We start from the raw sequence: 57,671 nt of genomic DNA, 5'->3' as shown, positions 1-57,671 counted from the left end.
ATTCACAATGCGGCGGTTATTGTGGTTAATAATGAGACCATGCGTGTAGAAGCCTACGTAGGTTCGGCTGATTTTAATAATCCGTACGACGGGGGACAGGTGGACGGTATCAGGGCGGTGCGCTCGCCGGGTAGTACCCTAAAGCCCCTGCTCTACGCCATTGCGTTTGACAAAGGAATGATTACGCCCAAGTCAGCCATCAATGATGTGTCGACCAATTTTGGTGGTTTTGAGCCAGAAAACTTTGACCGCCGGTTCAATGGCAAAGTGACGATTGAGTTTGCTTTGGCTAATTCGCTCAATATTCCTGCCGTGAAGGTGTTAAAGGAATTGACTCCGAGTGTTTTGATTGGTTATCTGAAAAAATCAGATTTTCAAACGGTGAAAAAACAGTCCAAAGACTTGGGGCTTTCCATGATTTTGGGCGGTTGCGGAGTCACGTTGGAAGAACTGACGCGCCTTTTTACAAGTTTTGCCAATGGAGGAAAAATATACGGTTTAAATTATTCGACAGATGCCAAAAAATCAAAAGGAGAAGTGCTGGTTTCTCCCGAATCGGCGTATTTGATTAACGGGATTTTAACCCAAATTACCCGACCTGATTTGCCCAACAATTTTGATAACACCTACCATTTGCCGCGTATTGCGTGGAAAACAGGGACTTCTTACGGTAAAAAAGACGCTTGGAGCATTGGCTACAACCGTCGTTATACTGTCGGTGTTTGGGTGGGAAATTTTTCGGGTGTGGGCGTGCCCGAACTCAACGGGGCCAACATTGCCACCCCGCTGCTGTTTGATGTCTTCAACGCCATCGATTATAATTCGCCCACGGGATGGTTCAAACCGACCACCGATATTACGCGCCGAAAAGTATGCGCCGAAAGTGGGGATTTGCCCGCTGAATTTTGCACGCATCAGGTCTTGGATTATGCCATTATGGGCATTTCGCCAACACGCAGATGCCAACATTCGAAATGGGTATTGACCGATAAAAACGCTGAGATTTCGTACTGCACTCAGTGTCTTCCCGACAGCGGCTACGTGCGAAAATTATACCCCAATATGGCCCCCGAATTAATTGCGTACAATGAATTAAATCATATTCCTTTTCAACGAATTCCGCCGCATAATCCGAAATGTACCAGAGTGTTTGAGGTAGGTGCCCCCGTGATTACGAGTCCGAATGATGGGAGTGAATACTTTCTCGAAAATCAGGAGTTACAGTTGGCCTGTCAGGCCAGCAATGACGTGCGGGAAGTCTACTGGTACATCAATGATAAATTGATTCAAAAAGCAAACCCACAGGCTGCTTTGTTTGTAAAGCCACCTGTGGGTAAGGTAAAAATATCCTGTAGCGACGATAAAGGCCGAAACGTGGACGTATTTATAAAAGTGCTGAGTCGCTAGAAGTATTACTCTTCTGCAATTTCAGCCCCTTCTAGATTATAGTTTAATTCATAGATGTTATCAGCATTGAGTTTCATCACGCCGCGTAGGGTATGCCGTTCGTCGGTTTTGAATTTACGTCCGTTTTTCTTAAACTTCAAGCCAACCACTGATTCTGGACCTGCCCCGCCGCAGAAGAAACACGCGCTAAACGGAAAGGCCGAAAGAGCGTATAAGTTTGATTCTACGTCAATCGGCAAAATATACCCTGTCAACAGTACTTCTTTACCATTGAGTTTATTGACATTCGGTCCAAATGTTGGGTAAAGCATGTAAACCGACTCCTCAGGGTACCATTTTTTCTTGAAAGTAACATCCCGCAGGGTTTCCCAGGTGATTTTTACGGGGTTATTTCCAGTAAGTGCCCGATAGCGAAATTTATCACCCGATTCAGATGGTTGTTCAGATTTTACAAATCCTGTGAGGACAACCGAAAACAGGACTAGGGCAGCGACTAAACTTTTCATGCGTTTATTGATTGATTGGCAACAAGTTTAATACAATTTTTAGGGTAATTATGTTCCCGATTTAGGGTTTAGTATATAAAACATGATCAATGGCAAAAATGACGCCATTGGTAGCCGTTATATCTGCTCTGACAACATTGGCTGTGGTGGCGGGGGCAGCGGTTAGCTCGTCCGCAATTTTTATCCCTGTCGCTGACTTTACAATACGGGTTACGTACACGGCATTAAACATTGGCAGGCTGCCAGAAGGCAGTGTCGGTGAAAAATACCGACTCAACGCAATGTGATACGATACTAGATTGGCCAGTGCCGCGGAAGAAACCGCCGATGAATTGATTCTTGCCAAATTGAGTCCAGCCGCCTCCATGGCTTGATTTGTGGGTACAAATAGCGTGTAGGAGGGGTCGATGGGGTTGGCTCCAGTAGAATCAGCGAATATTCTCAAACGAGTTTCGCTGGCCACGGCTTTCAAGAGAGCCGCGCGGAAAAGGCTGAATTCCGGCGTATTTTTGAGGAGTTGGCCTACGGTTTGTTGAGGAATCCGAATGAGACCGTTAATTACGTGAACGACGCCGTTTGTCGCATTCAAATCCAATTTGCTGGCTCGCGCCTGATTCAAGTACGCAATTCCATCGTTGTATGTCAAATAAAGTCTGGATTTTGACATCATGCTAACGGGATTGTGCGTGCCAAGCGCCATGCTTGTCGAAGGGTAATTGGAAGTAATGACATGGTTCGTAATCAACGCCCTGACTTGCTCGGCGGGTAAGGCCGTAATGGCCGAAGCATCTGCAAATCCTGCCGCTTTAAATCCCTCATCGGTCGGTGCAAAAAGCGTTACAGTGCTAGTTTTAAAGGCATCTTGCAAACCTGCGTGGCTGATGGCTGCACGCAGCATTCTGAGGTCGTCTTGTTCGAGTAAGATATCTGAAATGCTTTTGGGTTGTGGTTCATCCTGACTACAGCCTGCTGCTAAAAATCCTGCGAGAAAAAAAACACCAATGAGTTTTTTCATTACACTAAACAATGATTAGGTGTAAAATAAACGTTGTTAAGGCTAAAAAGTTAAAATGACCTTAGCTTTCAACCTTAATACATGTCTAAACGCTTAGAAAAGCCGAAAATTGTTGCACTTTACGCTTGCAAAAGGGCAAATTCTTTGGCAAAATACGTCAGGATAATTTTGGCTCCCGCTCTACGAATGGAAAGCAGGGTTTCGAGCATGGCGCGGTTGCCGTCCAACCACCCGTTTTGGGCCGCGGCTTTAATCATAGCATACTCACCAGATACGTTATAGGCAGCAATGGGCAAATCAAAATTTTGATTTAAGGTTTTGATAACATCCAAATACGCCAATGCGGGCTTAACCATCAGAAAATCAGCACCTTCTTCGTAGTCAAGTGCCGCTTCGATGAGGGCTTCGCGAACGTTGGCGGGGTTCATCTGATAGGTTTTCTTGTCGCCAAAACGCGGTGCAGAGTCGAGTGCATCGCGGAAAGGGCCGTAAAAAGCACTGGCAAATTTGACCGAATACGACATAATGCTGACATCGGTAAAACCTTCTGCATCCAATGCCTGACGGATATATCCAACGCGCCCGTCCATCATATCGCTCGGGCCGAGAATATCAGCCCCGGCGCGGGCTTGCGCCACGGCCATTTTTGCTAAAATATCGAGGGTTTCGTCGTTAAGGATTTTTCCATTTTTAACCAAGCCATCGTGCCCGTCGCTGCTGTATGGGTCCATCGCAACGTCGGTCATCAAGGCCAACTCTGGAAAATTATCCTTTACTGCCTTCAGCGCGTCCAGATAAAAGGTGCCTTCTCGGTAACTTTCAGTAGCGAAAGTATCTTTTTTGTCTTCTGCGTAATTAGGAAACAAATCAATGCACTTAATACCCAAATCCGTTACTTCTTTAAGTTCTTCCAACAACGTGTCGAGGGAGTATCGATAAATACCCGGCATTGATTTGACTTCACTCTTAATGCCCTGACCCTCCATGATAAACATAGGGTAAATAAGGTCATTGACCGATACGGCTGTCTCCTGTACTAAGGCTCGAATGGCCTCCGACTGTCGATTGCGACGCGGACGGCGAATGATGGGATAATTCATAACATCGAACGATTAAGATGAAATTTCTCAAGCCCGATTTTCATCAGACTTGAGAGCACTGATTTTTTTATATCTGAAAATGTGCTAACTGTACAAATTCCTGCACACGAGCCGTGATTTCCTCCTGAGTCAGTCCGACGATTCGCTCGGAGCCAAATTTTTCAACGCAAAAAGAGGCCATTGCCGACCCGTACACTATGGCACGTTTCATGTTTTCAAAACTGATGTCGTCGGTGCTGGCAAGATAACCGATAAAACCACCCGCAAATGTGTCGCCTGCGCCCGTTGGGTCAAATACATCTTCTAAAGGTAATGCAGGGCAAAAAAACACTTGGTCGCCTTGAAATAACAGTGCACCGTGTTCACCCTTCTTGATAATCAATGTTTTAGGCCCCATCGCCATGACGGTTTTGGCCGCGCGGCGCAGCGAGTAGTCGCCAGAAAGAATACGGGCTTCTTCGTCGTTGATGGTAAGTACGTCTACCATTTTCAAAACGGACTTGAGGTCATCCATGGCAATATCCATCCAAAAATTCATGGTATCAAGCATGACCAATTTTGGGCGCTTTGTAATACGTTCCAGCACCATTTGTTGAATGGCGGGGGCGGTATTGCCAAGCATCAGGTATTGACAGTCTTGGTAAGAATCAGGGATAATGGGGTCAAATTTTTCCATGACATTGAGTTGTACCTCGACAGTGTCGCGGCTGTTCATGTCGTTGTGGTATTTGCCCGACCAAAAGAACGTTTTCTCGCCCTGTTTGATTTGCAATCCCTCGGTGTCAATGCCATGTTCTTGGAGTAATCCAATCATTTCTTGGGGGAAATCGTCTCCTACAACGGCGACCAAATTGTTTTTTGTTGAAAAATAAGAAGCCGAAAGGGTGATATAAGTGGCGGCGCCGCCAATAATTTTATCCGTTTTGCCAAAAGGAGTTTCGAGCGCATCAAAAGCAACGGAACCAACCGTAAGTAAACTCATGGGAAATGTTGGGGTGTTAAATGTGGGACAAAGTGTGTTGAAAAAGCAAAAGGGATAAAACTGGTGAGTCTTATCCCTTACAATTTTATTTCATCATGAAATGATTATTCTGCTGCACTTTCGAGCAAGCCCTTAAACTTCTTCGCGTTAAGAACTTCGGACGATTGTGGATATTTTTCGATGAGATTGCCATATACTTCGATGGCCTCCTGATTCTTCTTCGCTTTTTCGTACGCAATACCTAATTTAACCATGTACATAGGTGTAAAATAGGCATTCGGCTTATAATCAACGGCTTTTTGATAATAGCTGATAGCTTCTTCTGCATTGTTTTTTTCCATGTAAGCATCGCCGATGAGCGAGTAAGCGCGAGCCTGTACCAGCAAATCAGAAGAACTAAACGATTTTAGACGCTCAATGGCTTCGTCAAATTTACCTTGTTTCAGAAGAGCAGTCCCCGCATAAAAGTTGGCCAGATTTCCCGCAGGAGTAACACTGTACTCATCAGCGATAGCCAGCAAGCCAGGGTTCCCGCCGCTACCTTTGAGGGCTTTATTGAGAGAATCAGATTCGATGGCAAATACAGGATTGAATAACACCGCCTGCGCCTGCTCGTCTTGGCTGTTCACATACCAGTGATAGCCTAACCATCCTGCCAAAGCTGCTACTATTACGCCACCTACAATAAAAAAGATATTACGGTTTTTTTCGAGGTTTTTCTCGAACTTGGTTAACTCCCCCGCTAAGCCTTCCGGGCTCTCCAAGAACTCTAAACCAGAATCTGTGTCTTTGTTGCTCATTACCATTGATTTCAAATTGGACTGCAAAATTAGGAAAACTGTTGGAAGTCAAAAAGAACTATTTATTTTTTTCGTGAATTCTATCCATTTATCACTAATTTTTTTAATTATTTTCTTAATCGCTTGATGTTAAGTTATTTCGTCTCTGATTGTTGACTTGCCATTTTGGCGTGCGCAAGTGCCTAAAATGGACTAATTACGCCCTTTCCTTATTTCTAGCATAATATCTGGTGCGTAAAGCACTACTTGTGTGGTGGCAAATAGGCGAATCAAATGCAAATTATAGGGGTTGATAAATATTTAGGTACGACTGAATGGCTTTTTTATCCATTGAGCTGCTCTTTTGAGCAACGATTTGCCTTTTTCGCCTTCATCAGTGTAATAGCCGTTGGCTTTTCCGTAGTAATCATACGTGTACTTATAACTGTACCCATAGCCCTTAGAAGCATAATAAGAAGCAGACGCTAGCGAAGCATAAAGATTATCTCTATAAAAATCGTTGACAATGACGCCCACCGATTTGAGGTCAAATTCTTCCGTAATTTGGTCGGCGAGCAAATACGATTCTTCATTTGAATACAGCCAACGAATAATAAAAATGACCAAATCACTTTTTCTTAGCAGCGGAATATTATCGGAAACCAAACCGATGGGAGCCGTGTCAATCAGTACAAAGTCATATTCTTTTTGGCAGGCTTCAATCATATTTTCGAAGCGTTCATTCTGAATGAGTTCTGTCGGATTAAAAGGCACTGGCCCCGCAGGGATGTAGTCTAAGCCTTCAATCACAGAGTGTTGAATCACCTTTGTGTAATCTTCTACTTTTTTTGTCAAAAAGGTGCTGAGGCCAACTTTATTGCTGTTGTTGAAGAATCGATGCAGTTTTGAGCGACGTAAATCCGAGACAATAATTAATACTTTTTTGCCTACTTTGGTCAGTGAGGTTGCCAGATTAATGGTAACAAAAGATTTTCCTTCGCCCGATACTTCCGACGTAATCACAATCAATTTTCCTTTCGTATCCTCACTATTGATGAGAAAATTTAGATTGGTTCGTACGCTATTGACCGATTCGGCAAAGAGCGAGCGATTGTCTAAGAAGTGTAAAAGGTCTTTTTCGTTATTTTGGACCTTTTCTCCGTAGCGGTGAATAGTGCCCAGTAAATTGACATTGCTGTTTTGACCGATTTTGGGAATCTCAGTAAACTTCCCGTTGAGGTAGCGGGCCAAAAAGATAGACCCCATTCCTATAAGCAAGCCAAGCAGGATAGATGATAATAGCAATCGGGCGGATCGGGGGTATACTTTGTAGGAGTCGGTTCTGGTTAATACCGTAAAGGAAGGTAACATCCCTGCCTTCACGATGGAGGTTTCGATTTCTTTGTTGATTAGAAGAAGGTAAATCTTTTCGTTGACGTCGCGGTCGTTTTGAAGGTAGCTCAACTCGCGCTCTACAGAAGGCAGTGCATTCATGCGGCTTTCGAGCAGGGATAAATTTTCGTTGATGATTTTAAGCGTACCTTCGTTTTTTTGGCGTTGGAGCTTGATGTTACTCAAAATTTGCTCGCGCAGGTGTTCAATTTCATCGTCGGTGGCTTTGACAACGGGATTGTTTACGCTCAGGTTTTTGCCGATGGTGAGGCCTTTGCGGTCCAAAATCAGTTTGTTTAGTTCTGTCACCAACCTTACCAATACGCCGTCGCTGTTGTTGTCAAGGCCAATGTTGCCAATATTGATGGGTTCAAAACGGTTAGAAAGGCTTTGTTCGAGAAGATTGATGTATGACTTCTGGATTTCGAGCATATTCTTTTGGGTTTTGAAACCCGTAATCTGATTCATCACGTCCGACATCGACGCCTGTAAATTGGGCACTGACCGGCCTTGTTTGTACTTTTCCAGTTCAGAAGATGATTTTCGCAGCGCATCAAAGTAGATTTTGATTTGTTCACGAATAAAATCAATGGTCAGATTGGAAGAGCGCTTCTTTTGTTCGAGGTTGTATTTTTGGTAGGATTCAATCAGATTTTGCAAAAAATCCTGCGTGAATTTCCGATTGTGGTACGTAAAAGAAATCGTCAGAATTGGCATGTTTTGCTCAGCCTCTTCTACGTAAATCAGGTCGTCCATGCGTTCGCGCATGGCGTAAATATCATTGTAAGTAAACCCGTAATCTTGGGTGAAAGTAGCTACTGAATTGACTTTAAACGACAGGCCTTTGACCGCAATTAAGGTATCTTTGGCTAAGTCAAAACGACTGATTTCTTCGCTTAATTCTGTCTTATATGTAATTATTCCACTGGGCTGGATTTCAAACTTGCCGTACTCATATTCACTCGATTCATACGAGACGATTTCGGCCGTAAACGGCTTAAACGGATAAACATCTTCGGTCAGGAAGGTAGACTCACTATAAAACGTAAAAGGATATTTGAGGCGCTCTACGGCGCCGTTGATAACCTCCTCTGATTTGATAACGTATTTTTCGGTTAGGTATTCCTGAACACTTGCGTCAGGTTGGATGAGTTTATTTAGCTCATCTATTTCCGTCTGTTTTTCATTGTATCTCAAAAGTACTTCGGCCACATAGCGCGGCTTGGCTACTTGTAAAAAGATAATACAGCTAACGGTGGTGACGGTTAGAGCCCCCAAAATCCAGTACCAGCGACTCCAAAGGACCCGCAAGATGCGTTTTACGTCAATGTCTGCGGATACTTCTACATATCTATCCCGCGATTTATTCTCATTCTGCATAGAGGCGTCACCAAAACTTTTTAGCCCAGACGGTTGAGCAAAGGTAATTGTTGTATGTTCTCAAAGAGAGGATTTTGCGTCAATTCACTTAATTTTTGCAAATGCCGTAGTCCGTGGGCGTCCGTTCCGACGGCATCAATGTAATCTGCTTCCAGCAATTGCTCGGCGGCCCGCCGTTCGGCCGCTCCGTAAAACCCCGTCAAGGATAATAGATTGAGTTGAAAACAGACCCCGCTGTTTTTCCAAAGACTCCATTCTTTGGGTTTGTTGTGCCAATAACGATAGCGCTCAGGATGGGCTAAAAGGGGGGTATAACCCTTTTTCTGAAGCATTTCGGCCAACTTAACGCCCCAAAGGCTGGCGTTTTGCATGGGTAATTCAAACAAAATGTACTGATTTTCAATGGGTAATAATTGACCGTGTGTGATGAGTTCAAAAAAGTTTTCATCGGCATAATACTCCGCCGACGCTTCTAAAACCAACGGCAAGTTATGCGTTTGAATCAGGTTTTGTACTTTTTGAGAAGCGGCTGTGATTGTTTCGTGGGTATTTTTATAAAAATCGGCCCGTACATGAGGGGTAGCCACTATTTTTTTGATACCCATTTGTACATAATAATGCAGCATTTCTAAACTCTGTTCTTCGTTTTGACTGCCATCGTCAATTCCGGGCAAGATGTGGCAATGCCAATCGCTTTCGATGGCTGCCAGCGATACGGCCTGCGGAGATTTGCTTTTGGAACCTTTTAAAAACGAAAACATAGAGGGTGGAATCAGTTTCGGCTGATGGTTATGTAAAGCCCCAGTAATATAGCTATTGCATTTAAAGTTAGGGCAATAGGTTGTAAAATGCTGGAGAATTTTTGGTTTTTTATCACCCTTAAACTGCTTTTGGATGGGGGCACAAACACATAGTCGCCATCAAAAATCGGGATGTTGGCCACGGCTGGGTCGCTCAGATTGCGAACATCATAACTGATTTCTTGTTGCATACCTGAGCGGGTGCGAATCAACTTGATGGTATTGTCAGCGATGGTAAAATCAATTCCGCCCGACATTGCAATGACTTCTCCCAGGGTTATTTTTTCCATATCCATCGTAATGACTCCTTGCTTGGCCACCGCTCCCAACACCTGAATACGACGATTGGTGATTTCAACGTCAAAAACGGGGTTATTTATCAATTGTTGATATTGCTTCTCTATTGCCGCTGCCGCTTCGGCTTTGGTAAGTCCAGTCAGGCTGATGCGCCCCACTTGGGGCAAAATGATTTGGCCTTTTAAATCTACCGTAGCGAGATACGCGGGCGTAACGCTTGCCTGTCCGCCCGTCATAGGAGAATTTCCCACCGTAATATTTCCACCTTGCGGATAGATGATTTCGAGGGCATTTAGACTCTGAATACGGAGTTTATCGCCCACTTTAATACGATAAACGGAGGTGTCTTTGGGAATCCCAAAATAGTTTGTACTGATAATTCCGCTTGTTTTTAGGGTGTCAGTGGCGCTTTTTTGGGCCACAACCTGAAAACACAACAGTATAAATAATAATGTTAAACGCATAGCAAAAATAGAAAAGGAGATATAACCTCGAAACAAAATTAAGTAAATTGCCCGCCAGACCAAAATTGCGACCGACGTCAAAGCTATGACCTTAAATTATATACGTCTGTTTGAAGGTCAATGTCTGTTATTGCAACCGTTTTATTTTCTAAAAATAACATGCTGAAACCTTTTTATCATCCACATCTCATTGAAGCTGGGCTCGACGAAGTAGGCCGTGGATGTTTGGCGGGCCCCGTGGTTGCGGCGGCCGTTGTTTTACCAAAAGACTACACGAATCCTTTGCTCAATGATTCTAAGCAGCTCACCAAAGTGCAGCGTAACCAATTGCGTAACGAAATCACCGAAGTGGCATTGGCTTGGGCCGTAGCGGAGGTCTCTAATCAAGAAATTGACCAAATCAATATTCTAAAAGCTAGTTTTTTGGCTATGCACCGTGCGCTAGATCAGCTGGCGCTGCGCCCCGAACATTTGTTGGTTGATGGCAATCGTTTTACGCCTTACCCTTTTGTAGCGCATACTTGTATTGTGAAAGGAGATGCTAAGTTTATGAGTATAGCGGCGGCGTCGGTGCTGGCAAAAACCTACCGAGACGACCTCATGGAGCGGCTTTCCGAAGAATTCCCACAGTATGGTTGGGCCAGAAATGTGGGTTATCCTACTCCTGTTCATCGGCGAGCCATTGAGGAGTTTGGCCCCTGTCCACACCATCGGATGTCATTTAAGTTAATATGAATTTCAAAGGTTTACAGAATAACACTGTAAGTTTTAACGCGTCTTTGTACCTTTGCCGAAACATTTCCCCATTTTGTATTTCGTAAATCCCAAATTGTAAATCCAATGGTTGCTACGACAACAGGGCGCGACACCCAAATATTTGATTTGATCGCTAAAGAACACCACCGCCAAGAGTCGGGTATTGAACTGATTGCTTCCGAAAACTTTACTTCTAAGCAAGTAATGGAAGCTCAGGGAAGCGTGTTGACCAATAAATACGCCGAGGGCTTGCCCGGCAAACGTTACTACGGTGGCTGCGAAGTAGTAGATCAAATTGAGCAGATTGCGATTGACCGCCTCAAAGAATTGTTTGGAGCCTCTTGGGCCAACGTACAGCCCCACTCGGGAGCTCAGGCCAACACGGCAGTGTTTTTGGCGTGCTTGCAGCCCGGTGATAAAATTTTAGGCTTCAACTTAGCGCACGGTGGTCACTTGACCCACGGCTCACCAGTCAACATTTCTGGTAAATATTTTCAGCCGTTTTTCTACGGAGTAGAGCAGGAAACCGGACTGATTGATTGGGACAAAGTAGAGGCTACTGCCCTCAAAGAGCGTCCCAAAATGATGATTTGCGGGGCTTCTGCTTACAGCCGCGATTGGGATTATGTACGTCTACGGGCCATAGCTGACCAAATCGGCGCGGTTCTTTTGGCGGATATTTCGCACCCAGCGGGTCTGATTGCCAAAGGACTATTGAATGACCCGCTTGAGCATTGCCACATCGTAACCACGACTACGCACAAAACCCTGCGCGGACCACGCGGTGGGGTGATTATGTTGCGGAATGATTTCCCCAATCCATTTGGTATCACTACCCCCAAAGGAGAGATTCGTATGATGTCGTCGTTGCTTGACTCTGGCGTATTTCCAGGGACGCAGGGCGGCCCGTTGGAGCATGTGATTGCGGCCAAAGCCGTAGCTTTTGGCGAAGCGTTGAGCGATGATTATACCGAATATGCCGTTCAGGTACGTAAAAACGCGCAGGCTATGGCCGCTGCGTTTGTAGGAAAAGGCTACAAAATTATTTCAGGAGGTACAGATAACCACTTGATGTTGATTGATTTGAGCTCCAAAGGATTGACGGGTAAGTTGGCCGAAAATACCCTTATCAAGGCAGATATTACGGTAAACAAAAACATGGTGCCGTTTGATACTAAATCACCGATGGTCACCTCGGGAATGCGCGTCGGAACGCCCGCCATGACCACTCGTGGCCTCAAAGAAGCCGATATGGAGCGCATTGTTGATTTGATGGATACGGTATTAATGAATGCCGACAACGACGCAAAAATCGAAGCCGTAAAGCAGGAAGTAAACGACTGGATGGCAAAAGTGCCTCTCTATTTATAAGTAATCAGTCTTCAGTTTACAGTAGGCAGTAATTAATACAAAACTTTGTTTTTCTACTGCCTACTGTAAACTGCCTACTTAACTATTCTTCTCCAACAACTTCACCAATACTGCAAAGTCTTTGGGATAAGGGGCTTCTACTTTAATGGTTGCGCCATTCATCAACTGAAACGACAGCGAAAAAGCGTGCAGTGCTACTCGTTGCATGATGGGACGCTCTTCGGTCTCTTGCTTCAATTTATAATCCTTTTTCAACGAAGACAAAAGCACGTTGGCTCCGCCGTAGGTTGGGTCGCACACGATGGGTGCTTTGAGGCATTGCAAGTGGATACGTATCTGGTGCATTCGGCCCGTGATGGGAATACATTCCACCAATGTGTGTCGGCGAAAGGCTTTGAGCGTAAAAAATACGGTTTCGGCCGCCTTTCCTTTTTGACGGTCAATCTTTACGGCGGTGCCATCTTTTACGGGTGAAATCGGTAAAAACACCGAAATACTGTCAAAATCGTGGAGGCCGTTGGCCACGGCGTGGTAGCGCTTGGTCACTTCGCGGTGTTCAAACTGCATGGCCAAATGGCGGTAGGCCTCGGGATTTTTAGCGATAGCCAATGCACCAGAGGTTTCTTTATCCAATCGGTGTCCTACCTGGGCGTCAAAACTATATTCTTTGGCCATCCGAAGAATACTCACCGACTTGTCGGCGGTACGTTCATTAATGGTGGCTACGTGCGGTGGTTTATTGATAACGATGTAATCTTCGTTTTCAAACAATATCAAATCTTTAAAATCAAATTTTGTCATTTATTGGGAGTCCTGCTATTGTGGGAGGATAAAATCAAAACCAAAAGAAGCGGTTGGGAATTCCGAACCTTGCTTAGAATGGTGCGTTTTTTAGTAATTGCCACAAAATTAGCCTTTTATTTGACGACTTACCAACTACGGCGCAAAAGGCAAGTCAAGAATGACTTGCTTGAGGGGAAGATTTTGGAGGGACACCGCCGCTTTGTCGCCATACAGCAGCTTGAGTTTGTTCTGAACACTTTGCAAACCATACCCGCCGCTGATAGGCTCGGGAAAGCTAGGGCCGTTGTCATGGACCGTAATTCGCAGCAGGTTTTGTTCTTTAGTGACTCGGACTTCAATCACGCCGCGGTCGGCAATACGCGCAATGCCGTGTTTGATGGCATTTTCAACCACGGGCTGAATTAAAAAACGGGGAACGGGTATGTTTCGGAGCGTTTCGTCGCGAACAATTATTTTAAAGGACAGACGGTCACCGAAGCGTACTTGCTCAATTTCGAGGTAGGTTGCGACCATTTCCAATTCGTTGTCGAGGGAGTCAAAATAATCCGCTTTTTTATTGGTCACGTATCGGAATAATTTCGATAACAGCAACGTCATCTGTTCGGCTTTGTCGGGGTCAATATGAACCAAACTTGCGATGCTGTTGAGAGAGTTATACAAAAAATGAGGGTTGATTTTGGCCTGAAGCGCTTCCAATTCGGCTTTGGTTTTTGATTTTTCCAATTCCGAAAGTTGCAGTTCTTGCTCGGTAATAATGAGCGTAAGCTGTTTGCCCTGTTTTTGAAAATAATGAAAAACGTTGGCGACAAAAATCGGGCACAGGACGTACACGTACCAAGGAGCGCTGTTGGTGACTTGATTGGGGAATTTTTCCAGCACATCGCTAATGATTTTGTCGCCGAATTGAAAATAAGAAAATGTTATTAAGCCCAAATAGCCAATTCCCACAATCAACGACAGTGTCAAGTGTTGAATCCAAGTGGCTTTAAAATACTTTTCTAATGGGCCAGAGAGCCAATTGGTTATGAGGACTGTAATGATTCCACCAGAAATATTATTGCCAACAATGTATTGGTTGAGCATGGCCAAGCGCGGGTCGGAGGCGGTCAGAATCTGGTGCGTAAAATAAATGACCGCACTGACTCCGTAGAAAATAAATGCCCCGATAAAAATCCCGATGACGGTCCCAAACCAGCCTGTTCGATATAAAAAATGGGTAAGAGAGGCAAAACGGTCGGTGGGGTTTCGTTTGCTGATGCCGGAGAAACTGAAATTTGCACCCGCAATTTTGGCGTTGGTGAGGTTGGTCTCGACCAATGACGAAAAGCTCAAATTGGCATCGGTCAGGTCAGCATTTTCAAAATTGGCATCGTCAAGGTTGGAAAAACTGAGGTTTGTTTTCTTTAAAATTGAATTGCTGAAATTAACCCCTGACAAATCAGAAAATCGAAAATCTGCGCCCGACAAATCCATTCCGCTCAAATCCATGCCCGTTATCTCCGTTTTACGAAAATTGGAACGGGCATTTTTGAGGTCTTCGTAAATTTGGTCGCGCGAGGCCGATTTCATTTCTGTACAACGGATTCGTGGTGCATGTATTTCAATAAAAATAAAAATCAATAAGCAAACAGGCGGTTTGTTTTTGACAAATCAATGTATCGAGGGGGTGAAGTCCGTAATTCTTCTGACAAAACGTATCCTCCATTCATTATTAAAACTCTTCTTCTCGGCGGTCAATTCTCGGTGTGTCGTTTTTGCCGATGTCTTCAATCGCGCCCATAATCCCCGAACCATCCCGACGTTCTACTAAATTATAATACTGAAATCCTACTGCTACCAGCACCAATGACCGCACTAGAACAGAACCCACGGTTCCGATTACCCCGCCCACGGTAGTCCAGAAAGTATTGATGCCATCGCCGATTTGAAGAATAGAAGAAAACGTAACAATCATCGTCGGAATCTGAAATACATAACCGATAATACCTGAGATGATTCCCATAATCATCAACAGCCCAAATGTAGACCACCATTTATCATTAATAAGATAAAAACACCGGCGAAACGTAGCTTCCAAACCCAGGTTTTCGCGCATCATGACCATGTACATTAGCGAGAGCGTAACTCCCACGTAGATGCCCGGAAGGAGAAAAAACATCGTTGCTACAATCACCGCTGCTACCATCACAATGCTGAATCCTACGCCTTTTCCAATGTGTTCTTTCACCCGATTCCACATGATTTCGGGCGTAATATCTCGGTTTCCTTTTTCATACTCAATCAAGTAAGCGTTGACCACTAGCGTGGCAGCTAGCCCCGCCGCTCCCAAAAAGATGAACAGTAGCAACATGGATGAACCCATAGAATAGATACTAGAAAGGGAGCTGTCGACGTCGTCGGAGCCTAAGATTTGCTGTTGGAGTGAGAGCATATTGGACTGGTACGCGCCCATAAAAAAGCCGCCAATCAGCGCTGGTGGGCCCGCAATGTACAAAAGAGAAAGCATCAACGGCTTGAAATTCTGGATGATAAACTCAAATGTTACATTGATTTTTTGTCCAAAATCGCGCTCCTGTTGTAATTGGATAGGTGGTTTCATCGGTTAGAAAGTTAAGAGGAGATGGTTCGTTAGGAGGAAATTAAGAGAGGGTCGTTTGTCGGTAAATTTTGCGCGGGTAAAGAACAAAATACCACACGATAAACAGGGCCGAAGCAATAATAATGACGCTGCTAACTACGGGATGCAGGGTAAGCCGGGTAATAAAACTTTCTAAAAAACCCGCAGCAATAAAGACGGGTACCAAGCCAATTACAATTTTCATGCCCTTTTTTGCGCCCTGTTTAAAGGATTCTAGCCGGCTGTAAGTGCCGGGGAAAAGTAAACTGTGGCCCATTACCAATCCAGCAGATCCCGCAATCACAATGGCCGATATTTCGAGCGTACCGTGAATCCATATTTTCAGAACAGAAGTCAATAGCAGGTCGCGCTCAAAGAAAAAGTACTGAAAAGAACCCAACATAACGCCATTTTGGAATAGTACAGCGATGGTGCCAAATGAGAAAAAAGCCCCTAGCGCAAACGCAACAAACGAAACTTTAATGTTGTTGACGGTGATTTGCATAAACATATCGGCTTGGCCTGTACCGCCATAAATAGCTAACGGGTCGCCATTTTTAATGTTTTCGAGGGTTTGATTTACGTACGCATCGCCCATGATGAGTCTTACGTAAGTATCGTCGTGGGCTGCCGATAGCCAGCCCAGAATACACGCACCGAAAAAAAACAAGAATGAATACAACAACTTAAACCGCGATTCAAACAGCAACAGAGGCAGTTCGTATTTCCAAAAAGCGGCAATACGGTTGCGGTCTTCTTGGCGGTTGGAATAGAGTTTTTGATGAAACTGAGCCGCCACCCCGTTGAGATAACGCGTTACGGTGGACTTTGGATAGAACGTCCGGGCGTACGAAAGGTCATCAGTCAACTCAATGAATCGCTCCGTAAGCTGGTCGGGGTCGTGGGCGGGGGTAGACTCGTATTCGTGCCACTTTTCCGTATTTCGTTTGACAAAAACAGCTTCTTTCATTAAAATGAATAAATGATAGAATGAGTAAATAAACGAATTGTCTATTTTGCGGAAAAGTTATAAAAAACTATTCACTCATTCACAAATTCATCCTTTTCCACCCGAAAAAATGTCAGTCCGTATCCAAACTTCCCAAAATGTTGAATTAGAATATGAACCAGCCAGTGTGGGAGACCGTATTTTGGCGACCATCATCGACCGATTGATTTATTTGGGGTGGGCTATGGCGTGGTTTGGGTTGTTTTCTTTGCTCAAACTGGGCGATGATCAATCCATGTTTTTGATGGTTTTAACCATCATCTTGCCCGTTTTACTTTATCCTTTGCTTGCCGAATATTTTTTAAATGGGCAAACGTTGGGAAAACGGGCCATGAATATTCGGGTGGTGCGCTTGGACGGCAACAAACCAACACTTAGCGCCTACCTGTTGCGGTGGCTATTGTTGATTATTGACACGGGTATTTTTACGCCGATTGTGGCCATTATTGCAATAGCGGCCAATGGAAAGGGCCAGCGAATAGGCGACATTGCGGCGGGTACTACTGTCATAAAAACAACCAAACGCGTACAGCTCAGCCAAGTGGTATATCAGGAACTTCCTGAAGATTATAAAGTTACGTATGCAGAAGCCGCACAATTAACTGACCGTGATATTGAAACCATTCGGCAGGTACTTAGAAGACGTAATGAAGAATTGACGGCCCAAACGGTCGAAAAGGTGTCGAATGTACTGAGTATCAATAATATCACCGAGCCGCGTACTTTTCTGCTGACCATCATCAACGATTACACGTATTTGGCTGCTCAGGAAAATAATTGATTGAATCTGAAACACCCCTAAAAACATGCTTTTTATTCAGGAATTTATCAAAGACTATCCTTCTTACCTCGAACTGCCCGTTCAGTGGGGGGATATGGATGCCATGCAGCATGTAAACAATGTTTCGTACCTGCGTTATATGGAGTCGGGCCGAATTCGTTTTTTTAGTGATTTTTTACAATTAGCGGCCTTACCAGAAGGAATTGGACCTATTTTAGCCGAAATAAACTGCCGCTATAAGTTTCCTGTCACGTATCCTGATACGGTTGTGGTGGCGTCGCGGGTCAAACCTGAGTCGGTGGATGAATTCAGTATACAATTGCAACAACTGATTATCAGTACGCGCCATGAGCGCATCGCTGCCGAGGGTGTTGCCCGGGTGGTATTTTATGACTATGCCCAAAAAAAGAAAGCCCCTATTCCAGAGGCCATCAGAGCACGACTTTTGAAAAGTTAAGAGAATGTCGTAACGTCGTCGAGGATTAGGCGTCCCCGTTCAAAACCTCGACGACGTTGTATTTTCTATCGTCTTCCCGTTGATTTAGTATTTCCGGTCGATTTGTTGTAAAGCTTCACTGCATCGGGCATCAACTTCTGAAGGTTGGATACGCGGCTATTATCAGCGGGGTGGGTTGAGAGCCACTGTGGAGGTTTCTGACCACCACTTGCCTGCGCCATCCGTTGCCAAAAATCAACGGCAGCGCGTGGATCATAGCCAGCCATAGCCATAAACGTAAGTCCCAAACGGTCGGCTTCACTTTCCTGATTGCGGCTATTGGGTAAAATATACCCCACACTGGCCGCCGCTGGGGCCGCTATCCCGTACAGTCCCATCCAAATGTTTTGGGTTTCTTGGGGCTTGTTGGCCATCGCAACACCCAAGCCCACTTGACCAGCAGTGAGCGCTCCTTGTGCGAGCAATCCCTGGCTCATGCGTTCAGCGCCATGACTGGCAATGGCGTGTGATATTTCGTGACCCATAACCACGGCAATACCCGTTTCATCGCGGCAAATGGGCAAAATACCTGTGTAAAAAACCACTTTTCCACCGGGCATACACCAAGCGTTGACGGCTTTGTTTTCGATGACGTTAAACTCCCACTGAAATCCTTCCAATACCTGACTGTAGTTATTAGCAGTCAAATATGCTTCAACGGATTTTTTGATGCGTTGCCCAGCGCGTTTGACCATTTCTACCTGAGCGCCGCTTCGTAGCACTTTGCTGGTGTCGAGCACCTCTTTGTAGCTAGTAAAACTCATGGGTAACAGTTCTTTACTGTTGATAAGCATCAACTGATTACGGCCCGTGAGGGGCACTTTTTGGCACGCAACCACGAAAACCAACGATGCTATAGACGCAATTATGAATCGTTTCATTTTGATGTAGAGATTAGTGAATTTCGAATAAGGCAGCGAATAAATAATGCTGCACAGAGAATGCTCTAAAAAAGTGTGCCAGTAGGGCAGGAAAATGTGGAATTATTTACACATCCACACTTTTTATTCCCATCATAAATCTTAGTACCTTCGAGTTCCTGAATTTACTTTTTGTAGTTGTTTATAAAAGAAACCGTTTCTATATGTATTTGAATATCAACGCTCAAAAACAAAACACTTACGACGCCATCGTTATCGGGTCGGGTATATCGGGCGGCTGGGCGGCCAAAGAACTCTGTGAAAAAGGCTTGCGTACGCTGATGTTAGAGCGTGGGCGCGATGTAAACCACATCACTGATTACCCCACGGCCATGAAAAATCCGTGGGAGTTTGAGCACCACAATCGCCTTCCACCGTCGTTTAGGGAAGAGAACCCCATTGCAAGTAAGTGCTACGCGTTGGACGAAGCCACACAGCAGTTTTTTACTAAAGATGCTGAGCAACCCTATATTCAGGAAAAACCCTTTGACTGGATTCGGGCGTATCAGGTAGGCGGTAAATCACTTTTGTGGGCGCGGCAAGTGCAGCGTTGGAGTAAGTTTGATTTCGAAGGGCCCGCCCGCGACGGCTTTGCTGTTCCGTGGCCTGTTACCTATGATGAAATGGCCCCTTGGTACAGTTATGTAGAACGTTTTGCTGGCATCAGTGGCAATAAAGACGGATTGGAGGGGTTGCCCGATGGGGAATTTTTACCCCCGTGGGAATTAAACTGCGTTGAGAAGCACCTGCAAAAATCGCTGAACGCTAATTATACCGACCGTCACCTTATCATTGGTCGCTGTGCGCACCTCACCAAGCCACAGCCTTGGCATACGGCCCTTGGCCGGGCGCAGTGTCAGGCGCGGCATTTGTGCTACCGGGGTTGTCCTTTTGGTGCGTATTTTAGTTCACAATCGTCTACCTTGCCAGCGGCACGCAAAACGGGAAAGCTTACACTTAGGCCACATTCGGTGGTTCATTCCATTATTTATGACGAAAAACTGGGTAAAGCCTCAGGCGTCCGGATTATTGATGCCAATACCAAAGAGGTGATTGAATATTACGCAAAAATCATCTTTTTGAATGCTTCTTGTTTGGCAAGCAACCAGATTTTGCTCAATTCAACCTCCAACCGCTTTTCGGCAGGGCTGGGAAATGACAATGGACTGCTCGGCCATTTTGTGGCTTTTCACAATTATCGCGGGAACGTTTATGCCGATATTGATGGCTTTGAAGATCAATATTATTTTGGTCGGCGGCCAACGTCGGGTTTTATGCCACGTTATCAGAATGTGCATAAACAAGAAACTGACTTCTTGCGGGGGTATCTCGTGGCGCTGAGTGCGGCCCGTGGTGGCTGGGGAAATGCAGCGGGGCAAGAAGGCTTTGGAGCCGACTGGAAAGAGAAAAATAGCCAGCCTGGTCCGTGGCATTTGTACGTGCAGATTCAGGCCGAAACAATTCCGAAGTTTGAAAACCATTTACGACTCAGCCCAGACCACAAAGATAAATACGGTATTCCGCAGTTGATTACGTCGGTAGGATATGATGACAATGACCTGAAAATCATTAAACACTTTCATACCACAGTGGCCGAAATGTTGGACAAAGCAAGTTTTAAAAATATTCGTTTGGTAGATGATAAACGTAATCCTGGACTGGATATTCACGAAATGGGTGGTGTAAGGATGGGGGCTGACCCCAAAACCTCGCTGGTCAATAAATGGAATCAATTGCACGCCTGTAAAAATGTATTTGTTACCGACGGGGCGGCCATGACCTCCATCGGCACCCAGAACCCCTCCTTGACGTTTATGGCGTTTACGGCCCGGGCGGCTAATCACGCCGTTGAGGAAATGAAGAAAAAGAATTTGTAGTTTTGTGCATTAGTTTTCCAATAATTTGATTGAAAATGAAAAATCTATCAAGGTTTACCCTCATCGGGGCCATTTTGCTGCTCTGGGTATTTAAAAGTTACGTGGCGTTGTCTCAAACATCCAAAGAGACATTGGTTGCCGATATTGAGAAAAAACGTTTTGCCGCATTGGTCAGCAAAGATTATGCATACCTGAACCAAGTAATGGGTGAAGATATAGTTTACTGCCATTCCAGCGGATTGATTGACACAAAGGCTTCCTTCATTCAGTCTATGAAAGACGGTAAATTAGTCTACAACGAAATGACACCTGATGAGCTGAAAGTGCGGATTTATGATAAAACGGCCGTGATTACGGGGGTATGTACTGCCAAAGTAGTCAGCAATGGCCAACAACTTAATACTCGTTTTCGTTTTACAGATGTGTACGTTAAGCGCAAGGAAGGGTGGCAAATGGTTACGTGGCAATCACTTCGTTTGCCGTGAGAACTAGCCTAAATTAAAAAAGACGTAGCCCTGCAACGTATGTCCTCTTTTTTTCGTCTTGGTTATATAAGACGAGTTAAAAGTACCATTGAATAGGTTTTGCGTCGAAAGCTTGTAAGTTTTTTGAAAAAAACTGATATTCGAGCGCAATATTAAACCTTTGGCGTGGGTTTTGTATAGTGAGTTAATTGTGAAGAATCAATTTTACTTAAAATAGTAACTATTTATGAAACGTTTTTTTACGGTTTTTGTAATGATTGCAGTGGTAGGTACCGTGGTGGTTTCAAGCTGCAAGAAGAAACCTAAACCTTTAAGCGAAATTATCGGACGAGTGTGGAGCGCGCAATTGATTAAGCATGGTTCGAGCGTAGTGTATACCAAGGGCGCCGCTACTAACCCAACACCAGGGTATCTTAATTTTCGGTTGGATTTGAGCAGCCCTACCTCCGCGACCTTGAAAGAGTGGGATGGAAATACTTTTACGGGTCAGTGGGAAGTGCAGGAAACAACTGCTGGTAACACCCTAATATTAAAGAATTTGACACCACAGCCAACAGGCACCAACGGAACCATTCAGTTTACGATAAACTCGGCCACTGAAACGGAATTTGTTATGACCCGCACCTCTGGAAGTCAAAAAACGGGCGGAACCATTAATAACTATACATTGGTATCACCTTAAAAAAGGGGATCAAAATAAACTATTTAGGTGTCGTTCTCTGACAAGAGGGCGACATTTTTTATTTTTGCCAAACACTTCATCCAAACGCGTATTCCCAATGATAAAACCCTTTATTTTTCTCGCCCTGTTTTCCGTCACTCTACACGCCCAAATGAACTATCCCACTACCCGAAAAGTAGCACAAACCGATGATTATCATGGTACAAAAGTAGCCGATCCTTATCGTTGGCTCGAAGACGATAACGCCGCCGATACCAAAGCCTGGGTAACGGAGCAAAATAAGGTCACTTTCGGATATTTGGAAAAAATACCCTACCGAGGCCTCATCAAACAGCAATTGGAAAAAGTATATAATTACCCCAAATATTCGGCTCCGCGCCGCAAGGGAGAGTATTTTTATTTTTATAAAAACGACGGATTACAAAATCAGTCAGTGTTGTACCGCCAAAAAGGAATGAGCGGTGCGCCCGAAGTGGTGCTGGACCCAAACAAACTTTCGGCCGACGGTACCACCCGGCTAACGGTATTTAGTTTGTCCAAAAAAGGAGATTATGCGGTTTGTGGTTTTTCTCAGGGTGGCTCCGATTGGCAGGAATACCAAATTATGGATATGAAAACCCTGAAAATGCTCGCCGACAAAATCGAATGGGTAAAAGTATCGGGGGCTTCGTGGCAAGGAAATGGTTTTTACTATAGCCGTTATCCCAAACCTGAAGGCAGCGCATTGGCGGCAAAAAATGAAAATCACCAAGTGTTTTTTCACAAAGTAGGAACCGCGCAGGCAGCGGATGAATTGGTGTATGAAGACAAAGCGAACCCTCAGCGTTTTCACGGGGTGTATGTAAGTGAGGATGAGCGGTTTTCGTTCCTGAATATTTCAGATAGAGGCAAAGGAAAAGATGGAAATGCACTCTATTATCGCGAAAATGGCCAAAAAGAGTTTAAGCCCGTAGTTGCTGAAATTACAGACGATCAGTTTTCGATTGTCGATAACGTGGGCAATAAATTTTTGCTGCGTACCAATAAAAATGCCAAAAACGAGCGTGTCGTACTTTTTGACCCAGCCAATCCTGACGAAAAAAATTGGAAAGAAATTCTCCCTGAAAAACCCGAACCATTGCAGGGCGCAGGTACGGCAGGTGGGAAGATGTTTGTGACGTACCTCAAAGACGTAACGACCCGCGCTTATGTGTACGACTTGAACGGAAAGCTCGAAAATGAAGTGCCGCTCCCTGGCTTAGGCTCAGCGGGTGGTTTTGGTGGTGAAAAAGAAGACAAAACGGTTTTTTATACGTTTTCTTCTTTCAATTACCCTCCCACGATTTTTAGTTATGACATTGCATCGCGGAAAAGTACCGTGTTCCGTAATCCTGAAGTGGCCTTTACACCCGCTGATTATGAGACAAAGCAGGTGTTTTATCCCAGCAAAGACGGTACCAAGATTCCGATGTTTATTGTCTATAAAAAAGGACTAAAATTGGACGGAACGAATCCCACTATTTTGTACGGCTATGGTGGATTTAACATCAGCCTGACGGCTAGTTTCAGTCCCGTATTGATTCCATTTTTGGACAATGGCGGCGTATATGCTCAGGCCAATCTGCGCGGCGGGGCCGAATACGGTGATAAATGGCACGAAGCAGGAATGCGGCTTCAAAAACAGAATGTGTTTGATGATTTTATTGCGGCAGGGGAGTACCTCATTGCCCAAAAATATACCTCCAACGCCCGTTTGGCATTGCGTGGTGGCTCTAATGGCGGCCTGCTGGTCGGAACAGTCATGAATCAGCGGCCTGATTTGGCCAAAGTGGCGTTTCCGCAAGTGGGCGTTATGGATATGCTTCGTTTTCATAAATTTACCATCGGTTGGAACTGGATTGCCGATTACGGCAGCAGCGACAATGCCACGGATTTCAAAAATTTGTACGCCTACTCACCTTTGCACAACATCAAAGAAGGCATTAATTATCCTGCAACGCTCGTTACTACCGCCGACCATGACGACCGCGTGGTGCCAGCGCATTCGTTTAAATACATTGCTGAATTGCAGGCCAAAGCCGCCAAAACCACCACAAATCCTCTTCTGATTCGGGTTGACGTAAACAGTGGACACGGTGCAAGCAATACCGCTAAGTCGTTGGAGCAAACGGCTGATATTTACGCTTTTATGTTTTATAACATGGGACTTAGCTGGAAGTAACATTCATCCAAAAATCAACAAACACAATATTATGGCTACTGGATTTTTCAACGTACCTGTTCCCAAAAACGAACCCGTCAAATCTTACGCACCGAATTCGCCCGAACGGGCCGCGCTCAAAGCGGCTCTTGTGGAAGCACGAAGTCGCCAAATAGAGATACCAATGTACATCGGTGGCGAGGAAATAATGACGGCGGATAAACATGCCGTGACACCTCCCCACGACCACCAATACGTACTTGGGTATTATTCTTTGGGGGATGCGTCGCACGTGACAAAAGCCATCGATGCAGCTTTGGCAGCGCGTGAAAATTGGGCAAATTTAAGTTGGGAACATCGGGCCGCCATTTTCTTGAAAGCGGCTGATTTACTGGCGGGTCCGTACCGCGCCGAAATCAACGCAGCGACCATGCTTGGACAATCCAAAAATGCCTATCAGGCTGAGATTGATGCGGCCTGCGAAATGATTGATTTCTTGCGTTTTAATGTATATTATGCTTCCCAAATATACGGTGAGCAGCCGCAGTCGTCGGAGGGGGTTTGGAACCGTTTGGAGCACCGTCCGTTGGAAGGGTTTGTGTTTGCCTTAACGCCTTTCAATTTTACGGCGATTGCGGGAAACCTGCCTACTTCGGCAGCGTTGATGGGCAATGTATGTGTGTGGAAACCCGCGCTTACGCAAGTGTACGCCGCCAACGTCTTGATGAAAGTATTCAAAGAAGCAGGCGTACCCGATGGCGTTATTAACCTGATTTATGTAGATGGCCCCGTAGCGGGTGATGTCATTTTGAGCCATCCCGACTTTGCGGGAATTCACTTTACGGGCAGTACAAAAGTGTTTCAGCATATCTGGAAAACCATTGGCGATAATCTTTCTATCTATAAATCCTTCCCGCGTATTGTGGGCGAAACGGGCGGTAAAGACTTCGTCGTAGCTCATTCATCGGCCAATGCCAAAGCTGTGGCCGTAGGACTGGTGCGCGGAGCGTTTGAGTATCAAGGCCAAAAATGCTCAGCTGCTTCGCGGGCTTACATCCCAGCCAACATATGGGAAGAAGTAAAAGGCTATATGCTTGCTGATTTGGCAAGCATGAAAATGGGCGTTACGGAAGATTTTTCTAACTTTATCAACGCCGTCATTGACGAAAAATCGTTTGATAAAATCGCAGGTTACATTGATAATGCCAAAAATGACCCCCGTGTGACGGTCATCGCGGGTGGAAATTATGACAAATCAACGGGCTATTTTATCGAGCCTACGGTACTGCTCACTACCGATCCAATGTACACCACGATGTGTGAAGAAATTTTCGGGCCAGTGCTGTCTATTTATGTTTACGAGCCAGATAAATTTGAAGAAACCCTTGAATTGGTCGATAAAACATCTCCTTATGCGCTCACAGGCTCTATTTTTGCCCAAGACCGCTACGTAATTGAGCAGGCAAGTAAGAAGCTGGTAAATGCCGCAGGGAATTTTTACATCAATGATAAACCAACGGGCGCGGTAGTAGGACAGCAGCCCTTTGGCGGGGCGCGAGCGTCGGGAACGAACGACAAAGCGGGCTCTATTTTAAACCTGTTGCGTTGGGTATCACCACGTACCATAAAAGAAACTTTTGTTTCTCCAGTGGATTATCGTTACCCATTCTTAGCGGAATAATAAATCGCGTTATAAGACTAGAAATCCCCCTTTTATGGAAGACTGCCAAGTGCCTGTCTGCTATAAAAGGGGGATTTTTTGCTAGAATCTCTCTATCGTTTTTTGGTCATTTTTGCCGAATCCCAATCATTTCAGCAGTAATTCGGGCCGATATTCGAAGTGCATGGTGTCGTAGTGGTACCATTTGCCACCCCAGATAAAGCCGTGTTTTTCAAAGATTTCAACAACTTGGGCGGCGATAAGGTTGCGGTATTTGAGCTGGATGGCTTCATCCTTGCAGCGGCAGTCCCATTGCCAATAATGCGAAAGATTTAAGTTAATATCAATAGCGGTGCCGTAGCTGTGCATACTAAGCCGGTTGGTGCCGCTGATGACCCGCCACGAAAATGTTCCAGCAGGATTGTTGACGTATTTTAGTAATTCAGGATGTTTTTCCAGTTCATCAGAAACGGCCTGAAAATGCTTATCAATTTCGTTCACTTTTGTTACTAATAACTTCTTTTTTAGGGTTTTGGGAAGCCAGATAATCTCCGTTAAGTTTTTGCGGACTTCGGCCTCCGTGTGTCCGTACATCTTTCGAAAAAAAGGCTCGTAACGAAAACGACCGGGGTCTTGATTGATGGTAGGCGGATTTTGAACGCGATTTAAAGGATATTTTTGGGCTAATTGGTCTTCTAAATCAGCGTTTTGGAGGAGTTGAGCAAACGTTTTTTTTTGCCCATCATCAAAGGGCATGGCTGTTGAGTCTTTCCAAATAAGTTGATTTTTGGTGAATCTAACAATGTGGTCAGGATAAGCTTTGAGGTATTCAGATTGAGCATAGGCCGTCGAACAAACCAAAAACGCAAATAACGAAAGCGCTTGAGAATGCAGATTTTTACGGACCAAAAATGGACTAATTACCCGCAAAACGACGGAGGTCAGCAGGCTCGAAAGTCCACTCAGGAGTAGTAATTGTTTCATTTTTAAGTTCATACCAAGGACTGAGCGAGTTATTTTGGGGATTGACCAATAACTGAATTTCTTGGGCAGGCATGTAGCTTTGGGCCAACAGATACACTTTTTGCCCCGTTGCGGGATTTTCGGCCATATCTACCACAATGACGGCATGGCCAAATGGAATTCCTTTCTGAATAAAAACATCGCCGATTTGCATTTTTGACATCGCAACGGGCTCTAATTCACCGTGCAAAGAACGGGTATTGGCCGATATGAAAATGTATTCCATGTATTTCCAGAATTTCGGGTAAGCGTAATCCCCTTTTGCGTAATTCTTAAAAAAGCGGGGCTTACCGTCGGCCACAAAATTAAAATGAATCTCTTCGAAACGACGTTGGGCGTACAGGTATTCTGCCCGTAGGCGCATCACAGCGTCGGCGCATTGGTGCAGGTCTTTTTTGCCGATGCCTAAATCTACGACGGAGACGTATACGTTGGGCGTATTTTTGGTTCGGCCGTCAAAATACAACACGTTGCTGTTCCAAGGTTTTAGTGGCAGGCGCCTGAGGTAGTATGCAAAGGAGTTGGAGTCTGTAGCCTTGCGTTCAAAACCAACGGGCGGAGCAAAACGCGTCGAAATGATCGTCGCCGATTTGTCTATTTTTACCTGCGCAACCGTGTTTAAAACCGCAAAAAGGATTGGGATAAAAAGGATTTTTGACATTTATTGTCTGACTTTTAAGGTGTTTTAAGCCCTTTCAGGGCGGCCACGCATTAATCCCGCCATGTAGCCCTTAAGATAAACGCTACGATGGGCGAGGGGTCTTTCAAGCTGTGCGGATGGTGCTTTACGCCAGGTTTGTGAATAACTGTGATGTTGCCACCGAGGGCTTTTACGCGTTGCTCAAACAATGTGGTATTTTCTTCAATGGGTACCACCTCATCGGCATCGCCACAGACATGAAGCATCGGATAGCCTCCTTTTACGATTTTTTCCACGTTGTCGAGTGGGCTTCCTTTAAACTGTGCCGCTTCTTCTTCCGTTTGTAAATTATAATCTTGTTTGAATACCTCCCAGTCTTTCGCGCTCCCCGGGCCTCGGCCTTTACCGCCTGGCCAACTTTTTAGGTCGAGAACGGGCGCATCGGCATAGACGCAAGATACTTTTTCGGGATTGGCGATGGCCCAATTGTAGGCATACACCCCGCCGCGGCTGAACCCTTCAAGAGCAACTTTGGATGAAAGCCCCGCTTTATGCAAGAAAGCGTAAAATTGATTCCAGATTTCAACGGCGTGGGCGTTGCCGTAGAGCTCCGCTACGTCGCAATACACTACGTGAAATCCGCGAGCCAACAGCGCACTGTCGGCCTGCGGCTCATGCCCCCAAAAACGTGCCCGCCACACCCAAGGGGCATTTCTTGCCACTTTGACTGGCTTCACAACTTTGGCTTGGCGGCCGATAAAGATAAACGAAGCACAAGGAAATCCGCTAAACGTACTGAGTTGTTTTTCGGGGGGCAAGGACTGAAAAATATCCATTTCGGCGGCGGGTTGCCCATAGGACAATTGAAGTATAAAAAGCAGAAGACCGCCAAAAATCAGCGTAATTTTAGAAAGCATCATGAAGAAAAAGGTCAAAAGGTTTTTCTATGAAAGTAAAAACGAATCAAAATCTATTTCCTTTTGAGAAAGCGCTTATTCTTTGGTAACATTGCTTTTTGAATTGAATGAAACGACCTTCTTACCTTCTTCCGCTGGTGGTGGTGGCGCAGTTTGCGGGCACATCGCTGTGGTTTGCGGTCAATGCCGTCATGCAAACATTACAGGCATTTCACCCCCAAACGTCGGCTTTTATGCCCACCATGACCACCGCCGTTCAGTTGGGGTTTGTGTTGGGTACTCTTTTTTATTCTTATTTCTCCATTGCCGACCGTTTTTCTCCCGTGCGAGTCTTTATGATTTCGGCAGGGCTGGCGGCTTCTTGTAATCTGACAGTCTTAGTCAGTTATCAGTCGCTCGAAGGGCTGTTTATGGCGCGGTTGGGTGTTGGATTCTTTCTGGCGGGTGTCTATCCCGTGGGCATGAAAATTTGCAGTGATTGGTACGAAACGGGATTAGGAAAAGCCTTGGGCTATTTGGTGGGTGCGTTGGTGTTAGGAACGGCCTTCCCGTATATTCTTAAATCATTTTCGCTCAGCCTGCCTTGGCAATATGTCATTATAGTTACCTCAGGCCTAGCCGTTTTGGGAGGAATTGTGATTTGGCTGTTTGTAAAAAATGGCCCGTTTAGGCGCGTAGCTGGAGGTTTTAATCCCGCCGTTTTGCGAGATGTGTTTAAGGATAAGGCTTTTCGACGTTCGGCTTTCGGTTATTTCGGGCACATGTTTGAGCTTTATACTTTTTGGGCTTTCGTTCCGGTCATCATTACTTCTTATAATCAGCTTGCTCACCAGAATCTGCCTGTTCCGCTGTGTGCTTTTGGTATCATTGCTTCGGGGGCGTTGGGGTGCGTTCTGACGGGTGAGCTTTCGCGGTGTTGGGGAAGTCACCGAACGGCTTGGTTTTCGCTGCTGATTTCGTGTATTTGCTGTGGGCTGTGCGTTTTTCTTCCAGTCTATTCTGTGGTCTTTTTTCTGGTATTTATGTTTATCTGGGGCGTCAGTGTGGTGGGAGACTCGCCGCAGTTTTCGACCTTGGTTTCACAAAATGCCCCCTCAAATTATCGGGCTACGGCGCTGACGTTGGTTACTTCGATTGGGTTCTTTATTACCATTCCGAGCCTGTATTTGACCCAATGGCTTTTTAATGCTTATGGGCACTTTGCGCTGGTCGTATTGGGCTTGGGAGGAGTTGTTGGGTTGGCAGCTTCACGACGAATATAAGTGGTTTCACCAACGCTGGTTTCCTAAAGACCCGCCTTGTTGCAGGTTTTCTTTTTTCATTCTTCCTTTTCTAACATTAAAAGCAGTAATTTTGCGGCTTCATTTTTTATCAGTGATGTAATCAGTTGTTAATTAACCGCTTTTGCTGCACTAACGATTTGTTCGTCAGGATAATTAATTCATTCCCCACGATAAATAATCAACAGTGCCGAAGCACTCAATTCAATGAAAAAAATCCAATCGGCTTTACTTTCGGTCTATTACAAAGACGGTCTCGAACCTATTGTCCAACTTCTCCACCAAAATGGCGTTAAGCTATACTCAACGGGTGGTACGCAAACTTTTATCGAAAACATGGGTATTCCCGTGACGGCGGTGGAAGACCTTACGGGCTATCCTTCCATTTTTGGAGGGCGTGTCAAAACCCTTCACCCTGCGGTTTTTGGTGGTATTCTGTACCGTCGCCAAGATGCAGGCGATGTAGCGCAGGCGGCGCAATTCAATATTCCTGCCATTGATTTGGTGGTGGTGGATTTGTACCCGTTTGAAGAAACCGTGGCGTCGGGAGCGAGTGAAGAAGACATCATCGAAAAAATTGACATTGGAGGAATCTCGTTGATTCGGGCGGGTGCCAAAAACTTTCAAGATTCACTCATCGTATCGTCACGCACGCAATACGCGGATGTGTTGAGCATTTTGACCGAGAAAAATTGCGGCACTGAACTTTCAGACCGCCGTCGTTATGCGCAAGAGGCTTTTGCCACCACGAGCCATTACGACACGGCCATCAATCAGTGGTTTTTGGGGAAATCGACGCAGGATATTTACTCATTTACCGAGTTGCCGCAAAATTCATTGCGCTACGGAGAAAACCCGCATCAAGCGGCCACTTTTTACGGAGATTTAGAGGCAATGTTTGATAAACTTCATGGTAAAGAGTTGTCTTACAACAACTTGGTAGATGTAGATGCGTGCGTGGCATTGATTGATGAATTTGGTACTGAACCTACCTTCGCCATCATCAAACATACCAATGCCTGCGGCGTGGCCACCGCAGCTACTGCCAAAGAAGCCTACGCAACGGCCTTGGCCTGCGATCCAGTTTCTGCCTTTGGGGGAGTGATTATTACCAACGCTACCGTTGACGTGGCCACGGCCGAAGAATTGAATAAATTGTTTATGGAAATATTGATTGCTCCCGCCTATGAGCCTGAGGCATTGGCGTTGTTGCAATCGAAGAAAAACCGCATTTTACTTCAGCGTAAAAATGTGGAATTGCCCGCTAAGATGTTTAAAACCATCTTGAACGGAGTGCTTGAGCAAGACAAAGATTTGGTAGTAGAAACGGCTTCACAATTTAAAACCGTAACCGTCAAAGCACCGACCGAATCAGAAGTCCGGGCGTTGGAGTTTGCGTTGAAAGTGTGCAAGCACACCAAATCCAATACGATTGTGTTGGCCACCGAAAACCGCCTGATTGCCAGCGGAACGGGCCAGACCTCGCGCGTGGATGCGTTGCGTCAGGCCATCGACAAGGCCTTGGCTTTTGGGTTTGAACTGAAAGGCTCGGTGATGGCATCTGATGCGTTCTTTCCTTTTGCCGATTGTGTGGAGATTGCCCGTTTGGCGGGTATAACAGCCGTTGTGCAACCTGGAGGCTCCATTCGTGACCAAGACTCTATCAACTATTGCGATGCAAATGACATGGCGATGGTAACCACGGGCGTACGGCACTTTAAGCACTAGTATTTAAAAAAATCAGATTGACAAAAGAGATTATCTCAAAAGGGTAGTCTCTTTTTGTTTCTATTCAAGCTTTTCTTACAAACCCGTTAGTTGTACAAATCTGCCTTTTTTGGCTAAAAATTGCGTTTATCTCGTGCCTGTTTCTATCTTTACCTCACATTCTTAAAAATAGTTGAACGCTCAGAGACGATTGGCAAGGTTTTAGCCGTTAAGGATTTGAGTACCCAGACCGCTGAAGAATCGTGGGAATTATCAGAAAACAGCTCTACCTTATCTCTACCAAATCATACTTTATCATCGGGCTCATGGCAGCTCTGTGGTTAGTTGCGTACGTGGGGGTTGCTCAACAACCGACCAACCGACGCCCCGTGGTTCAGGATACCAGTCGAAACGACCGTCAAAGTCGGCGGCTGCTCTATTCTCGTTGGAACGACCGCATCGGCAATCGTTTCATTTATACACCGCCCCGTTCCACTTTCTTTCTGAAAGAGCCCAAAGGGCTTTCCAATGAATTTCGGTTGGATACCACCCGCCGTATTTCGGTTTATGAGCGCATTGGCGATGCTAAATTGCCGACCCTCAATTACCGCGACCCGCTGAGTATGAGTTACGAAGATTTCCAGAAATTGCAGGACAAGCGGGTCTTCAACTACCTCTGGCGCGATTATTCCTCTAAACAGGATGGCAAAGGCGCGCTCGGTGCGCGTGGCTTGTTGCCCAAATTGGACTTGCCTCCGGGCCTTGACCGTATTTTTGGCAGCAATCTTGTCGACTTTAAGCCCAATGGTTTTGTACTGTTGGATTTTGGCGTGTTGCATCAAAATATTGACAATCCGCAAGTGCCTATCCGTCAGCGGAAATCGACGAACTTCCTGTTTAATGAGCAAATCAACATTAACTTTAACGGCAAGATTGGCGATAAACTCGGAATGTTGACCAACTTTGATACTAAGTCGAGTTTCAATTTTGAGAATCAGTTCAAACTGGATTATCGTCCAGGAAATCTTCCCACCAACTCCGCCAATCTTCCGAATGCTTCCAATCTTCCCAATGCAGCAGGTTTAGGTCAAAACGGAGTGCAAGGCTTGGGTCAAAATGGTGGTGCAGGTCAAAATCCGTTCGGTGGTTTGGGGGCAGGGCCGCAGAATTATATTCCCGAAAATGAAAGCATTATTCAGGGAATTCAGGCGGGAAATATCAACTGGCAAATTCCTTCGCAGTTGATTCCGGGCGTACAAAATTTATTCGGAGCCAAGGTTGATTTACGTTTCGGGCGTTTGACTACAACGGTGGTGGCTTCACAGCAACGGTCTAAACAACAGTGTATTACGTTGCGAGGAGGGGTGCAAAATCGTCCGTTTGAAATACGAGCCGATGCTTATGACGAAAATCGCCACTTCTTTCTGTCGTACTTCTTCCGCAATAATTATGAACGCTGGTTGGGCAATATCCCGCTGGTCATGTCGGGGGTGACCATTACCCGTCTGGAAGTGTACGTAACAAACCGCACCAACAATACCGAAACCCTGCGAAACTTTGTCGCTTTTTCTGATTTGGGAGAATCGGCCCCCGTCAATAGCGCTAATCCAAATCTGGCGCCGATTGTGGCCAATCAGCCCGTCAACAACAAAAGCAACGGCCTGTATCAAAAAGTAACCAATGACCCCGAACTTCGCGAAGCAGATAAAACAAGTTTTGCGCTCGACAGCCGCTACAACCTCCGTCGGGGCGATGATTATGACCTTCTACGCGGTGCGCGAAAACTGAACGAACGCGAATATAAATTTCAGGCCGAACTGGGCTATATTTCACTATTAACGCCACTTCGTAACGATGAGATATTGGCCGTGGCCTATGAATACACCCTTAACGGACAAAAATATAAAGTAGGGGAACTCACCGAAGATTATCAAGCCCGCCGCGACGACGAAGTGCTGGTGTTGAAGTTATTGAAATCATCAACGATTCGTAACAATACGAGCCATCCGATGTGGAATTTGATGATGAAGAACATTTACTCATTGAATACCACGCAGGTAGGAAAGCAAAATTTTCAGATGCGGGTTATCTATAAAGATGACCTAACTGGTATTGATAACCCTAACTTGCAGGAAGGGCCGATTGCCAACGTGCCATTGTTGCGCGTGATGGGATTGGATAAGTTGAACCCGCTCAATGACCCCGTTTTGGATAATTCAGGGAAAGCCATTGGTGATGGTAACTTTGACTTCGTAGACAATGTCACGATTGACAGTCGTTTTGGTCGTATTATTTTTCCCGTTTTGGAGCCTTTCGGTTCAAATCTGGTGAAGCAGTTCAACAGTGATCCCGTCTTAGCCAACAAATACGTCTTTAATGAACTGTATCGTACTACCCAAATCGACGCCCAGCAGGTAACCGAGAAAAATAAATTCTTTCTGAAAGGGTCTTTTCAAGGCTCGTCGGGTGGGGCGTCAATTCCATTACCGTTTGGCGTATCGGAAAAATCAGTAACAGTACGTGCGGGTGGTGTTCAGCTCCAGCCAGGGATTGATTATGCCGTGGAAGGTCAATCGGGCTCGGTGCGGTTGATTAATGAAAGTGTGCTGAACTCAGGTCGTGATATTGAAATTTGTTATGAACAACCAGACTTGTTTCAAAACCAAATTCGTCGGTTGTTAGGTACGCGCCTCAACTACGTCGTTAACCGCGATATGCAGATTGGGCTTACCGCCATGAATATGCGCGAAACGCCGCCGGGCTTTTTGACCCGCGCCGCGTTGGGCAACGACCCCGTCAACAACAGCATCATTGGGGCCGACCTTACTTTTCGGAAAGAGTCTCGTTTTCTGACAAAATTGTTGGACAAACTGCCTCTTTTGCAGACCAAAGAGATATCGGCTATTCAGTTTCAGGGTGAAGTCGCGCAGTCTTTTGCGGGCTTGCACCCACAGGTTAGAAACCGCATCATGATTGATGATTTTGAAGCGGCTCGTACGCAGTTTGACCTAACTCGCCAACCGACGCGCTGGCGTTTGGGGGGCACTCCGCAGCAATTCCCGCAAGGCACTCCGACCAATCCGCTGGAATATGCCTACAACCGCGCCAAAATATCGGCCTATACCATTGATATCACGTTTTCGCCCCAAGCACAAGTGGGGTTGAGCGTGCGCCCAAACATTACGACCCAAGACTTTAATAATTTCTACGAGCGGCTTTTTACCCCGCAAGATATTTTTAAAGGACGCGGGCAGTACTTGGTCAATTTGCCCGAAAATATTCTGGACATTGCGTATTTCCCGCGTGAACGGGGAATGTATAATTTTAATACCGACCTTGACCCCGACGGAAGGCTCAAAAATCCACGAAAAAACTTTGGTGCCATTACGCGGGCCATTGGGTCAGACGTTGATTTTGACAATGCCAACGTCGAAATCATGGAGTTTTGGTTGATGGATCCCTTTAAAGAAGGCCCCAACGGGGTGGTTCGTGATGGGGTGACCAATACCAATAACACGACGGGTGGGAAATTGTACTTTAACTTGGGTGAGGTTTCGGAAGACGTCGTTAAAAACGGACGGTACGATTTCGAGAACGGCTTGCCTTTGGACGAAAAAAGAACCTCTACTACGGGCCCCCTTCCTGCTAACGTGGCGCAATCGGCGTGGGGCTATTCGACCCGGCAGCAGTATATTATCAATGCGTTTACCAACGAGGCAGGCGCTCGGCCCAAGCAGGACGTAGGATTGGATGGCTTGAGCAATGAAGAAGAGCGGACTTTCTTCCAAAATTACATTCAGAACCTTCCGCCTACGCTCAAAACAGAAGCCCGTAATCAAATCCTGACCGACCCGTCGGGGGATGACTTTGAGTTTTATTTCAGCGCCAAAGCCGACAGCGCCAACAAGAAAATTGTTGAGCGTTATAAAAATTACATGGGGGTAGAAAACAATACGCCAGAGTTTCAGAGCAACAATGAGATTACTGCCGCAGCCACGAATTTACCCGATATTGAAGACCTCAATACCGACAATACCATCAATGACCAAGAGGCTTATTATGAATACGAAGTAGACCTGAAGCCTGGGCAGTTGGATGTAGGAAAGCCGTATATTGTGGATAAAGTAAGTGCCCCCAACGGTGCTGGTGAAGAAGTGAATTGGTACTTGTTCCGTATCCCTGTGCGGGAGTTTACGCGCAAAGTCGGAAACATCAACGGGTTTAAATCCATTCGTTTTGTGCGGATGTACATGACCGATTGGGAACAGCCGGTGGTTTTGCGTTTTGCGCAGTTGCAAATGGTTGCCACGCAATATCGTAAGTACACGGGCGACCTCAACGCCCGCGGTTTGCAGGAAGTACCCGAGCCGTACGACGCGCAATTTAAAATTGCTACCGTCAGTGTGGAAGAAAACAGCGCTCCCGTAACCACGGGCGGACAGGGACAAGGGCGCAATATTTACACTGTACCTCCAGGATGGCAGCGCGATGTGGACTATACCACCCCCAACCAACGCCCGTTGAACGAGCAATCTATGAGCCTCTGCGTGACCAACTTGCGGGATGGGGACTCAAGAGCGGCTTTTAAGAATGTAACGAGCCAAAACTTACTTTTCCGTGAACGCCTGAAGATGTTTGTACACATGCAAAATGACCAAAATGAAAATGGTCAGGTGTCGGCATTTATGCGTTTGGGAACGGACGTTTCGGAACATTACTACGAAATTGAGGTGACTAATTTGCAGGCCACGCCGCCCAATGAAGCAGACCCTGAGCGAGTTTGGCCCCAACAAAACGAAATTGATATTGAAATACCTTGGCTGATAGAGGCCAAAGCCGAGCGTGACCGTCAGGCAAGTGGGACGATTTCGGCTCCTTATACGGTCACCAAGACAGATGCCCTTGGGCGAGTGTATCGGATTACTGTGGTGGGCCGGCCCGATTTGAGCAACGTGATGATTATCATGATTGGGTTGCGAAACCCACGCACGCCCGACCAACAACCCAAAAGCTTTTGTATTTGGGTCAACGAAATGCACGTGCAGGGTTTTGATAATCAGTCGGGAACGGCGGCGATTGCGCGGGCGGATATTAAACTTGCCGATTTAGGTACGGTACAAGTGGCAGGGAAATACACCACGTTTGGTTTTGGTGGGGTTCAACAAAAACTAACTGACCGCTCTCGCGACAATTCGCGCGAGTTTAGCCTTTCGGCGGCGCTGGCGCTGGATAAATTTTTGCCTGAAAAATGGGGCTTTAAAATTCCGTTGTATGTCAACTACGACCTGCGCGACGTAAAACCGCATTTCAATCCTTACGATCCTGATACACCTTTGGCGATGTCGTTGGCAAACTACGCCGAAAATGACCCACGACGGACGCAACTCGAAAATGCCTCTACCGAAAAAGCCGAGCGGCGCGGATTTAACTTTTCTAATGTACGTAAAACCAAACTAGGCCCCAACGCCAAGCGGCATTTCTGGGACTTTGAGAATCTATCGTTTACGTATGCCTACAACGAACAAACCCGACGAACCAGTACCATTGCTGACTACGCCCAACGGCAGTATCGTGGCGGCATTGTGTATCAATACGGCTTTCCGCAGCGTTCGTGGGAGCCTTTCCGTACAGTGAAGAGTTTTGAGCGGCCTTATTTGGAACTACTGAAAGATTTCAATCTTTCATTGCTCCCTACCCAAGTAGCCATCAGATTTGACGCCGACCGGAGTTTTATCCGCACCCTGTACCGTAGTGCCGACCTGACGGATGCCAATCAGGCACCTTTGTTTGAAAAATATTTCCTATTCAACCGTGGCTATGATTTGTCATGGAACTTGACCAAAAATGTGGTGCTGAGCTACAGCGCTTTGGCCAATGCCGTGATTGATGAGCCCGAAGGGGATATTAATACGGAGGCTAAGCAGGATGTCGTCTGGCGTAATTTTAGAAATCTGGGAAGAATGAAAAATTTTGACCAGAAAATACGACTGACCTACCGGTTGCCGTTGGAAAAAATTCCGTTGTTGGATTGGATGACGGCTGATTACAACCATAACATTATGTATCAGTTTTCGCCGATTACATCGTATTCTTCCTCGGGGCCGTCCTTTTCGTCAGGCTCACCGGGTATGTCGATGTTTGGTGGAAATAATAGCTATGGAGCAGGCAACACTGGCGGCTATGGCTATGGCGCAAACCAAAATCTGGCGTTTCAGGCGGGCGGTTATCGCTTGACCGATTCTGAAAATTTTCTTTTGGGAAATATCCTTCGTAACGGTAGAGAGCAAGGAATTCGGGGAAAGGTCGATTTTGTTAAATTGTACAATAAACTTCGTTATCTGCGCTTTGCCAATAATCCGTCACCACCGCGTAAAAACTTTGCCCGTAGCCCAGGAGACGACGAAGACATTAGCCGTGAGCCTAGTAAAGTGCTTAAAAACCTAACCCGTCTGCTGATGACCGTGCGTGGCATAGACGTGGATTATACTCGAATGCTTACCACCACCCTTCCTGGGTTTTTACCTTCTAGTACAGGTTTTTGGGGGTTAGACGGCACCCGTCCTAGTTCATTAACAAGATTTATCTTGGGCAGTCAAAGCACCCAAGTACTTTACGATGCGGCGGCGAAAGGCGATTTGACACAAAGCACCATGCTGAACGTGCCTTTTGTACAGACCGACAATCGGACATTCAGAATAAATACCCGTTTGGAGCCGTTTAAAGATTTCAGAATTCAGATCAGCGCCCAACTTACGCGCGGTGATGAATACCGCATGTTTTACCGAGTGGTTGACTCCACCAATCGCAACAGTTACCAAATTCAAAGCCCAGTCAGAACTGGAAACTTTCAGATGTCATTCATGTCGTTCCGAACGGCTTTTGCTAAAATCAATGACGACAACAGTTCCCCGATTTTTGAGCAATTTAAGGCTTACCGTGAAGATTTTGTCCAAATCCTTACCGAAAAACAACGTTCTAATCCTGAATACAAAGGGGGAGAATATAATCAAAACTCACAGGACGTGCTGATTGCGGCCTTTTTTGCCGCTTACAACGGACGTGACCCTAAGAAAGACCCAGCCAAAGCCCGCACCAATCCCTTTTTGGGTTTTCCGCTGCCCAATTGGCGAGTCGATTACAACGGACTTGCCCAGTTGCCCGGGTTTAAGAAAATTTTCAGTTCGTTTACCTTAGAGCACAGTTACCAATCTACGTACAGTGTAGGGAGTTTTACTTCTTCTTTAGATTACAATGATTTGTATACCAAATACTTGACCCTCGACAATCGGGATTACCAACTTGCGTTATTGTCGGGCGAAAATGGGAGTGCCCTTCCTATTTTTGTAATGAGCACTATTTCGTTGTCAGAGAAATTTGCTCCTTTGATTGCCATTCGAGCGCGGACGCAAAACAAGATTGATATGCGTTTTGCTTATAACCAAGACCGGAATATTTCACTCAACCTGTCAAATTCGCAGGTGGCAGAATTATTTAACCGCGACGTAACCATCACGTTGGGCCTGACCCGAAATAATGTGCGGATTCCGTTCCGAATCAATGGGGAGTTCAAAAAATTGAAGAACGATTTGCAGTTTCAGTGCAACTTTACCATTCGCGACACGCGCGCCATACAGCGGCGTTTTGACGAGCCGCCCACGGCGATTGCGGGTAATTATAACTTCCAATTGCGTCCGCAACTTAATTATACCGTCAGTAAATTGTGGAGTTTGCAGCTTTATTTTGACCGTACGTTCAACAATCCGTACGTACTTAACTCTTTCAGAAGGGCTACCACCGCAGGAGGAATCCAGGTGCGGTTTAACGTAGCAGAGTTGTAAGTTTTACCTCACCCCAGCCCTCTCCTTAAACAAGGAGAGGGCTGCTAAATGTAAGACAGCAAACAGATGCGGTGAGATATTTACGCCAGTTCAAAAATCACTTCTATTTCAATCGCCGCCATGCGCGGGAGAGAGCCCATTCCTACGGCGCTACGGGCGCCAACGCCTTTTTCAGGGCCCCAAATTTCGGCAAATAATTCGCTGCAACCGTTCATGACGAAGGCGTGCTGTTCAAATTCAGGAACGGCGTTAATCATGCCCAGAATTTTCACAACTTTATTGATTTTATCGAGGCTGCCGAAATAAGAACGAAGCGTAGCAAGCAACAAATAGCCCGTTTTGCGGGAGGCTTCTTTTGCCTCTTCGGCGGTGAGGTCTCGGCCTACTTTGCCCGCAATGAGGCTGCCGTCGAGGTCTAAAGAGATGTGTCCAGAAATGTAGGCCAAATTGCCCGTTACAACGACGGGGGTATAAACGCCTCCTTTGGCGGGAGGTGATGGAAGCGTAATGCCTAGATTGGCAAGGTTTTGTTCGGGAGTCATGTAATTAATGGGATGATGAAAAAATGAGGATAATGAAAATGACGATAGATTGAATTAGCCAAGCGTAAGTTTTGTACCAGCTGTTTTTTTGGTTAATGCCAGACCGAGTTGGTCGGCGTGGCAAATAGTCACCTCCGCAACGCCGTTGCGCAGGGCCGCAAAGGCATTGTCCAGTTTCGGAATCATGCCTTTATAAATAGCTCCTGCGGTTTTGCACGTGGCGTAGAGTTCAGGGGTCAGTACAGGAATGACGGTGTCGTCGTTGTCGGCATCGAGCAACACGCCGTTTTTTTCAAAACAATAAACCAGATTTACGTCATAAAATTCTGATAAACCAACGGCTACGGCCGAGGCCATGGTGTCGGCATTGGTGTTGAGCATCACGCCCAAGGCGGGGTCAAACGTTAAAGGTGCGATGATGGGCAGGAGTTTGTTTTTCAGGAAGGCGGTCAATTGTTTGCCATTGACCGCGTCAATATCTCCCACAAAACCGTAGTCAATCACGGGGTCTACTTTGTCGTTGACGGGGCGTTTGTGCGCTCGAATCAGGCCCGCATCGGCGCCCGTAAGCCCGATGGCGTTGCTGTTTAATGATTGAAGGGTAGCCACGATGTTTTTGTTGACCAATCCTCCGTAGACCATTGTTACCACATCGAGCATGGCGTGGTCGGTGATACGGCGCCCTTCCACCATTTCGGTAGGGATTCCCAATTTTTCGGCCACTTGGGTGGCGATTTTACCTCCTCCGTGGAGCAAAATCTTATTGCCTTTCAACGCCGCAAAAGAGGTCAGAAAAGAACGTAGCGCCTCGGAATTGTCGATTATATTTCCGCCAATCTTGACAACGTATAGCTTTGGTTTCATAAGAATCTGTACATTTTGTGTTATTTTCGCTTCAAAGTTACACTCATGCTCCACAAAACACGCGGTATTGTTCTCAATTATATTCGCTACCGTGAAACTTCCATTATCGTTAAGATTTACACCGAAGATTTTGGCATTCAAAGTTACATTGTCAATGGCGTACGCAGTGCAAAATCCAAAACCAACCGCATCGCTCTTTTTCAGCCGCTTACTTTATTGGATTTGGTCGTTTATCACAAAAACAAAGAGCAAACCATTCATCGGCTTTCGGAAGTGAAGTGCAGTTTGCCGTTTCGAAGTTTGCCGTTTGATTTTATCAAATCCAGCATTGCGTTGTTTGTGACGGAAATGTTGGTCAAAACCCTGCGCGAAGAAGAAGCCAATCAGCCGCTTTTTCATTTTTTGATGGAAGGGATTATCTATCTCGAAGAAGCCGACCAACATTTTGAGAATTTTCACTTGCAGTTTCTGGCTAAATACGCGTTTTATCTGGGGTTTGGGGCCGAAACTGTCTATGAAATGGAACAGCAACTCAAAGAAAATCTTTATCCTTACGCGCTAGATGCTCCCACCCGCGAAGTCACTCAAAACTTCATTCTGATGCCGTTTGATTACCCCGTGTTGTTGGACCGACAGCGTCGGGGGCAGTTATTGGATACCCTTATTTTTTACTTCAAAATCCATTTAGAAGGCTTGGGCGAAATCAAATCGTTGGATGTATTACGGGAGTTGATGAGGTAAGTATCTGATTGTAAATTTATTGTATTCTTAATTGTTTCGCCCTTTTTCGTTGGGGTATAAACTTTGCACTACGTCGCTTTGCCAAAACTCCTTGGTGTCAATGTCCATGATACTGAGTCTGCCGTGAAAAGCAGCCCCCGTGTCGATGTTCCAAACGGTGGCAGCGTGCATCGGAACCTCTATGTTATAATTGAGCGTTGGGGTATGGCCAATGAATATTTCTTTAAAGAGTTTCAAGCGTTTGGGAATCATGGTTTCGTCTTTTTGGTTCCGACGTTCTATCGTCAGCGCGGTTTCCCAGAGGGTTCGATCCCACAAAAAATTGTTGTCATCGTGCTCATCTTCGGGGCCGTGAATGGAGCCAAACCCCGCATGTACAAACAGACGGTTTTGGGAATCGATGTGATAACTTTTCAATTGGTTGAAAAATGATAAATGGATTTGGCGAGTTTGAAAATCCATGTAGCGGTAGCTCTCTGCGGTGCTGCTTCCGCCGTGCATGAGCCATACGTGGGGCGCAAGGCCGCTGTCGAGCCAGTTTTCGCACCACATATCATGGTTTCCTTTTATAAAAAGGCAGGTTTGCTTAGTAGCAAGTTCCATCAGAAATTCAATAACCTGGGCAGATTCACTCCAACCATCTACGTAGTCGCCCAAGAAGATAAGGGTATCGCTGGGTTGAATCTCCGCGCGTCCAAGCGCTTGCAACAAAGCCTTCAGTCCACCGTGTATATCACCAATTACTAACGTTCTCTTCATCGTTTTGGGTAGCCGCCGCTTTTTCAAAACTAAGGTGTTGACGGATACAAATGTTGGCTAAATGATTAGCAAATGCAACCTATTCTTCATTTTTCATCATGAAAATGGGGGATAAGTTTAACGTTTGTAGCTAAACTCATCCCCCATTTTTTTGCAACTCTACCCTGAGATTGGCTAATAATGGTGAGCAGTTTTTAGTTTTCTCTTTCCTGACGGATCAGTTTTCGGTATTCTTCTTCCGTGGCTTTTTGTTCGTCCAGTAGCAGGCCGTAAGCTCCGATGCCGTGAAACCCTAAGCCAATACCCCACGCCCACCACAAATCAACAGGTACTCGGCCGCCTGAGACCAGACACAGCAACGAAATAACAGAACAAACGATTAAATAAACGATGGCGTGTTTTTGAAATTTCACCCGACGGCGGGCAATTTTCATTAAAAATTCATTGCGTTCGGGAGCGGAGGTGAAGGTTGTGTTCATGGTTATAAAGGTTTTATGTTTTGGTTAATTATGTGCTTTTGGCTGTTTGTTGAATCAAAAGTAGCAGATGGGCGAGTGCTACGCTGGCAAATTCCGACGAAGCGTAGAAAGTGTTGTGTCAGATTTAATAGGAGGGGAGTGAAATGTGAAGGCCCTGCCTTCCAAGTAATAGGGCTTGACAAAAAGTGTTCAATCGGGCGAACATCTTTTTCAACTACATCAGAGCATTTTCTGTATAATTGTGTCTTACGAAACGGGAGGAATTAATGTGTTGAGTGTAGATTAATTATCTAAAATACAGATAGTTAAATCAGAAAAAGCGGTTCGCCTTTATAACTTTACATGGTTAGTGTAAAGTTATTTTAGGGATATACAAGTAGTATCATAATAGGATTTATGATAAGTAGAATGCTCTTCAAAATACAGCAAAGAAAATTAAAGCTTCAACCAATTTTATTTATTCAGGGCAATACAGCCTTTCATTTGTCAATTAAAGTCTTGATTGACAAAAAAGTGTCTTTGGTGAGGACATCCTATTGCAATTCCAAATTTTAGTCTTTTACGGTCGGTCGTTGACACTCTGGGGTAGTCAACCAACATTTGTATAGGTTTATTCATCGATTATTTAAATTAATTATACATAGATTGGCATACAAGTTTATTTTACAAGATGGTCTTAAAAACACTTGATTTTTGGTACTTGAATGTGGTCTTGCATAGATTGTCAATTTTACCTTAAAATTGACAATCTATTTCAGTATAAGACACAGTCCAGTGTTGTTTTTGAGTTTGTCAATTAATGCTGTTTTTAATGGCAAAGCCCATGTAGCTCATGCTTAAATCATTACTCTCTTTGAACCTTATCCTGCGACCCATTTCTCCATAGGTTATTTCCCCTTTTATCCGTTGGCGGCACAGAGAAATTATCTCAAACGGGTTCACTCCAGGACTCATCCCTTTCACATCTTTGGGCTGAAGTCCGTTGGATTTCATCAATGCATCAAGTTCTTTGGGTTTGATGAACATGTCATACACGTGCAGGTTAGGGGGCATAAAAGCCGTCCATTGCCACTCCTGCATAATTTTAATCGCAATCAGTTTACTTTGGAAAGTCCGGTTAATGGTGTCGTAGAAAAATACTCCCCCGGGTTTCAGCACCCGTGCTATTTCTGACATACACTTAGGCAGATCACGCACGTGCTCCAGCACATCACAGCAATAAACTACGTCAAATGAGTTGTCTGGGAAGGAAAGGTTTTCACCTGTGCCTGTTTGGTATTCAATGTCCAACCCGGAATAGTTGGCGTGATTTTTAGCGGTTTCGAGCGAGGCCTCTGAAGGGTCAATCCCTGTTACCTTAAAGCCTGCTGCGGCAAACTCTTCGGCCAATATTCCGCCCCCGCAGCCAATGTCCAAGGCTGTTTTACCCACTGCGCTCATTTTTAGCTGTTGGGTATATGCATTAAGGAAATAAGGGAATCGACAGGGGTTCAAGCCCGTTTTCAAAAAGTAAAGTACGGCATTTTCCTGCCACCAGGAATCGCCTTGTGTGTTGTAAAGATGATTGTCGATCCGATTGTAGGTTTGTTCTGCTATTGCATTCATAATCAGTTGTGTTTATAATGCAAAGCTACCATCTGACCCTTCCAGAAAAGATTGATGTATGTTATGTTTTTCTGGTAAGTTTGTTTTTTAATCTGCTGTAGGATTCTGGTTCGATACCCAGATAAGAAGCAATGTATTTACCGGCGATGCGGTTGGTGATTCCGGGAAGTTTCTTCATCAGGAAGTCGAGTTTTTCTTCTGCTGTACCATATTTCTGGAGCATTAACTGTTCAATATCGGCATGATGGTTTCTTTTTTCTACCTTAGTACGCACCTCTGCCAGCGAAGGGATTTCGCTGGCCAGTTTATCCCAGTCAGCCACGCCGGCAACTTGCAGAGTACTGTCCTCCAGGGCCTGAAAGAAGAATTTGGTGGGCACCTTATTGACTCTGCTGTGAAGATCACCAATCCAATAGCCTTCAATATTGAATTCAACCACTATTTCGTTGCCATTTGTATCAAGAAAAAACTTTCGAAAACATCCTTCTTCGCAAAAAACCACATACTTACATATCTCTCCATGGGTATACAAATAGTCCTTTTTCTTTAATTGTCTGCAAGAAAAATGGCTTAAGACGTAAGCATACTGTTGCTCGGTCATGGGAACGAGTTCGCGTAATTTTTCTTGAAGGACGATTCTTTTCATGTTTTTGTAAGTAATGGTGTGCTGACCGCTAAAAACTAGACACAGGACTATCCTTATTTTAAGTTATACTGATTTGATTAATGGGGTTATTTTTCATATCAAACCCCTTGGTTTTTAAGAAGTCAGCGGGACTTTGAAAACCGATGCCCCCGTGAATTCTTTCAAAATTATAAAAACCTCTAAAATCATTCATAATTTGTTTAACATCTTTTAAATCTTTGAATTAAAACCTCTGACAAAGAGCACCGCATCGGCACCGCTGTTTTTCTCTATAACTTGTACGCCACCGCGGCAGTACCTATGGATGTAATTCTTACATTACAATCCTGCATTTATGTGCAAAATTCCAGAAAAACCGTCGGGCAGATAAAGCTTTAAACACTCCCTGCGATGAACAAACAGAACCAAAACTCAACTGCTTTACTACGCTACTGTGTCGGTATTGATCGGGGCCGCCCGCGCGGTAAGCAAAGACACTTTTGTGTCAATCACAACTTCACTTGATAACTTCCTTCCTGTGTGGTTACTTGTCTCACAAAACGGGCATTTTGTGAGACAGGAATCAATCCTGAAAACTCTTCCAAATAAACTCTCAAAATTGTCTCAACGAATCGTCTCATAAATCATCGTCTCAATGTGTCGTTTTGGCATGACATAGTGAGATATTTTTATTGTATCCAGATGTAAGCGTCAACCTACAAAAAAATCTGTAACAGTCGGGGCATTTGTGATGAATCATAAATCATCTGCCAGTCACCCAAATGGGTTATCTCTTTCGCTGACCAATGGAGATGGCCAGAACAAGCAAGGCCATTGAACAGGGATATTTATAATCCGTATTCCCCCGAAAATTTTGTATTTTTGCAGCATCTTTTACAGAAAATTTCAATTCATTAATGATAACGGTATCAAACGTGTCGTTGCGCTACGGTAAACGGGTGCTTTTCGACGAAGTAAATATTAAATTTAACCCGGGCAACTGTTACGGGGTCATTGGGGCGAACGGGGCGGGGAAATCCACCTTTTTGAAAATTTTGTCGGGCGAAATAGACCCGCAGACGGGTACGGTAGCCATTACGCCCGGCCAACGCATGGCCGTACTGAAACAAAATCAGTTTGAGTTTGACGAGTTTCAGGTGTTGCAAACGGTGATCATGGGGCACAAACGCCTCTATGACATCATGATGGAAAAAGACGCCATCTACGCCAAAGAAGATTTTACGGAAGCCGACGGCGAAAAAGCCGCCGACTTGGAAGCCGAATTTGCCGAGTTGGACGGCTGGGAAGCAGAGCCCGAAGCGGCCTCTCTATTGAGCGGTTTGGGTATCAAAGAAGACCTTCACTATGCCCAGATGACCGACCTCGATCCTAGCCAAAAAGTGCGGGTGTTATTGGCCCAGACTCTTTTCGGCAACCCTGATATTTTGCTGTTGGATGAGCCTACCAACAACCTTGACGTGGAAACGGTGATGTGGTTGGAAAACTTTTTGAACAACTTCAAGAACATCGTTATCGTGGTTTCCCACGACCGCCACTTCCTCGACCAAGTGTGTACGCACGTGGTAGATATTGACTTCAGTAAGGTGCAGATGTACGGCGGTAACTATACCTTCTGGTATGAATCAAGCCAATTGGCGTTGAAACAACGCGCCGACCAAAACAAGAAATCGGACGAGAAGCGGAAGGAATTGGAAGAGTTTATTCGTCGTTTCAGTGCCAACGTCGCCAAGTCGAAGCAGGCAACGGCACGGCAGAAAATGTTGGAAAAACTCAACGTCGACGAAATCAAGCCTTCGTCGCGCAAGTATCCTTACATCAATTTCAAACCTGAGCGCGAAATCGGCGATCAGGTATTGAGCGTAGAAGGTCTTTCCAAAACCGCCGAAGACGGAACCAAACTGTTTGAGAACGTCACATTCCGTCTGAATCGGGAAGATAAAGTGGCCTTTATCGGGCGCAATACCTTGGCCATCACGGCCTTGTTTGAGATTCTTCAGGAGCAAATCAAACCTGATTCGGGCGATTTTAAATGGGGCGTAACGGTCACCAATGCGTATTTCCCGAAAGACAGCGACCATTATTTCCAAACCGACGATAACCTAGTGGATTGGTTGCGTCAGTTTTCCAAAGAAAAAGACGAGAGCTTTATTCGCGGATTTTTAGGTCGTATGCTGTTTTCGGGCGAAGAATCGCTCAAAAAAGCCAGTGTGCTTTCAGGAGGTGAAAAGGTACGTTGTATGCTCTCGAAAATGATGCTTTCGGGCTCCAACTTCCTGACCCTCGACGACCCCACCAACCACTTGGATCTGGAATCTATTACTGCGCTCAACAACGGTTTGATTGAATTTAAAGGTGCGATGATGTTTTATTCGCACGACCACCAATTTATTCAAACAATAGCCAATCGCATCATCGAAGTTACGCCAAACGGTATCATTGATAAACTCATGACCTACGACGAATACATCACCGACGACCGCGTAAAAGCGCAGCGTGAGGCGTTGTATGGGGAGTTGGTGTGAGCAGGCTTATCGGTAATCTAATAGCTGTATCCATGGACTATTCACAGTATAGTATATCGAATCGAAACCTGAGGTGATGCTTGGAAAGCCCGTCATTAAGGGTACTCGTATTCCTGTTGAGCTGGTATTGGAAAAACTGGCCGCTGGGCAAACGGAAGACGAGTTATTATTGGATTACCCCAGGCTTACACGAGAAGCTATTCACGCGGCATTGAGTTTAGCAGCCGAAGCGGTTCGTGACATGAAGTTTTACAAATTGGCCTCATGAAAATTGTTGCTGATGAAGGTATAGAAGCCCGTCTTGTCAATAATGAGACGGGCTTTTTATATATTTAACGATAGAAAAACACAGTTTTAAACTTGTAGAGTGTAATGATTGCAATTAATATATGAACAGGGTTTTCTCATAAAAATTAAATCTCTGTAAATCAATGCTTTAATGTTGAAAATAAATTACTTGTTTGTCATTAAAATAGCTAAATGAGTTACAAAATCTAAGTTTGGGCTATAATAAATCCTAAAAAAACTCGAGTTATTTTGGGTTGCGAGCATTCAGTCATTTTTATGAGAAAGCCCTGACTATGGCATTGAGCCTCCTAAGCGGACAAAACAAGGGTATGAACACTCTGATTGATCTGTTTCGTGATAAAATCAAGGAGTTGTTTCAATTTTTGAAAATTAAACAAGTTTTATGAGAAAGCCCTGTATATATGAATAATAGTATTATCGAATACATAGCGAAGGAAACGCATGGGAAAGCTTATAAATCTCATAGATTTTGTTTTGATAAAGAATTGCCGTTTCCTTCATTGACATACGATGATAATCAAACCTTTACGATTCGGAACGATAGATATGGTGAAACCGCGCCCCAAAAGGTAACTACATCGCTTGAAATCCTTGCAAAAACTCTTCAAAAGCAAGAAAAACCAATTTTTTCCTTCTTTTTAGACGGCTCAAGAAGAATTTACAAAGTGGATGATATTGAGTACCAAAAAAGGATATTTCCAATTGTTGGCGGCCAGATTGGTGTTGCCTGTTGCGAAAGAAAATCACCTGATGTTTTCAGAAAAGCAATTTTAGAAAAGCATTTAGTTCTTTCTGTTCCGAGTGCAGCGGATTTAGGCTTACATCATGACTTAGCCTTGGGGAAATTAGTAAAAGACGTCAACTCTTCAGAAAGGTTAAAAAGATTAGGTTTACATCTCTCTGCTATTTTAAAATACGAGGCAAAAAAAGCAGACAAGGACAAGGAAGAATATATGAATTTAGGGACTGCCACTATTCAGGATAAAATGATAGAGTGCGAAAAGCAAGTGGTTGATGAATTAGTAAGAAAAAATTTGTTGCATGAGGATTGCTATCTAATCAAAGACGGCTCATTGCAGTATCCATTAGCGACTAAAAGTGATTTTAAAGACTTAGCAAAATATAAGGCAAATTATCGTAGAGTTATTGGTGTGTCAAAATCCTTTAATCCAGAGTTTTCAAAAGACAAACAAGGTAGAAGCAATGCAGCAGCAATTGCAAATTTACCTTTATATCATCGAACACCAGCGGCCGTTTTTCAGGAAAGTAGGGTTGGAAATGTGTTTTTTAGTGTTTGGTATGTGAGAATTAGAGATGCGAAGGTTACTGATAGCCCATTCTCTGGTATTGTTAAAATCGAAAAAGTACTGGTTACAAAACACGAAGAAGAAAATGGATTAGATAGCGGAGAAGTTGATAGAATAACAGCCAATATTATCAATGAAAGAAACCCTGTTTGCTATGGAAAGGACCAACGTTGGGCAAACCATTTATACCCAATATATTTAACCGAGAGTTATCTCAAAAGCCAGTATTTGAGTGACCTTCATTTTATTAATTTATTTTGAACAACATGATACAACAGATAGGAAAAGTAGTTGCTACTGAACGTGCACCATCAACAGTAGATGAATTTTACTTTTGGACGCAAAAAAATCTGATTATTAAACCTTTTGATGTAGTAAAAGTAAAGCATATCAAACATTCAACTACGTTTGGAGTAGTTGAGGAAATCTCCCACATAACAGATAGTGCCAGTTCGTTAGCAGGGTTTATTTCAAGTGATTTTGGTGATGTTGACGCAACGACTAACACAGACAGAATAGGTATGAACTATGTAAAAGCCAGAGTCGTTGGCAACACAGGCAGTATTTACACACCTGTTTTAGACGGCCAGCCTGTTTCATTAGCTAACGAAGACGATATAAGGCAGGCGTTGGGACTTTCTGATATAAAACATCCTGTTCCCTGCGGTTACATTGAAATGTACGAGGAAAACCCCATTACTATTCCTGTGCATTTCAATTCACATTTCTTGATTGGCCCGGAAGGAGCGCATTTGAATATTTCAGGTATATCAGGTTTGGCTGCCAAAACTTCCTATGCCATGTTCCTAATGAAAGCTATACAGGACAAATACATTAGAAATACTGGTGGCATGAATGAGAGTGTGGCTTTTGTTGTATTGAATGTAAAAGGCAGGGATTTATTAGGTTTGGACGAAGAAAACGATGAATTAAACGAGGCAGACAGAGAAATTTATTTACAGAAATTGGGGATTCCTCCTACACCTTTTGAGAATGTCAAATATTTTTACCCTTACGCCAAAAACTTTGAAAGTGTTACATATGGCCGTGATTTCGAAGGCCAACGAGGAGCAGGAAAAGCATATCAATACGCATATACTTACGAAAGCGACAAAGAGAAAATAGAAATGCTATTTGCCAATGTTGATGACACTAATGAAACCATGTCAAGTATTGTCGCTCAAATCGCCTCCGAAAATAGCGAGTTCAGTTCCGTTACCCAATGGTCTGATTTTAGAACAAAGTTGGGTGAATACAAGCAAAGCGGCAATACAGGCAAAGATAAGGAAATTACGGTTTTGAGTTGGCGAAAGTTCAGTCGCCATTTTAATAGGGTATTTGAAAAGAATCATCACCTTTTCAACGATAATATTGAGGACATAAAAGGGGGAGTAAGGTTGCAAGATGCTATTCAAAAGATTAATAAAAACGATGTTTTGGTAGTTGATATAGCCAAACTGAGCGAAGAAATGCAAGGATTTGTTTTCGGAGATGTTGTAAGTGCTATTTATGATTTGAAGTTAGGGCAGCCTGTTGAAGGGAGAAATGAAGATGATATACCGTCTAAAATTATCATTTTCATTGATGAATTGAACAAATATGCTTCAAAGGATATCCCCAAAAACTCTCCTATTTTGAGACGGGTCTTGGAGGTAACTGAGCGAGGTCGCTCGTTAGGTATTGTTCTGTTCTCAGCTGAACAGTTCAAAAGTGACATCCATGACAGGGTAAAAGGGAACTGTGCTACTCATGCATACGGGCGTTCCAATGCTATTGAAGTATCAAAAAGTGACTACCAGTATGTTCCAGCAGTCTATAAGTCGATGATGACAAGGCTGGAGCAAGGTGAGTACATTTTGCAAAATCCAATATTCAGATCATTACTAAACATCAAGTTCCCCAAACCAATTTATCGACAATTTAAAAATGGATAAACCCGTTACACCAATTATAGGGAAGTTTGTTATTGAAAATTTAACTGTAGGGATGTATGACGACCCACGGTGTGTATATCGTGAGTACATACAAAACTCAGCTGATGCTTTGGATAAAGCCATTTCTATGGAGCTTCTTACTTCACAAGAAGCGGCTATCCATATTCAAATTAGTAAAGAGAAAAAATCAATTGAAATTGAAGATAATGGGACGGGAATATCAAGTAGTCGAATAGTACCAATATTGCAGAATGTGGCACAATCCGAGAAGGAAATCGGAAGAGAAAAAGGATTTAGAGGCATTGGTCGCTTAGGAGGGCTTGGTTACTGTGACAGACTTGTTTTTGAGACGTCATTCAAAGGGGAGAATGTAAAGTCAATCATGACATGGGACGCAAAACGCCTCAAAGAGATTGTAAATGACAGAACCAAGAAAGAAGAAGCCGAGCATGTAATAACAACGGTTACAGGTTTTCATGAAGAACCGGAGAGTGTAGAGAAGCATTATTTTAAAGTAATAATGACGGGAGTAACTAACGCTGAAATTTTAGATGAAGAGGAAATTACGGATTATTTGCGGATGGTGGCACCGGTTCCTTTTGACAGCGGATTTTATTATAAGAGTAAAATTTACGAAGAGCTAAAAAAAGAAAACATCAAAATTGACGAGTATAAGGTGTTTGTTGGAACAGAACAAATTTATAAAGGTTACACAACGACACTTTATCGAAGTAAGAACACACACCCTTTCCGTGAGAAGACAGGAGATATTTTAGATTTGACATTTTTTAAGTCTTACGATAAAAATGGTCAATTAATTTTTTGGGGCTGGCATAGTATTTCGGATATTCAGGGGAGACAATTAGACAAGTCGAACAAAGCACGAGGACTAAGAGTTAGGAAGGATAACATACAGATAGGAGATGAAAATCGTTTAGAAAGCCTTTTTGGCTCTAATCCAACGGATACACGATTTAATTTTTATGTGGTCGGAGAAGTTTATGCTTTACACAATCAACTTATCCCTAACGGAAGACGAGATGACTTTGTTGATAGTTATACCTATTCTGAAATGAAAGACAAGCTGAAGCCGACTTGTTTGAAAATAAAGAAATTAGCCAACCAAACCTCTGATGGCCTTAGCGCAAAAAGGGATATTGATAACTTCGCAGAGGAACAAAAAAAGTATGAGGAGAAGCAGAGGCAGGGTTTTGTCAATAAGGAAGAACAGCAAAAGTTAATTTATGAGCTGAATACTAAAAAGGAAAAAGCTGAAAAAGGACAAAAGACAATTCAAAGGCTAAAACAACAGGCAGAACAAGAAGACAATAGTACTTTGTTTAAAGTGTTAGACAGGGTAGTAAAAACCGACAGATTAATAGAAACTGTACTGCCTGAAATTAATGATAAGCCTGTTTATCGTACAGATAAGTTGAGTAAACTTTCAAAAGAGCAACGTAAACTGGTTTCAAGGATTTATGATATAATTAAGCGTACTTTGGATAATGAGCGAGCTGAATTAGTAATACAAAAAATTGAAGAGGAGTTCAAATAGCCAATAAATTTTGAATTTCATTAAAACGTAAAAAATGCGAATTTCAATAAATAATTTTAAATCTATAGGTTCGATAGAAAAATATCAACTGCTTCCCTTGACTATTTTATCTGGAACAAATAGCACTGGCAAGTCTTCTTTTATACAGCTATTACTTTTATTGAAGCAAACAATTGAGCTCGATTCTGCCCAGTTTCCATTGTATTTAGACGGGAAGTTATTTCCAGTGAGGCAATACTCGGATATTTTGAATAGCCGAGCAAATGGGGCAAAACTCAAAGTATCTCTGTTTTTTGATAAATCGGAACTTAAGAGATATGAAGGCTTCCCCGAAATCAGGCTGTACAACGTATTCGAGAACTATGATTTATCTATTTCCTTTGAGTTTGATACAAAAGAAAATAATATTTATATATCTTTTTTTGAGGCTAAATTTCTCATTCCTGATAGTACATCAAAACCAGAGCAATTTGTAAAATTGATCAACACTTCTAAAGGATATGATATAGAAACTAACGTAGCTGTTTTTAATAATGAAAATCTATACGAAAAACAGGGACAGTATCAGATAAAAAGTATTAGCTATTCTGCTTTTATTCCAACCAGTTATGAAATCGAGTATGATGATAGTAAGGGAAATGTTGTAAAAGAGGTTCTAAAATTGGATGGTATTAAAACTATATTAAAGGACTTTCTTACCAGTCTTAATTATGTCGGACCTTCAAGAGAAGAACCTAAAGAAGAGTATAGACGTGTAGGGAAACACACAACTGTCGGCACTCGCGGAGAATACACGGCAGAAGTTCTTGAAGCACTTGCAAGTCAAAAAATAATCTATTGGATAGTTGAAGATATTACAGAATCAGTGCAGTTTGTTAAGCAAGAAGGGACATTCATGGAGGCTGTTAAGTATTGGATATGTGAAAAATTCAAATTATGCGCTGATATTTATTCTAAAAAACTAAGCGATTCCTATATCATATATGTAAAAAACCTGATGGGGGTAGAGTCTAGTATCAGGCACGTAGGGTTCGGAATTAGCCAGATATTGCCAATCATTATAGAGGGTTTAAGGCTTTCTGCTGGCGAGACATTAATTATAGAACAGCCCGAAGTACACTTACACCCAAAATTGCAAAGTCATTTGCAAGACTTCATGATTTGTATGGTACAGCAAGGCAAAAAAGTTATAGTGGAGACACATAGCGACCACTTTATTACAAGGCTTAGAAGAAGAATTGCCGAGGACTCAAGTAATTTGCTTAAGGATAAAATTGCTTTGACCTTTATTGAAGCGTCATCATCCGATTTAATATTTAGAAATATCAACATTGATGATACGGGGATATTGGATTATTTCCCCGAAGATTTCATAGAAAAGCCAGATGTAGAAATAAGGGCGATATTAAAAGCACAGATGAATAAACGACTAAATTCTAAAAAATGACCCATTTTGCAGCGGTTTTAGATATATCTACTTTTGCTTGGAATCAAGAGGATTTCAACAAAAACAAGCATTATTATTATCATCTGATTAGTTTAGCACCTACTGTGTACAAACAGGTTAAGGATAATCGGGTACCTATCTTATTGAGAAAACAATTATACTACTTGTTAATGTCGGATTTTCCTTACTGTAGCATCAATGAGATAAATCCAGACTACAGCACCTTAACACTCTCTTTTTTAGCTTCTACTGATTGGTTTCCATACGAAGACGGAGATGCTTCAACGGTTTCAATAAGCCCCAATATCGTGAAAGATTACTTTAGTGATGACCTTAAACATGAATCTTACAGCCAAATACTCCATTTATGCGTGAACGAGGCTACTGGATATAAATTCATCGCTTACAATTATTTTCACAACCATGCTGAAAATCTGCGTATAACGAAACAAACAAAACCAGTTGAGATAGACTCACTTTGGTATCAATCAGAAGATGATGTAGTACAGTTTTTTGAGAAGTACCAAATCAAATTCAAACATAATCCCAAGCACGACCAGTACAAGGCAGGAGGTAAAGTTTCTCCATTGAGTTGCTACAATGAAAGAGAGGGTGACACAACAAAAGCACAAAATCTTTTAAGGACATCCTACCTACTAGACAATGATTACTATAATTTTGATGCAGAAAATAGAGTGTACGTCAGGTTTGTTGACTCAAATGACGGAACCTATCATGGTTTTGACGTGTCTGACGAAGGAGGCAACATTCCTAATAAGATAAAAAATAAATTTAATAAAAATGGAAGAAAGTTTTAACCCTACAATAGGTAAAACGGTTCTGGAAACGCTGACATCAGGTATGTATGATGATGCCAGATTCATCTTCCGTGAATATATACAAAATGCTGTCGACCAGATCGACCAAGCAGTACAATTGGGTATTTTATCTTCTAAAAGTGATGGAAAAGTCGAAATTGAGATTGATGTTGAGCAAAAACGAATTGTAATTAGTGATAATGCAACTGGGGTTTCTCAAAAAGATGCATTACAGTTCCTGGGGGATGTTGCAAACTCTCAAAAGGACAGTACTAAGCAGAGGGGGTTCAGAGGAATCGGACGGCTTGGCGGTCTAGGATATTGCGATAGGCTAATCTTTGAAACCAGTTACAAAGATGAAGCGGTTCGCAGTAAAATGGTGCTTGATGCAAAGCTATTAAAAAGAATAATTGAGGATAGCAAAGACACCAGTGACGCTGCTGCCGCAATCAGTATCATTACGTCTGTTGACAAAACAGTGGAAGATGCAGATAAACATTATTTTCGGGTAATTCTTGAAGATGTGAACGTAGGTAGTAAAGTATTAGACATCAATAAGGTTCAGCAATACCTGTCAATGGTGGCTCCCGTCCCGTTTAGCTCATCATTCTCTTACGCCAATGAAATAAAAAATCATCTCCAAACCAGAAACCTAATAGTAGATGAATATAATATAGTACTCAATAATGTAACACTTTTCAAAGCGTATAAAGACAAATTCAATGACGAAAACGAAGACGCTTCTAACATCATCGGGGTTGACTTCGTGGATATTACAAACGACTCACAGGAATTGTTGGCAATTTGTTGGTACGGATACAGAAATAATAGCAATGTTGTAATTCCGGAGTCCAATATTGAACGAGGAATAAGAATACGGACAAAAAACATTGCTTTGGGAGACGAGTCTACCTGTAAAAGATTTTTTGATGCAGAAAGAACTAATCTAAGGTTTATAGGAGAGATTCACACTGTAAATGAAGGGTTCGTTCCTAATGCTAGACGAGATTATTTTAACGAAAACTCGACTTGTCAACAATTTGAGGAAAATGCAAAGAAGATTTTCACCGCACAGAATTTAGAAAACAGGCTTGCTCAAACCGCGTCAAAATTGTATAACAGGTTACAAGAAATAAAAGCTTATCAAATAGAGCGTGAAAAGTTTATGACCAAAAAAGGCTCATTTGGCAATGAAGCTACAGAAAAATTCCATTTAAACAAGTTAAAGGAAATGGAAAAAAAGGCTGTCAAAGCAATAGATGTCATTAAGAAAATTGAAAAAAAATCTCAAGATATTACACCTGTAAAAAATCTATATCAAAATATTATTGGAAATAATGATACTACTGTACAACCTCTTGATAGTCAAGAGGCACAAGTCTCACAGTATGATCCGCCAACATTTACCAAACTTAATACTGAACAAGAAAAAGTCGTTTTAGAAATCTTTGATATCATGGAAGATGTACTTGATTTTAATACATCTGAGATGATTAAAAAACGAATTGTTCAAAAGTATAACTGAAAAAATGATAAAAGAATAATTTATCATAATAATTTCATTTTCAAAAACTTAGACTCTAGATCTGGGCGTATAATTTCGCAAAGACCTGCTATCCACATTCGATTTTTTAAATCTAAGCCATAATGCGTAACATACTACTTATAGAACCCAACTACTCAAATAAATACCCACCAATCGGGCTGATGAAAATTGCCACATACCATCGTATGCTTGGCGATAAGGTGCGTTATTTTAAAGGAGATTTAAAAGATTTGGTCATTGATGAGCTTTGGAAAGATTGTTTAAACGATTTGAATTTTATTGACAATTCCATAAATTGGAATATTAAACAGGCTATTATTAAAAAATTTATCAAGACTAAAAATAGCCAAATCTTAAGTGAGTTAAACTTAGAAGAAAGTAAATCTGAATTATTGATTATTAGCAAGTTAGATAACTATGCAGATATTTTCAGAAAAAAAATTTATACTAAGTCTCCTAAGTTTGACCGAATCTACGTCACCACTTTATTTACTTTTTACTGGAAAATAACAGTAGAAACAATAGAGTTCTGTAAAAAATTAGTCAAAAATCCTAAAGAATTGCACGTTGGAGGGGTTCTTGCTTCTTTATTGCATGAGGAATTGGAAAAAGAAACAGGTATTAAGCCTATGAAGGGCCTTTTGGATAAACCGGGAATATTAGACCCCGGAAATCCAAGAGCGAAAAGTATTGTTATTGATAACCTTCCGCTGGATTATTCGATATTGGATGAAATTGACTACGAATACCCAACACGGAGTGCTTATTTTACTTTTATGACAAAGGGATGCACCAGAAAGTGCTCCTTTTGCTCGGTTCCAATATTAGAGCCTACATACAAGCCTAAAATAGAGACAATTGATAAGTTTATGGATATTAAAGAAAGGTTTGGAGACCAACAAAACCTTCTCTTAATGGACAATAACGTTTTAGCTTCTCCCAAATTTCTTGAGATTATTGATGAAATAAAGGCGATGGGTTTTTATAAAGGAGCAACCTTTATAGAGCCTAACCAATTAGAAATAGCCATTAAAAACCTTCAGAGCGGTTATAATGACAACAGTTTCATGCGAAGGGCATTTCGACTGCTCCATGAGTTAGTGCCAAGATTGAAAAAAGAAGTAGCGCAAACTTATTATAATGTACTTGCAGAAAATAATTTGTTGGATTTTGATACAACTACCAAAGAAGGTATTTTGAAGGCATACCCACAAATTGAAGTTATTTATGAAAAGTTTCGTCTAAAATCACCAAAATTGAGGTACGTTGATTTCAATCAAGGTACGGATTGCCGTTATGTAACAGAAGAAATCATGCAGAAAATGAGCGAAATACCTATTCGCCCATTACGCATTGCTTTTGACTATATCGGTTTGAAGAAACAATATGTGGCCGCAGTAAAACTTGCGGCAAAATATGGAATTAAAGAGTTA

Annotated in this window: 45 protein-coding genes (2 of these 45 only partly in view); 23 read left to right on the top strand and 22 right to left on the bottom strand. The window is 43.7% G+C overall.

What is annotated here, in order from left to right; translation table 11 throughout:
* Positions 1-1,407, top strand: partial view of a penicillin-binding protein 1C gene (gene pbpC, locus NCI00_RS14860; RefSeq protein WP_253528792.1) — the 3' portion only. It extends 936 nt beyond the left edge of the window; the window shows 1,407 of its 2,343 coding nt (coding positions 937-2,343); its start codon lies beyond the left edge, outside the window; its stop codon occupies positions 1,405-1,407.
* A 5-nt stretch (positions 1,408-1,412) separates the two neighbouring features.
* Here the strand turns inward: pbpC and NCI00_RS14855 are convergent, their stop codons facing one another.
* From NCI00_RS14855 to NCI00_RS14820, 8 genes are all read right to left on the bottom strand, one after another.
* Positions 1,413-1,913, bottom strand: coding sequence for a DUF3299 domain-containing protein (locus NCI00_RS14855; RefSeq protein WP_166556454.1), 501 nt, complete (start codon positions 1,911-1,913; stop codon positions 1,413-1,415).
* 61 nt (positions 1,914-1,974) lie between these two features.
* Positions 1,975-2,928 carry a fasciclin domain-containing protein gene (locus NCI00_RS14850; RefSeq protein ID WP_253528790.1) on the bottom strand — a complete coding sequence of 318 codons (954 nt, stop codon included), beginning with the start codon at positions 2,926-2,928 and terminating at the stop codon, positions 1,975-1,977.
* A gap of 119 nt (positions 2,929-3,047) precedes the next feature.
* The gene (gene hemB, locus NCI00_RS14845) at positions 3,048-4,028 is read right to left on the bottom strand and encodes a porphobilinogen synthase (RefSeq protein ID WP_166556456.1); all 981 of its coding nucleotides are present in this window, start codon (positions 4,026-4,028) and stop codon (positions 3,048-3,050) included.
* Positions 4,029-4,095: 67 nt separating this feature from the next.
* Positions 4,096-5,010 (bottom strand): PfkB family carbohydrate kinase, encoded by a 915-nt coding sequence (locus NCI00_RS14840; protein WP_166556457.1) that lies wholly within the window; start codon positions 5,008-5,010, stop codon positions 4,096-4,098.
* 104 nt (positions 5,011-5,114) lie between these two features.
* Positions 5,115-5,810 (bottom strand): tetratricopeptide repeat protein, encoded by a 696-nt coding sequence (locus NCI00_RS14835; RefSeq protein ID WP_253528788.1) that lies wholly within the window; start codon positions 5,808-5,810, stop codon positions 5,115-5,117.
* A 300-nt stretch (positions 5,811-6,110) separates the two neighbouring features.
* Positions 6,111-8,561 carry a GumC family protein gene (locus NCI00_RS14830; protein WP_253528787.1) on the bottom strand — a complete coding sequence of 817 codons (2,451 nt, stop codon included), beginning with the start codon at positions 8,559-8,561 and terminating at the stop codon, positions 6,111-6,113.
* Between the two features lie 20 nt (positions 8,562-8,581).
* A complete protein-coding gene (locus NCI00_RS14825) occupies positions 8,582-9,322 on the bottom strand; it encodes a tyrosine-protein phosphatase (protein ID WP_253528786.1) in 741 nt (246 codons plus the stop codon).
* 11 nt (positions 9,323-9,333) lie between these two features.
* Positions 9,334-10,122 carry a polysaccharide biosynthesis/export family protein gene (locus NCI00_RS14820; protein ID WP_253528782.1) on the bottom strand — a complete coding sequence of 263 codons (789 nt, stop codon included), beginning with the start codon at positions 10,120-10,122 and terminating at the stop codon, positions 9,334-9,336.
* 159 nt (positions 10,123-10,281) lie between these two features.
* Here NCI00_RS14820 and rnhB point away from each other — a divergent pair, with 159 nt between their 5' ends.
* A complete protein-coding gene (gene rnhB, locus NCI00_RS14815; RefSeq protein ID WP_253528780.1) occupies positions 10,282-10,857 on the top strand; it encodes a ribonuclease HII in 576 nt (191 codons plus the stop codon).
* A 105-nt stretch (positions 10,858-10,962) separates the two neighbouring features.
* Positions 10,963-12,249, top strand: coding sequence for a serine hydroxymethyltransferase (gene glyA, locus NCI00_RS14810; protein ID WP_253528779.1), 1,287 nt, complete (start codon positions 10,963-10,965; stop codon positions 12,247-12,249).
* 78 nt (positions 12,250-12,327) lie between these two features.
* Here the strand turns inward: glyA and NCI00_RS14805 are convergent, their stop codons facing one another.
* From NCI00_RS14805 to NCI00_RS14790, 4 genes are all read right to left on the bottom strand, one after another.
* Positions 12,328-13,050, bottom strand: a complete 723-nt coding sequence (locus tag NCI00_RS14805; RefSeq protein ID WP_253528778.1) for an RluA family pseudouridine synthase — start codon at positions 13,048-13,050, stop codon at positions 12,328-12,330.
* Between the two features lie 135 nt (positions 13,051-13,185).
* Positions 13,186-14,622, bottom strand: coding sequence for a pentapeptide repeat-containing protein (locus tag NCI00_RS14800; protein ID WP_253528777.1), 1,437 nt, complete (start codon positions 14,620-14,622; stop codon positions 13,186-13,188).
* A gap of 142 nt (positions 14,623-14,764) precedes the next feature.
* Positions 14,765-15,652, bottom strand: coding sequence for a hypothetical protein (locus NCI00_RS14795; RefSeq protein WP_253528775.1), 888 nt, complete (start codon positions 15,650-15,652; stop codon positions 14,765-14,767).
* A 40-nt stretch (positions 15,653-15,692) separates the two neighbouring features.
* The gene (locus NCI00_RS14790) at positions 15,693-16,640 is read right to left on the bottom strand and encodes a stage II sporulation protein M (RefSeq protein WP_253528773.1); all 948 of its coding nucleotides are present in this window, start codon (positions 16,638-16,640) and stop codon (positions 15,693-15,695) included.
* 109 nt (positions 16,641-16,749) lie between these two features.
* Here NCI00_RS14790 and NCI00_RS14785 point away from each other — a divergent pair, with 109 nt between their 5' ends.
* Together NCI00_RS14785 and NCI00_RS14780 are read left to right on the top strand one after the other, a co-directional pair.
* Positions 16,750-17,460, top strand: a complete 711-nt coding sequence (locus tag NCI00_RS14785; protein WP_253528771.1) for an RDD family protein — start codon at positions 16,750-16,752, stop codon at positions 17,458-17,460.
* Positions 17,461-17,485: 25 nt separating this feature from the next.
* Positions 17,486-17,917 carry an acyl-CoA thioesterase gene (locus NCI00_RS14780; protein WP_253528768.1) on the top strand — a complete coding sequence of 144 codons (432 nt, stop codon included), beginning with the start codon at positions 17,486-17,488 and terminating at the stop codon, positions 17,915-17,917.
* Positions 17,918-17,982: 65 nt separating this feature from the next.
* Here NCI00_RS14780 and NCI00_RS14775 read toward each other — a convergent pair whose 3' ends face one another.
* Complete coding sequence (locus tag NCI00_RS14775; protein WP_253528766.1) at positions 17,983-18,837, bottom strand: M48 family metallopeptidase; 855 nt, start codon at positions 18,835-18,837, stop codon at positions 17,983-17,985.
* A 203-nt stretch (positions 18,838-19,040) separates the two neighbouring features.
* On the opposite strand from NCI00_RS14775, the gene NCI00_RS14770 reads away from it, so the two are divergent.
* The 5 genes from NCI00_RS14770 to pruA all read left to right on the top strand — a co-directional run bounded on the left by NCI00_RS14770 (position 19,041) and on the right by pruA (position 25,780).
* A complete protein-coding gene (locus tag NCI00_RS14770; protein ID WP_253528764.1) occupies positions 19,041-20,753 on the top strand; it encodes a GMC oxidoreductase in 1,713 nt (570 codons plus the stop codon).
* A 35-nt stretch (positions 20,754-20,788) separates the two neighbouring features.
* On the top strand, positions 20,789-21,238 hold the full coding sequence (locus NCI00_RS14765; RefSeq protein ID WP_253528762.1) for a nuclear transport factor 2 family protein: 450 nt from the start codon (positions 20,789-20,791) through the stop codon (positions 21,236-21,238).
* A 226-nt stretch (positions 21,239-21,464) separates the two neighbouring features.
* Positions 21,465-21,920 (top strand): hypothetical protein, encoded by a 456-nt coding sequence (locus NCI00_RS14760; protein ID WP_166556472.1) that lies wholly within the window; start codon positions 21,465-21,467, stop codon positions 21,918-21,920.
* Between the two features lie 97 nt (positions 21,921-22,017).
* The gene (locus tag NCI00_RS14755; RefSeq protein WP_253528760.1) at positions 22,018-24,120 is read left to right on the top strand and encodes a prolyl oligopeptidase family serine peptidase; all 2,103 of its coding nucleotides are present in this window, start codon (positions 22,018-22,020) and stop codon (positions 24,118-24,120) included.
* A 31-nt stretch (positions 24,121-24,151) separates the two neighbouring features.
* The gene (gene pruA, locus NCI00_RS14750; protein WP_253528758.1) at positions 24,152-25,780 is read left to right on the top strand and encodes an L-glutamate gamma-semialdehyde dehydrogenase; all 1,629 of its coding nucleotides are present in this window, start codon (positions 24,152-24,154) and stop codon (positions 25,778-25,780) included.
* Positions 25,781-25,906: 126 nt separating this feature from the next.
* Here the strand turns inward: pruA and NCI00_RS14745 are convergent, their stop codons facing one another.
* The 3 genes from NCI00_RS14745 to NCI00_RS14735 are packed head-to-tail and all read right to left on the bottom strand — an operon-like array spanning position 25,907 to position 28,342.
* Positions 25,907-26,743 carry a M15 family metallopeptidase gene (locus tag NCI00_RS14745; RefSeq protein WP_253528756.1) on the bottom strand — a complete coding sequence of 279 codons (837 nt, stop codon included), beginning with the start codon at positions 26,741-26,743 and terminating at the stop codon, positions 25,907-25,909.
* Positions 26,676-27,443: a DUF4846 domain-containing protein gene (locus tag NCI00_RS14740; RefSeq protein WP_253528753.1), complete on the bottom strand. Its 768-nt coding sequence runs from the start codon at positions 27,441-27,443 to the stop codon at positions 26,676-26,678. Before NCI00_RS14740 ends, NCI00_RS14745 begins: the two co-directional genes overlap by 68 nt.
* A gap of 50 nt (positions 27,444-27,493) precedes the next feature.
* Positions 27,494-28,342, bottom strand: coding sequence for an alpha/beta hydrolase family protein (locus NCI00_RS14735; protein ID WP_253528750.1), 849 nt, complete (start codon positions 28,340-28,342; stop codon positions 27,494-27,496).
* A 104-nt stretch (positions 28,343-28,446) separates the two neighbouring features.
* Here NCI00_RS14735 and NCI00_RS14730 point away from each other — a divergent pair, with 104 nt between their 5' ends.
* From NCI00_RS14730 to sov, 3 genes are all read left to right on the top strand, one after another.
* Positions 28,447-29,601, top strand: a complete 1,155-nt coding sequence (locus NCI00_RS14730) for an MFS transporter (RefSeq protein WP_253528748.1) — start codon at positions 28,447-28,449, stop codon at positions 29,599-29,601.
* Positions 29,602-29,826: 225 nt separating this feature from the next.
* On the top strand, positions 29,827-31,347 hold the full coding sequence (gene purH / locus NCI00_RS14725; protein WP_253528746.1) for a bifunctional phosphoribosylaminoimidazolecarboxamide formyltransferase/IMP cyclohydrolase: 1,521 nt from the start codon (positions 29,827-29,829) through the stop codon (positions 31,345-31,347).
* Between the two features lie 242 nt (positions 31,348-31,589).
* The gene (gene sov, locus NCI00_RS14720; protein WP_253528744.1) at positions 31,590-39,164 is read left to right on the top strand and encodes a T9SS outer membrane translocon Sov/SprA; all 7,575 of its coding nucleotides are present in this window, start codon (positions 31,590-31,592) and stop codon (positions 39,162-39,164) included.
* 80 nt (positions 39,165-39,244) lie between these two features.
* Here the strand turns inward: sov and NCI00_RS14715 are convergent, their stop codons facing one another.
* Together NCI00_RS14715 and argB are read right to left on the bottom strand one after the other, a co-directional pair.
* Positions 39,245-39,706 (bottom strand): RidA family protein, encoded by a 462-nt coding sequence (locus tag NCI00_RS14715; RefSeq protein WP_114067979.1) that lies wholly within the window; start codon positions 39,704-39,706, stop codon positions 39,245-39,247.
* A 54-nt stretch (positions 39,707-39,760) separates the two neighbouring features.
* A complete protein-coding gene (gene argB / locus NCI00_RS14710) occupies positions 39,761-40,570 on the bottom strand; it encodes an acetylglutamate kinase (RefSeq protein WP_166556482.1) in 810 nt (269 codons plus the stop codon).
* Positions 40,571-40,615: 45 nt separating this feature from the next.
* On the opposite strand from argB, the gene recO reads away from it, so the two are divergent.
* Positions 40,616-41,311: a DNA repair protein RecO gene (gene recO / locus NCI00_RS14705; RefSeq protein WP_253528742.1), complete on the top strand. Its 696-nt coding sequence runs from the start codon at positions 40,616-40,618 to the stop codon at positions 41,309-41,311.
* A 27-nt stretch (positions 41,312-41,338) separates the two neighbouring features.
* Here recO and NCI00_RS14700 read toward each other — a convergent pair whose 3' ends face one another.
* The 4 genes from NCI00_RS14700 to NCI00_RS14685 all read right to left on the bottom strand — a co-directional run bounded on the left by NCI00_RS14700 (position 41,339) and on the right by NCI00_RS14685 (position 44,800).
* Entirely contained in the window at positions 41,339-42,070 is a 732-nt protein-coding gene (locus NCI00_RS14700; protein ID WP_253528740.1) for a metallophosphoesterase family protein, read from the bottom strand.
* 194 nt (positions 42,071-42,264) lie between these two features.
* The gene (locus tag NCI00_RS14695; protein ID WP_253528738.1) at positions 42,265-42,549 is read right to left on the bottom strand and encodes a 2TM domain-containing protein; all 285 of its coding nucleotides are present in this window, start codon (positions 42,547-42,549) and stop codon (positions 42,265-42,267) included.
* A gap of 792 nt (positions 42,550-43,341) precedes the next feature.
* Positions 43,342-44,154, bottom strand: a complete 813-nt coding sequence (gene ubiG, locus NCI00_RS14690) for a bifunctional 2-polyprenyl-6-hydroxyphenol methylase/3-demethylubiquinol 3-O-methyltransferase UbiG (protein WP_253528736.1) — start codon at positions 44,152-44,154, stop codon at positions 43,342-43,344.
* Between the two features lie 61 nt (positions 44,155-44,215).
* Complete coding sequence (locus NCI00_RS14685; RefSeq protein ID WP_253528734.1) at positions 44,216-44,800, bottom strand: Crp/Fnr family transcriptional regulator; 585 nt, start codon at positions 44,798-44,800, stop codon at positions 44,216-44,218.
* An 896-nt stretch (positions 44,801-45,696) separates the two neighbouring features.
* On the opposite strand from NCI00_RS14685, the gene NCI00_RS14680 reads away from it, so the two are divergent.
* The 9 genes from NCI00_RS14680 to NCI00_RS14640 form a co-directional block, all read left to right on the top strand.
* Positions 45,697-47,322, top strand: coding sequence for an ABC-F family ATP-binding cassette domain-containing protein (locus NCI00_RS14680; protein ID WP_253528732.1), 1,626 nt, complete (start codon positions 45,697-45,699; stop codon positions 47,320-47,322).
* A 55-nt stretch (positions 47,323-47,377) separates the two neighbouring features.
* A complete protein-coding gene (locus tag NCI00_RS14675; RefSeq protein ID WP_310586777.1) occupies positions 47,378-47,590 on the top strand; it encodes a DUF433 domain-containing protein in 213 nt (70 codons plus the stop codon).
* Positions 47,591-48,032: 442 nt separating this feature from the next.
* A complete protein-coding gene (locus NCI00_RS14670; protein ID WP_253528729.1) occupies positions 48,033-49,199 on the top strand; it encodes a hypothetical protein in 1,167 nt (388 codons plus the stop codon).
* A gap of 5 nt (positions 49,200-49,204) precedes the next feature.
* The gene (locus NCI00_RS14665; protein ID WP_253528728.1) at positions 49,205-50,872 is read left to right on the top strand and encodes an ATP-binding protein; all 1,668 of its coding nucleotides are present in this window, start codon (positions 49,205-49,207) and stop codon (positions 50,870-50,872) included.
* Positions 50,865-52,427 (top strand): ATP-binding protein, encoded by a 1,563-nt coding sequence (locus tag NCI00_RS14660; RefSeq protein ID WP_253528727.1) that lies wholly within the window; start codon positions 50,865-50,867, stop codon positions 52,425-52,427. The genes NCI00_RS14665 and NCI00_RS14660 overlap by 8 nt, the downstream gene beginning before the upstream one ends.
* 34 nt (positions 52,428-52,461) lie before the next feature.
* Positions 52,462-53,874: an AAA family ATPase gene (locus tag NCI00_RS14655; RefSeq protein WP_253528726.1), complete on the top strand. Its 1,413-nt coding sequence runs from the start codon at positions 52,462-52,464 to the stop codon at positions 53,872-53,874.
* Positions 53,871-54,692, top strand: a complete 822-nt coding sequence (locus NCI00_RS14650) for a hypothetical protein (RefSeq protein ID WP_253528725.1) — start codon at positions 53,871-53,873, stop codon at positions 54,690-54,692. The genes NCI00_RS14655 and NCI00_RS14650 overlap by 4 nt, the downstream gene beginning before the upstream one ends.
* Positions 54,676-56,217 (top strand): ATP-binding protein, encoded by a 1,542-nt coding sequence (locus tag NCI00_RS14645; RefSeq protein ID WP_253528723.1) that lies wholly within the window; start codon positions 54,676-54,678, stop codon positions 56,215-56,217. Before NCI00_RS14650 ends, NCI00_RS14645 begins: the two co-directional genes overlap by 17 nt.
* A gap of 122 nt (positions 56,218-56,339) precedes the next feature.
* Positions 56,340-57,671: the 5' portion of a radical SAM protein gene (locus NCI00_RS14640; protein WP_253528721.1), read on the top strand. The gene runs 735 nt beyond the window's last position; the window shows 1,332 of its 2,067 coding nt (coding positions 1-1,332); it begins with the start codon at positions 56,340-56,342; the stop codon falls past the right edge of the window.

The sequence above is a fragment of the Runella salmonicolor genome (assembly GCF_024158025.1).
In the GTDB taxonomy this organism is placed as follows: Bacteria; Bacteroidota; Bacteroidia; order Cytophagales; family Spirosomataceae; genus Runella; species Runella salmonicolor.
The sequence above is the reverse complement of the archived record's forward strand: the minus strand, read 5'-3'. Positions and strand labels throughout refer to the sequence as shown.

What these genes read in the sequence shown, in the direction of transcription:
- hemB (WP_166556456.1), bottom strand. Translation starts at nt 4,028, where the DNA reads ATGAATTATCCCATCATTCGCCGTCCGCGTCGCAATCGACAGTCGGAG.
- argB (WP_166556482.1), bottom strand. Translation starts at nt 40,570, where the DNA reads ATGAAACCAAAGCTATACGTTGTCAAGATTGGCGGAAATATAATCGAC.
- NCI00_RS14830 (WP_253528787.1), bottom strand. Translation starts at nt 8,561, where the DNA reads ATGCAGAATGAGAATAAATCGCGGGATAGATATGTAGAAGTATCCGCA.
- pruA (WP_253528758.1), top strand. Translation starts at nt 24,152, where the DNA reads ATGGCTACTGGATTTTTCAACGTACCTGTTCCCAAAAACGAACCCGTC.
- NCI00_RS14835 (WP_253528788.1), bottom strand. Translation starts at nt 5,810, where the DNA reads ATGAGCAACAAAGACACAGATTCTGGTTTAGAGTTCTTGGAGAGCCCG.
- NCI00_RS14800 (WP_253528777.1), bottom strand. Translation starts at nt 14,622, where the DNA reads ATGAAATCGGCCTCGCGCGACCAAATTTACGAAGACCTCAAAAATGCC.
- NCI00_RS14660 (WP_253528727.1), top strand. Translation starts at nt 50,865, where the DNA reads ATGGATAAACCCGTTACACCAATTATAGGGAAGTTTGTTATTGAAAAT.
- NCI00_RS14795 (WP_253528775.1), bottom strand. Translation starts at nt 15,652, where the DNA reads ATGAAACCACCTATCCAATTACAACAGGAGCGCGATTTTGGACAAAAA.
- NCI00_RS14650 (WP_253528725.1), top strand. Translation starts at nt 53,871, where the DNA reads ATGACCCATTTTGCAGCGGTTTTAGATATATCTACTTTTGCTTGGAAT.
- NCI00_RS14780 (WP_253528768.1), top strand. Translation starts at nt 17,486, where the DNA reads ATGCTTTTTATTCAGGAATTTATCAAAGACTATCCTTCTTACCTCGAA.
- NCI00_RS14735 (WP_253528750.1), bottom strand. Translation starts at nt 28,342, where the DNA reads ATGATGCTTTCTAAAATTACGCTGATTTTTGGCGGTCTTCTGCTTTTT.
- NCI00_RS14825 (WP_253528786.1), bottom strand. Translation starts at nt 9,322, where the DNA reads ATGTTTTCGTTTTTAAAAGGTTCCAAAAGCAAATCTCCGCAGGCCGTA.
- NCI00_RS14785 (WP_253528771.1), top strand. Translation starts at nt 16,750, where the DNA reads ATGTCAGTCCGTATCCAAACTTCCCAAAATGTTGAATTAGAATATGAA.
- NCI00_RS14715 (WP_114067979.1), bottom strand. Translation starts at nt 39,706, where the DNA reads ATGACTCCCGAACAAAACCTTGCCAATCTAGGCATTACGCTTCCATCA.
- NCI00_RS14765 (WP_253528762.1), top strand. Translation starts at nt 20,789, where the DNA reads ATGAAAAATCTATCAAGGTTTACCCTCATCGGGGCCATTTTGCTGCTC.
- NCI00_RS14805 (WP_253528778.1), bottom strand. Translation starts at nt 13,050, where the DNA reads ATGACAAAATTTGATTTTAAAGATTTGATATTGTTTGAAAACGAAGAT.
- purH (WP_253528746.1), top strand. Translation starts at nt 29,827, where the DNA reads ATGAAAAAAATCCAATCGGCTTTACTTTCGGTCTATTACAAAGACGGT.
- rnhB (WP_253528780.1), top strand. Translation starts at nt 10,282, where the DNA reads ATGCTGAAACCTTTTTATCATCCACATCTCATTGAAGCTGGGCTCGAC.
- NCI00_RS14670 (WP_253528729.1), top strand. Translation starts at nt 48,033, where the DNA reads ATGAATAATAGTATTATCGAATACATAGCGAAGGAAACGCATGGGAAA.
- NCI00_RS14730 (WP_253528748.1), top strand. Translation starts at nt 28,447, where the DNA reads ATGAAACGACCTTCTTACCTTCTTCCGCTGGTGGTGGTGGCGCAGTTT.
- NCI00_RS14740 (WP_253528753.1), bottom strand. Translation starts at nt 27,443, where the DNA reads ATGTCAAAAATCCTTTTTATCCCAATCCTTTTTGCGGTTTTAAACACG.
- NCI00_RS14855 (WP_166556454.1), bottom strand. Translation starts at nt 1,913, where the DNA reads ATGAAAAGTTTAGTCGCTGCCCTAGTCCTGTTTTCGGTTGTCCTCACA.
- ubiG (WP_253528736.1), bottom strand. Translation starts at nt 44,154, where the DNA reads ATGAATGCAATAGCAGAACAAACCTACAATCGGATCGACAATCATCTT.
- NCI00_RS14775 (WP_253528766.1), bottom strand. Translation starts at nt 18,837, where the DNA reads ATGAAACGATTCATAATTGCGTCTATAGCATCGTTGGTTTTCGTGGTT.
- NCI00_RS14770 (WP_253528764.1), top strand. Translation starts at nt 19,041, where the DNA reads ATGTATTTGAATATCAACGCTCAAAAACAAAACACTTACGACGCCATC.
- NCI00_RS14850 (WP_253528790.1), bottom strand. Translation starts at nt 2,928, where the DNA reads ATGAAAAAACTCATTGGTGTTTTTTTTCTCGCAGGATTTTTAGCAGCA.
- recO (WP_253528742.1), top strand. Translation starts at nt 40,616, where the DNA reads ATGCTCCACAAAACACGCGGTATTGTTCTCAATTATATTCGCTACCGT.
- NCI00_RS14685 (WP_253528734.1), bottom strand. Translation starts at nt 44,800, where the DNA reads ATGAAAAGAATCGTCCTTCAAGAAAAATTACGCGAACTCGTTCCCATG.
- NCI00_RS14645 (WP_253528723.1), top strand. Translation starts at nt 54,676, where the DNA reads ATGGAAGAAAGTTTTAACCCTACAATAGGTAAAACGGTTCTGGAAACG.
- glyA (WP_253528779.1), top strand. Translation starts at nt 10,963, where the DNA reads ATGGTTGCTACGACAACAGGGCGCGACACCCAAATATTTGATTTGATC.
- NCI00_RS14700 (WP_253528740.1), bottom strand. Translation starts at nt 42,070, where the DNA reads ATGAAGAGAACGTTAGTAATTGGTGATATACACGGTGGACTGAAGGCT.
- NCI00_RS14840 (WP_166556457.1), bottom strand. Translation starts at nt 5,010, where the DNA reads ATGAGTTTACTTACGGTTGGTTCCGTTGCTTTTGATGCGCTCGAAACT.
- NCI00_RS14755 (WP_253528760.1), top strand. Translation starts at nt 22,018, where the DNA reads ATGATAAAACCCTTTATTTTTCTCGCCCTGTTTTCCGTCACTCTACAC.
- NCI00_RS14790 (WP_253528773.1), bottom strand. Translation starts at nt 16,640, where the DNA reads ATGAAAGAAGCTGTTTTTGTCAAACGAAATACGGAAAAGTGGCACGAA.
- NCI00_RS14655 (WP_253528726.1), top strand. Translation starts at nt 52,462, where the DNA reads ATGCGAATTTCAATAAATAATTTTAAATCTATAGGTTCGATAGAAAAA.
- NCI00_RS14680 (WP_253528732.1), top strand. Translation starts at nt 45,697, where the DNA reads ATGATAACGGTATCAAACGTGTCGTTGCGCTACGGTAAACGGGTGCTT.
- NCI00_RS14665 (WP_253528728.1), top strand. Translation starts at nt 49,205, where the DNA reads ATGATACAACAGATAGGAAAAGTAGTTGCTACTGAACGTGCACCATCA.
- NCI00_RS14695 (WP_253528738.1), bottom strand. Translation starts at nt 42,549, where the DNA reads ATGAACACAACCTTCACCTCCGCTCCCGAACGCAATGAATTTTTAATG.
- NCI00_RS14820 (WP_253528782.1), bottom strand. Translation starts at nt 10,122, where the DNA reads ATGCGTTTAACATTATTATTTATACTGTTGTGTTTTCAGGTTGTGGCC.
- NCI00_RS14745 (WP_253528756.1), bottom strand. Translation starts at nt 26,743, where the DNA reads ATGAAACAATTACTACTCCTGAGTGGACTTTCGAGCCTGCTGACCTCC.
- NCI00_RS14760 (WP_166556472.1), top strand. Translation starts at nt 21,465, where the DNA reads ATGAAACGTTTTTTTACGGTTTTTGTAATGATTGCAGTGGTAGGTACC.